The sequence below is a fragment of the Ferruginibacter albus genome (assembly GCF_020042285.1).
GTDB classification, from domain to species: domain Bacteria; phylum Bacteroidota; class Bacteroidia; order Chitinophagales; family Chitinophagaceae; genus Ferruginibacter; species Ferruginibacter albus.
Genome location: NZ_CP083388.1, coordinates 3538233 through 3595903 on the forward strand (window position 1 = coordinate 3538233; position 57671 = coordinate 3595903).

Consider the following 57671-nt stretch of genomic DNA (forward strand, 5'->3'; position numbering starts at 1 on the left):
GTCATTATTTAAATCACAACCAGGTGCTCTGGGATAGGTATCACAAAGGATTTATCACTGCTGATGAATTAAAGTGGAAACGAATGTGGCGTACTTTGCTGGAGTTTAAGATCGGTGATGAACAGTTGGCAAAAAAAATGAGCGAAAAGTTTTTGGAACTATTACCTGTTAAAAAAAACCTGTTCCCATACGCACATGAAATATTGGATTATCTCGTTGATAAAAAGTACGATATCCATTTAATTACGAATGGTTTTGAAAAAACACAATGGCTTAAATTGAACAATAGCGGGCTAGGTAAATATTTTAAATATGTAATAACGTCAGAAACCAGCAACAGTATTAAGCCGCAGAAAGAAATATTTTCATACGCACTACAAAAAGCAGGTGCTGCTTTAGAAGAAAGTATTATGATCGGAGATAACCTGGATGCCGATATTCAAGGAGCAATGAATATCGGGATGGATTCAATCTTTGTGAACCATATTAACGTTGTTACCGACTTAAAGCCAACTTATATTGTTAGGCATTTAAAAGAGCTGGAGGATATCTTTTAATCCTTTTATAAAGTAGCAATAACGGTTACACCGCCTTTTACAACTTGATCTAATTCTACATTAACTTTAGTTCCTACCGGCAATAACAGATCTACCCGGCTGCCGAATTTTATAAACCCAAACTCATTGGTTTGCTCTACTTTTTGCCCTGCCTGCAAATAGTTTACAATTCGTTTTGCTAATGCACCGGCAATTTGCTTTACTAATATTTCCGTGTCATCTTTTTTTATAACTACAGAATGGCGTTCATTCTCAGTAGATGATTTAGGATTCCAGGCAACTAAATATTTTCCTTTGTGGTATTGACTGTAGCGAACTTCTCCGCTAACAGGGTTTCTGTTTACATGCACATTTGCCGGGCTCATAAATATGGAAACCTGCAAACGTTTTGTTTTAAAATATTCTTCATCAAAGGTCTCTTCGATCACTACAACCTTACCATCTGCCGGCGCAATTATTAGTTTATCGTCAATAGTTAATTTTCTGTTCGGTATTCTGAAGAATGAAATAAGAAACAAGAACACAAAAAGTGTTACTGCAAAAATTGTCCACGCCAGCCATACCATAGAAGCACTTAAAAAGTAAAAACTAATGATATTAATAAATCCAAAAAACAAAGCGCCAATAGCAATTGATTTATATCCTTCTCTGTGAATCGTCATGTAAAATGTTTAAACGTCAAAGATACATTATCTATTTTCAGTTTCTATAATGATTGCCTGATTGTTTGCTTGTCTATTTGGTTATTTCTTTTTAGAATCGAGCCATTTTTGTACATCCTTTGCATTATTTAGCGCCACAGCAAGTAGTACATAAGCAAGTATTTTAAGCATCCATCCTTGAAATAGGGCAGTCATATCCTGCAAAGCAATAAGAACATTTAAACAAGTATAAAAGATCAACACCGTAATAATGGCGGTATATGGTTTTTTCTTAGTCCAAAAAGCAAGTATTACAAAAACTATAGCAATAATAATATTGAATGCTATTATAATATACTTGGCAGTATCTTCTATATTATTGGGGATTGTTATTAACCAAAACACTTGAAGGGCCGCCATTACAAATAAAAGTATTCTTGCATTTCGCACCGGCTTGTCGTAGCCTTCCATTGAGTTAATATCGATCAGAGTGTCTTCCTGCTTTGCTTGATCTTGTTCCATATAGTTTGAATTTTAGAAAAACAAGATAATACAATTCAGATATGGCTGCTATTATTTTTTCTTGCCGGCGATAAGTAATAGCAACGCAGGTAATAAGATCAGATTCGTTAAAGTAGCTACCAGCAATGTAACAGATGTAAGCCACCCCAGAGATTGTGTTCCTCCAAATCCGCTGAAACAAAAAATTACAAATCCCGCTATCAAAACCAGTGATGTATATACAATACTTAATCCTGTGTTTTTAATGCTTGCTGCAACTGTTTCCGCAACATTGTTATCGTGCGTAGGCAATTCCTGTTTATAATTAACTAAAAAACGAATGGTAATATCAATGGCAATGCCTAGCGCCACACTAAAAACCAATACTGTAGAAGGCTTTAAGTGGACACCCGCCCATCCCATTACTCCGGCGGTAATAACCAACGGAACCAGGTTAGGAATTAATGAGCACACCAATATTTTTACCGACTTAAATAAATACAGCATGCAAACAGATATTAAAAGAAAGGCCCAAAAAATACTTTGCTCCAATCCTTTAATAATAAAGTCGCTGCCTTCTAAAAATGTTATACTCGTGCCTGTTAGTGTTACTTTGTATTGAGATGAATTGAATAATTCATTTGCATGATGCTGAATGCTATCTAATATTATCGGCAATTGTTTAGTGCCAACGTCTGCCATATTAATACTTACCCTTGTGTAACGCTTGGATGTATCCATAAATGCAGACAACATTTTGGTAAAATTGTTTTGCGAACTGCTGTCTTTCTTTGGTTTTAAATAGTCGGCAACAAAAGCGCCTTCAAAATCGCTTGGCAACGAATAATTAGCTGAATCGCCGTCGTAAAAAGCCTGTTTGGCAAATTTCAATCCCTCGGCAATGCTTAACGGACGGGCCATATTTTTTTGTGAATTGATGTATGTAGCCAATGAATCTACCTTTCGTAAAGCCACCAATGAGCGCATGCCGGAAAGTCCATACCTTTTTTTAGAATCAATTACAATTTCCAATGGCATTACCCCTTTAAAATTTCTCTCAAAAAATTTAAGATCTGTATATATTTTATCTGTTTGCGGAAGATCATCAACAATATACCCAACACTTTGCAGTTTAAAAATTCCTATTACAGCAAATACCAGTAATACCAGCGTAGTTGAATACACGGTTTTTTTATGTTCAAAAACCCATCCCTCAATCTTGATCAATAAAGAAGTTATCCATTTATTAGATAAATATTTTGTTTGAGAAGCATTTGGTGGTGGAAGATAGCTTAGTGCAGCAGGCAACAAAATAAAAGAAATTACAAATATCAGCATGATGCTGATCCCTGCTATTACTCCAAATTCTTTTAATAAAGCACTTTTGGTTAATGCAAAAACAGCAAAGCCGATAGCAGCAGTGATATTACAAAACAGCGTTACAATTCCCATCTTGCTTACCATGCTTACCAGTGCGCTTTTTTTATCAGGGTGCTGCAAATAAGACGTGTGATATTTATTAATAAAATAGATACAGTTAGGTATCCCAATTACTACAATCAGCGAGGGGGCAAGCGCCGTAAGCAATGTGATCTTGTATTGAAACAGCTCCATCAATCCCATGCTCCACACTACTCCGAAGATCACTACTAATAAAGAAAGCAACATCGTACTTACAGAACGAAAGAATAACAACAATATCAAAGCGCTTAATAAAATAGAACCGATCAGAAATATTTTCATCTCTTTTTTAATCCGATCTGCCATTACAGTACGTATTAATGGCAATCCACTAAGATGTGTTTCGATTTTTGTTTTGGTTTGAAATGCGCTTACAGCTGCAGTTATATCGTCAACAATTTTAGTTCGCTTGGGGGAGTTAAGAGAATCTTTATTGATGCTAACTCCAATTAAATAAGCATTGGTTTCGGGATTGTATAATAATGACCTGTAAAAAGGAAGATTGAGCAACGTTCCTTTTGCTTCATCCAATTGCGCTTGTGTAGTAATCGTATCAGCAAATATTTTAACGGGATTTAATTTTTCCGTTATTGAATCTTTTACCAAATTCACAGCTGATGGAACATCCAATACACCGGTAACATCATTTATTTTTTTTATATCATCATGTAGTTTTTTATACGCATTAAAAACATCTAACTTAAATAAATCGTTTGTTTGAACACCGATTACCAGCATATTCCCATCATCCCCAAAACGATTTCTAAATTCCTGGTATTCCTGGTATTTAATATTATCAACAGGAATGGCTCTTGCAAAATCATAGCTCAATTTTACCTTGCTTGCTAGGTAACCCATTACACCCGTTGACAGCGCCAATAATATAAGTAACGCCAACCTGTATTTTAGAACCAATTCGGCCAATCGTTTCCACATATATTTTTAATTTGCTGCAAAGAAAATCAATAAAAATGGTTTTGCTTTATTCTTAACCAATTCTTACCTGCAAAAAGCAATCCATCCGCTTTTTAAAAAAGGTTGACGACCTTTGGTACAATGACACATAAAACAAAAGGAATTGTATTGCGAACGATCAAGTATGGCGAAACCAGCTTAGTGGTAACCCTATTTACAGAATTGTTCGGCATACAAACCTATATGGTAAACGGTGTCAGAACATCGAAAAAATCCGGAGGCAAGGCAAATTATTTTCAACCGGCAGCAATTCTTGACCTGGTGGTTTATCATAATGAACTTAAAACCATGCAACGCATTAAAGAAGTTAGGTGGGCATTTATTTATACCAACATATTCAGTCATGTTATTAAAAACAGTATTACCTTATATATGGTAGAGCTGTTGCACAAATGTTTGAAACAACCAGAAAGCAATACTGATCTTTTCCTTTTTTTTGAAGATGCTTTGTTACAGTTAGATATCGCCGATAAAACAGTAACAGCAAATTTCACCTTATACATTTCCTTGCACCTGGCGCATTTTTTTGGTTTCAGAATAAATGATGATTATAGTGAAACCCAAAATATTTTAGACCTGCAGGAAGGAAGTTTTGTTTCGCAACGCCCCACGCATCCTTATTTTATAGAAGATGAACCGGCGCATCTAACATCGCAATTATTAAAAGTGATGCAGCCGCAGGAGTTGGAAAATTTTAAATTAAATCAAGATATAAGAAGAAGGCTATTGTTGTGTTACCAGGATTATTATGCGTTGCATATCCAGGATTTTGGAAAAATGAAAACGTTGGTGACATTACACGAAGTGTTATCTTAAACCATTACAGCAATCGCTTTGCAGAAGAATTATTTGTTACGTTTAAATTATCTATTTCATCGATCAATACAACTCCCGGTTGTTTCCCTTTTGTAAAGTTTCCCAGCTTGTCTTCCATTTGTAATGCTTTTGCACCATTAATAGTAGCCCATTGTAAGATTTCCTGCAAAGGAATGTCATCAACATTTTGCTGAATCGTTTTTATTTCTTCCAGTATATTCAATTGCCAGTTGCTTGCATAACTATCCGTACCAATAATAATATTGCAATTAGTTGCACGCAATAGATCAATTGGTGGCAGTTTTTGTTCGATGTATAAATTAGCATTGGGGCAGATCGCAAAATGCAGATCAGAAATTGCAGATTGAGCAAAGCCTATATCTTGCTGAGAAATGAACGTATTATGAACGGCAATGATTGATTGTTTGTTATTGAAATACGGTATCCAGCTTTGCAAGCTACTTTTTCGTGTCGACTGAAACTCGGAGATGTCTATCCCAAAATTATTGTAGAGGTCTAAAAAATCGCCCGATCTTGTTTTATACAATTCATCTTCAGCAGCACATTCCTGGTTATGAATAGTTATTAATTGTCCGGCTGTTTTTTTATTTAGTAATTGAAATAAGGTTTTGGAAACACTGTATGGAGCATGTGGAGATAAAGAAGTGAATCGTGAATAGTGACTGGTGAAATCTTCAAAAAGTTTTTCTGCATCTGCTAATCTCTTTTCTGCGGCGGCATCAACAAAGCCTGTAACCTCAATAAAATTATGCCAATGAATCTTACTCTTTTGTTTTATTGACATTGAATCTACAGTATTACAGATATCTCCCACCGCAACAATGCCACTATTATACATTTCTGCCGCTGCATCCAACATTGCCTGCTGCTTTAATTCATCATTGCCAAAGCGTTTTCTCATTACCTGCTGTACAAATTCTACCAATCCTGTTTTTGCAGGAATAGTATCTTTCATATGGCTTAGCTCCAGGTGGCAATGTGCATTTATAAAGCCGGGAGTAATTAGTCCGCTGAAAATTTCAATATTATCGCCGGCATTTTGTTCCTCTACGATCTCAGTAATAATGCCATCTTCGGTAGTTATTAAAACTGTGTTACCAAGTAGTATTTCAGTACCTGTAAAAAGATAATCCGCCTTAAATTTTCTGTACAAAATGATTGATTGATATAATGTAATTTTGCCGCCTTAACGACGAGCAAAGGTATGTCGTACAAGTGAGTGACACAACGATGATGAAGATAGTGTTACTGCTGGTACAAAAAATAAATACAATATGTTAGATAAATTAGAAGCTATATCGGCAAAGTTTGATGAACTGGGCGTGGCATTGACCAATCCTGAAATTGTAAGCGACAATAAGAAATTTATGGCGCTGAGCAAGGAATATCGTAACCTGGAAAAAATTGTAGTCGTAATAAATGAATACCGGAAATTATTAGATGATATAGAATTTAATAAAGAAGTGCTGAACAGCAATGATGAGGAAATGCGTGAACTGGCTAAAGAAGAGTTGCCGCAATTGGAAGAGAAAAAAGAACCCCTGGAGAAACAATTACGCAACCTGCTGATCCCGAAAGATCCACAGGATGAAAAAAATGCCATATTGGAAATCAGGGCGGGTACCGGTGGCGATGAAGCGTCTTTATTTGCGGGCAATTTGTTGCGGATGTATTTGAAATATTGTGAAAAACAAGGCTGGAAAACTGCTATTCTAAGCGAAAGTGAAGGAACGGTTGGTGGCTATAAAGAAGTGCAGGTAGAAATAACCGGGGACGATGTGTATGGAACATTAAAATTTGAAAGTGGTGTACATCGTGTACAACGTGTGCCCGATACAGAAGCCAGTGGACGTGTACATACCAGTGCTGCTACAGTGGCAGTGATGCCTGAAGCAGAAGAAGTAGACTTTGAATTGAAAGAGAGTGATGTAAAAATGGAGACTGCCCGAAGTGGCGGCGCCGGTGGTCAGAATGTAAATAAGGTAGAATCGAAGGTTTTTCTTACACATATTCCAACCGGGGTAGTGGTGGTTTGCCAAACTGAACGCAGTCAATTGGGCAATCGTGAAAAAGCTATGCAGATGTTGCGTACCAAATTATATGAAGAACAGGTGCGGAAACATGAGGAAGAAATTTCCCGCCAGCGAAAAAGCTTGGTGAGTACCGGCGACAGGAGTGCTAAAATAAGAACGTATAATTATCCGCAAGGTCGTGTAACTGACCACCGCATAGGATTAACCGTTTATAATTTAGACAGCGTTTTAAATGGTGAATTGCAGGAATTCATTGATGCATTGCAGTTTGCAGAAAATGCTGAAAAGCTGGCAACACAGAATTAACATCTCATAAACTTAAAACTAATGTTAAAGTGCCTGTAACAACCGGGCACTTTTTTAATTTGCATTAAACTTTAAAGGCAGTAACAAATCTTAAAAACAGTTCTTTAAAAAACAAAAAAGCATTTAAAGTTTCATTAACAATAAGCGTAAAACCTTTGGCACTTAGTTTGCGTTTATATAGTAGTAATTAAGTTAGACAATTCAATTTTCTCATAAGCAGTTAGTTTTGGTAAACGGCCCCGGTTTCTACCGGGGCTTATTTTTGCCCGTAAACTCAAGATTGTCGAGGTTCCTCACTCATATTTATTAACCAGCTATAAACAATTAGAAAAAAATATCTTTGCACCGCTATGGCCACATCCCAAATATTCCAAACCAATAATGCAAAACGATGGAAAGGTTTTAAATGGAGCATTCGTATTGTATTAATAATATTCTGTTTCTTTTTAGTAGTATTAACTGTGGCATTGGTAAGAGGCGTTAATCCGTCACTGCCTTCCCTGTTATCAAAATCAAAAGAGTACCAGGAAAAATTAGATCCCACCAATCCGCTTACAATTGTATCGAACGAAAATAAAAAATACAAAGGCTTTAAGGATGAGTTATATAAAAAAAAGAAAGAAGATTCTATCAGGAACAGTCACAACAACACCCTAATAAAAAAAGACGTTGCGACCAATCCTTATATAAGAGCTGCTTTTTATACCCCTTGGGTAGCGGGAACTTCATACCCCGACCTGGTAAAGAACGGCAATAGACTAAATACTATTTTCCCCGAATGGTTTTTTATAGACAGCAATACGTTTACCTTAAAAACACGTATCGATACTGCCGGCTATAACCTGATGCGTAAGCAACATTTGCGCATACTTCCCATATTAAACAACTACAGAAGTCGCAGCAATAAATTTGATGGAGGCCTTTTACATCTTATCTTAAATGATCCTGATAAAAGAACAGCTTTTATCAACCAACTGGTAGATACGCTGCAGCATTATAATTTACAAGGTATCAATATAGATTTTGAAAGCATACAGGAAAAAACGAATACACCGCTTACTGCCTTTCAAAAACAATTGTACGAGACATTGCATGCAAAAAATCTTACGGTAACTATGGATGTTAGCGTGATGAATGATGCCTATGATTATAAAAAATTATCAGATTATAACGATTACATTATCCTCATGGCGTATGATCAGCATAGTCCTGTTTCGGAAGCAGGTCCTATAAGTGCGCAAAAATGGATAGAAGAAGCATTGGATTGGACTGCTAAACAAATAAATCCGGATAAAATTATTTTAGGTTTTGCAGGTTACGGTTATGATTGGTATAAAACAGTAAATGGCAAAGACACTGTTAAAGGAATTACCTACTCCGAAGCGTTAAACAAAGCAAAAGTATTGGGCGCTCCTATTGATTATAACAACGATAATTATAATCTTACTTACAGTTATGTAGAAGGAAAAGAAGATGATGAAGGTGAAATAAAAAAAATAAAGCATGAGGTTTGGTTTACTGATGCAGCTACCACATTTAATATTCTGCGCTTCAGTGATGAATATGCTACAGCCGGCACCGTGCTATGGCGCTTAGGAGGAGAAGATCAACGCATATGGACCTTTTACGATCGTGATCTTAGCACCGATGCTTTGGCAATGAAACCTTATGATTTCGGAACGCTGGAAACGATTCCTATTTCACCGGATAATGTACATTATGAAGGCGAAGGCGAGGTGTTGAATATTATAGGTTCTCCTATAGAAGGAAAACTGAAGCTGGAAATTGACAGCTCTGAAATGCTGATCTCTGAACAGAATTATGTGCAATTACCATCAGGTTATATTATTCAAAAGTTTGCAGAAGATACTACCGCTCCCGGGCCAGGTCATAAAATGGTACTTACGTTTGATGATGGTCCTGATCCAAGATGGACTCCCGCGATCTTAGACATACTCGAAAAAAATAAGATCCCCGCAACTTTTTTTGTAGTAGGTATCCAGGCTGAAAAAAATATTCCCATCCTTCAACGAATTAATAAAGATGGCTTTGAAATAGGTAATCATACATTCACGCATAGCAATGTTGCCAAGATGAGTGTACAACGTGCCGAACTGGAAATGAAGCTGACGAGATTATTGATCGAAAGCATTACAGGACGTTCTACTATTCTGTTCAGGGCTCCTTATAATGCCGACTCCGAACCGCATACGTACGAAGAATTAGCTCCCATTGAACGTAGTCGAAAAGACAATTATATTACCATCGGCGAAAGCATAGACCCGGAAGACTGGCAACCTAATATAACTGCCGATACCATTTATCAAAGAGTTATCCGAATGGCTGTGGACAGAGGTGCCAGCATTATTTTATTACATGATGCCGGTGGAGATACACGCCAGGCAACCATTGAAGCATTACCAAGAATTATAGATTATTTCAGAAGCAGGGGCTATGAATTTACTACCGTTGCACATTTAATGGGTAAAACAAAAGATGATGTGATGCCAAAAATTCCGGCTACAAGAGATGGCTGGTTAATAAAACTGAATTTCTTTTTTGCAGAAACAACATTTTGGGGAAGCAACATTGTTTTCTCTTTATTTATGGTAGGTATTGCTTTATCTGTTGGAAGAATATTGGTAATGGCAATACTGGCTTTTATACAAAGAAAAAGAGAAGCGAAAGGAAAACTGGCACTTGCCGCACCCTTACTTCAAAACAATAATTTTCCTAAAGTAAGCATAATAGTTCCTGCTTATAATGAAGAAGTAAATGCGATAAGAACTGTTAAAAGTTTGTTGGTGCAGGATTATCCAAACCTGCACGTAATTTTTGTAGATGATGGAAGCAAGGACAGCACCTATGAAACAGTGAGAGATGCATTCATGTATAACAATAGAGTATCTGTTTATAGTAAACCGAATGGCGGTAAAGCATCTGCTTTAAATTATGGCATTGAAAAATGCGACAACGATTTTGTTGTTTGTATTGATGCAGATACGCAATTGAAAAAAGATGCAGTATCGCAACTAATGAAAAAATTTGATGCAGAAGGAAAGGTTGGCGCTGTTGCCGGAAATGTAAAAGTGGGCAATGAAATAAATATGATCACCCGTTGGCAAAGTATTGAATACATTACCTCTCAAAATTTTGATCGCCGTGCTTTTGACCTGTTAAACTGTATTACCGTGGTGCCCGGCGCCATCGGCGCTTTTAGAAAACAAGCCATCATTGATGCAGGTGGCTTTACCATTGATACATTAGCAGAAGATTGTGATCTTACTATGCGTATGCTTCGTAACAATTATATCATAAGAAACTGTACGGAAGCCATGTCGTTTACCGAAGCACCCGAAACTACCAAACAGTTTTTAAAACAGCGTTTCCGCTGGAGCTTTGGTGTAATGCAATGTTTCTGGAAGCATAGGGATGCTGTTTTCAACAGAAAATATAAAAATTTTGGAATGATAGCGCTCCCTAATATTTTGGTTTTTCAAATGATATTACCTTTTTTGGCACCGCTTGCCGACCTGGTTTTAGTAGTGAGCTTAATTGCTGCAGGACTGGGTATTATTCCGGCAAGTATTGAACATATAATATTGTATTATTTTATTTTCACTTTGGTAGATGTTGCAGGTGCTGCACTGGCTTTTGCTTTTGAAAAGGAAGACTATTGCAAACTTATTTGGCTTATTCCACAGCGATTGGTATATCGACAATTAATGTATTACATTCTTATAAAATCTTTTAACAAAGCTATCAAAGGTGAGTTGCAAGGCTGGGGTGTATTAAAACGTACAGGGAATGTGAAACAAGTAGCTGCGAGTTAATATTATCTATTTCTATTTATGTAGATTAAGCCGATTTTAAAATTGATAATAGTAATTTTGCAGCAAGCATTTTTTGAACTGAAAATTTAGAATTCTATGTACAACCTTGATAAAAGTAAACCCGTTGCCATCGGTTGCGACCATGCCGGTTTTGATTATAAAGAACAATTGATCTCTTTCCTGGAAGGAAAAGGAATGACGTATAAAGATTTTGGTACGTATTCTAAAGATTCGGTTGATTATCCTGATTTCGCACATCCCGTAGCGTTAGCTGTTGAAAGTGGTGCTTATGCTTTTGGCATTTTGATATGCGGCAGCGCAAACGGTGTTGCTATTACTGCAAATAAACATCAACATATCCGTGCGGCTATTTGCTGGGGAGAAGAGCTGGCAGAGCTAGCCCGCAAACATAACGATGCCAATATCATTTGTATTCCTGCACGTTTTGTGCGTGAGGGTGATGCCGAAAAAATGGTGGATCTGTTTATGAATACTGCGTTTGAAGCAGGAAGACATTCTAATAGAGTAGATAAAATTTCCTGCTGATCGATATAATTATCATTCTACTCGCAGCCGATTAATCATTTTTGGACTCATAAACAGGTTGCATAAACTGCACATGTTTAATTTTCTGTTTTTTTACAGGATTATAATATTCTACATAGGTCAGGATAATATTATTTCCCTGTTTTTTTAATAGACCTATTTCTACTTTATCCAGGGGCATCAATGAATTGAAAATTATTATACTATCTGCCACTTGTAAATACAGGTCATAATTACTTCCCTTTGTCTTTATATTTTTAATAAACTTCCCTTCTATTTTAATGCCGTTCTCTCTTGCAGCGTTCATTCCTGCTAGCACCGTATCTGCTTTTGCAATTGTAACATTTGTTTGCCCTTTTGCAGACAAAGCAATAACTGTAAATATGATAAAATATAAATACCGCATAAATTTTGTTCAATAAACATATACAGTACAAGAGAGTGACACAAGGATGTTGAACAAAGAACAAACGTTCGTCACAAAATAATTCACGCTGTTACCAACCTAATACCCATGCAAATAGCAATGGAGCTACAATAGTCGCATCGCTTTCAACAATAAATTTTGGAGTATGAATATCTAACTTGCCCCAGGTAATTTTTTCGTTAGGAACAGCGCCGCTGTAAGAACCGTAAGAGGTAGTGCTGTCGCTGATCTGGCAGAAATAGCTCCAGAAAGGAACATCATGCCATTCCAGATCCTGGTACATCATCGGTACTACGCAAATTGGAAAATCACCGGCGATACCACCACCGATCTGGAAGAAACCAACACCTTTACCGGATGAATTATTACGATACCAATCTGCCAGCCAAACCATATATTCAATACCACTTTTCATAGTGGTTGCTTTCATTTCATTTTTAATTACGTACGATGCAAAGATGTTGCCCATCGTGCTGTCTTCCCAACCCGGTACAACGATCGGAATATTTTTTTGAGCTGCAGCCAGCATCCAGCTATTTTTAGGATCGATCTCGTAGTATTGTTCCAACACACCACTCAATAACATTTTGTACATGTATTCATGTGGAAAATAACGTTCACCTTTATCATTGGCTTCTTTCCAAATTTTATGAATGTGTTTTTGCAAACGGCGAAACGCTTCCTCTTCCGGGATACACGTGTCCGTTACCCTGTTATAATGGTTCTCCAACAGATCCCATTCTTCCTGTGGACTAAGATCACGATAGTTAGGAACTCTTTTATAATGACTATGCGCCACCAAGTTCATGATATCTTCTTCGAGGTTGGCACCTGTACAACTGATAATAGCCACTTTATCCTGGCGGATCATCTCTGCCAAACTCAAACCTAGCTCTGCAGTACTCATGGCCCCGGCAAGTGTGATCATCATTTTACCCCCTTCGTCTAAATGGGTTACATAACCTTTGGCAGCATCCATTAAAGCAGCTGCATTAAAATGGCGATAATGATGTTCTATAAAAGTTGAAACAGGACCTTTGCTCATAAAAAATATTTGCGGCAAAGGTAAATGAACCAACAAATGCACCCAATAAAAAATGCCTCAACTTTTCAGCTAAGGCATTAAGGTTATTCTTTAGGAGTTATTTTTCTACGGTTTCCAAATCGCCATTGGCACTGCTGGTCAAGGCAATTGTTTTAACTCCGTTTGATATGCTTAACTGGTAAGATGTTTGGTCGTCGGCAATAATTTCTACCGCATCTCCCATGATAGCATATCCTTTATATTTTTTAGCAACAGCCAAAGATATTTTCAAAGGCACTTGTGCTAAGGTTAATTTTCTTGTAGTGCTTAGCAATTCTCCATCTACATTAAATACAGCCCTTACCTGGGTTGTGTTCCAGGAGAAAGTGGCGAAATAAAGGTTCTCACCCTTTTCCCAATTTACTTCTGATGCATTGGCAAAATCTTTTTGTAGTGCATTTTGCACTTTGGCAGGAACTTCATCGGGAATGTAAGCGAATGCGCTTGCGGCAAAAAAGAGTAATGTTGCTGTTAAGATTGTTGTTAGCTTTTTCATTGTTTATTTGTTTTTGTTTGTTGATGATTAATTTCTGAACAAAAGTATATGTCGCAATAAGTATTTAAAGTGATATTGGATGAGTAGCAAAACAAATTGCGTTTTAGATGATGAACGGTAAGACGAGAAGAAGGGTGACATATATTACATCTACTCAAAACCTTTACTGAATAAGGGATACCTAAGATTTGTTAACTAAATATTAAAACAATATTTCTGTGATTACCATTTTATGATTTGTGATGTACGGCGGTATTCGTAGATCAAAAGCAACAATTTCGGACCTTTACTGTTTAATGGAAAGATGAATTACCTGGCACATGCATATTTATCCTTTAATGATCCTGATATTTTAGTCGGGAACATGATAAGTGATTATGTAAAAGGAAGAAAGAAATTCGATTATTCGCCGGGCATTCAAAAAGGCATTGAGCTCCATCGTTTTATTGATGACTTTACCGATCATCATCCTGCCACCCAAAAAGCAAAAGAATTTTTTAAAAAAGATTACCGATTATACAGCGGGGCTTTTGTTGATATTGTGTACGATCATTTTTTGGCAAAAAGTTTGAGCAATGATCTTTTGCAACAATTTTCTTTTAATGCTTATAGAATATTGGAGCAATACGAAAGCATTTTTCCGGAACGGTTTAAAAAATTATTTCCTTATATGAGAAGTGAGAACTGGCTAAATAATTATCAAAATCAAATAATGATCGAAAAAAGTTTCAGAGGATTGGTATATCGTGCAAAATTTATAGATGATGCATCGGCAGCAAACGATATTTTTCGTCAACACTATAAAGCATTAAATATTTGTTTTGATGAATTTTTTCCTGAATTGTATAAAGCCGCTGACCAAAAATTTAATGAGTTGGTCAATAATTAAAGTTATAACTTCAATCTCCATTTTAATTTTATACATCTAAATAACAAACGAAAATGAAAAAGTATTTTTTAATTGCTTTAGTAGCCTTATCAACATCAGCATTTGCTCAGGAAAAATTTCCTGCATTAGATAAATCTCCAATGGATATGAGCTATTGCCCGGCAAACTATCCCGGATTAAAAGCACAAGGCAAACCGACGGATGAATTAACCGCAAGAGTAATTTATAGTCGTCCTCAAAAGAACGGGCGTGCTGTGTTTGATAGTGTTGTTGAAGCTGGCAAAGTTTGGCGTGTAGGGGCTAATGAAGCTACTGAAATTGATTTTTACAAATCAGTAACTATTGGCGGTAAAAAGGTTGCTCCGGGTCGCTATACTTTATATGCTATCCCTACCGCCGCAAAATGGACAATCATTATCAGCAAACAATTGGATGTTTGGGGTGCATATAGCTATGATGAAAAGCAAGATGTTGTAAGAACAGATGCTGCAGTACAAAAACCAAGCGAAACTGTTGAAGCGCTTTCAATGCTATTTGTAAAATCTGCTACAGGAAGCGATTTGGTAATTGCATGGGATAATGAAAAAGTAGCATTGCCGATTGCATATTAATTTACTATGATGAAAATATTCATAAGCATTTTGTTTACAAGCCTCCTTACATTTTCTATCTGTGCACAAACTATAAAATTGCAACAGAAAAAATCGGATAACGATCTTAAGATCGTTAATGGACAATATAATATCTACTTAAAAAGAGCAGATATAACTAAAGCAATTGTCGCAATAGACAGCGTTAACAAAAGCGATAACACTTCATTTATTGAAGAAGTAAAAAAAGGCAGCTATAAAACAATTGATCTTAATGAGGACGCTGCAGAAAGCAGTTCTTTTGGTAAGCTATTAAAATCAAATCTTGGTTCTTATCTTATGCTGCAAGGAAAAGTAGTAGTATATAAAGGATCTACGCTGATCAAAAATATAGTTGCAGATAAATCTCCTGAAATAGTGGATCTTGACGGATCTTCAAAAATCACAATTGTGTTTTCTGAAGAAGGTGTCAATGATCCTGTGTTTTTGGGAGATCTAAACACTAAGCTTCAATAAGCATATAAAAATTTAAAGCAATAAAAATCCCGGTCAATATTGACCGGGATTTTTAATTAAGTATGTTTTGCAATTATGCTTCTGCCTGCATTGATTTTGAAACACGCTTTCTTTCTTCTTCATTCAAAATCACTTTACGCATCCTGATGAAGTTTGGCGTTACTTCAATACATTCATCTTGCTGAATATATTCCATACACTCTTCCAATGTCAACAGGGTTTTAGGAGCAATACGTGTAGCGTCATCACTTCCGCTTGCACGGTGGTTGGTTAATTTTTTTGCTTCTGTTGCATTTACAATAAGATCTCCCGGTTTAATATGTTCAGCAATGATCTGACCTGCATACACTTCTTCTCCCGGATCAACAAAGAATGTTCCCCTGTCCTGTAATTTATCTATTGAGTATGCTGTTGTTTTCTCTTGATTCTTTGATAATAATACCCCGTTGTTTCTTCCCGGAATAGCACCTTTCCAGGGTTTGTATTCGCTAAAACGATGCGCCATTACTGCTTCGCCGGTGGTTGCAGTCAACATTTGCGTACGCAAACCAATCAATCCACGAGAAGGAATTTCAAATTCCAGATGTTGCATATCGCCTTTGGTTTCCATCACCAACATTTCACCTTTTTTGCGACTAACCAAATCAATTACTTTGCTTGCAAACTCCTGCGGCACATCTACTACTAAAATTTCGTATGGTTCAGACTTTGTTCCGTTTATTTCTTTTACAATTACCTGCGGTTGACCAACTGTTAATTCATATCCTTCTCTACGCATGGTTTCAATTAAAATACCCAAATGCAAAATACCACGACCATATACAATCAAGCTATCGCCTTCTTCACTATCACTGACTTTTAATGCCAGATTTTTTTCTGTTTCTTTATATAATCTATCACGTAAATGACGAGATGTTACAAACTTTCCATCTTTACCAAAGAAAGGAGAATTGTTTACAGAGAACAACATATTCATTGTTGGTTCATCCACACTGATAACCGGCAATGCCTCCGGGTTTTCAGGATCAGCAATCGTATCGCCAATATTAAAATCTTCCAAACCAACTACAGCGCAAAGATCTCCGGCGCTTACTTCAGTCACTTTCTTTTTACCCATTCCTTCAAACACATACAATTCTCTTACACGAGATCTTTTAATGCTGCCATCTGCCTGCATTAAAGCAATTGGCTGATTTTCTTTTATTATACCACGAGCTACTTTTCCTACCGCAATTCTTCCTAAGAAAGAAGAATAATCCAAAGAAGTGATCTGCATTTGCAAACTTCCTTCACTCACTTTTGGTTCGGGTACATATTTTAAAACACCATCTAATAATGGGAAGATATTATCTATCGGAGTTAACGAATCGTTGAACCAACCATTTTTTCCCGAACCGTAATAGGTAGGAAAATTCAATTGTTCTTCTGTTGCATCCAAGTTAAAGAATAATTCAAAAACTGCATCATGCACTTCATCAGGACGACAGTTTGGTTTATCAACCTTATTAATTACTACGATTGGATGTAATCCTAATTGCAGCGCTTTTTGTAACACAAAACGCGTTTGTGGCATTGGTCCTTCAAAAGCATCTACTAACAGAATAACACCATCTGCCATTTTCAATACACGTTCCACCTCACCACCAAAGTCGGCGTGACCCGGAGTATCAATTACGTTAATCTTAACGCCTTTATAGTTTACAGAAATGTTCTTACTGAAAATGGTAATACCGCGTTCTCTTTCAAGATCGTTATTATCCATGATCAATTCGCCGGTTTCCTGGTTTTCACGAAAAATATTCGTGCCATGTAAAATTTTATCTACCAGGGTCGTTTTTCCGTGGTCAACGTGTGCAATAATTGCTATATTTCTTATATTCATTATCAGAGTTTTATGCCTAAAGGGCTGTTTTTCAGGGCGCAAAGGTACGCCAATTCAGCGGCATGGCAAGGAGAAAGTGGAATTAAACTATTGTAAACTCATGTAAGAAGGGTTTTGATCTAACATCTACTTACTGATCAACATCGTTGTGTCACTCACTGCACCGGCATACCATTATTGAGCTTACCTTCACACCATCAAAACTCTATATGAATAAAACAAGAACCATCGGCACAAGAAAAAGAATCGCATTAGTAGCTCACGACCACATGAAAAAAGACATTATTGATTGGGCTATACATAATAAAGTAACGCTTGCAAAACACGAACTATTCTCAACCGGCACTACCGGTAAAATGATAGAAGAAGCCCTGGATCGCCCTGTAAAAAAATTATTAAGCGGCCCATTAGGTGGCGATCAGCAAATTGGTGCCATGATCGCCGAAGGAGAATTGGATATCCTGATTTTCTTTTGGGATCCCATGGAAGCACAGCCACACGACAGCGACGTAAAAGCTTTATTACGCCTCGGCGTTGCCTGGAATATTTTATTGGCTTGTGACAGGGCGACCGCAGATTTTATTCTTACATCACCATTAATGAGCGGCGAATATGAAACCGCTTTACCAGATTATAGCGGTTATTTGAACAGGAAAGTAAAGTGAAAATAACCGGAACATTCCTGCCTTGCATTTGTTAAATTGCATATCCACTTATGCAATTCAAACTTCAATCACCATATACCCCTTCCGGCGATCAGCCCGGCGCTATCCAACAATTAACTGAAGGTATACTGGATGGCGAAAAATATCAAACACTTTTAGGTGTTACCGGCAGTGGTAAAACATTTACCATGGCTAATGTTATTCAAAATGTACAGCGGCCAACATTGGTGCTTACGCATAATAAAACATTGGTAGCGCAATTGTATGGCGAGTTCAAGCAATTCTTTCCTGATAATGCCGTTGGTTATTTTGTTTCTTATTATGATTATTATCAGCCTGAAGCTTACATAGCTGTCAGCAATACTTACATTGAAAAAGATCTGAGTATTAATGAAGAGTTGGATAAGCTGCGTTTGCAGGCAACAGCACAATTATTAAGCGGTCGCAGAGATATTATTGTTGTAGCAAGCGTGAGCTGTATATATGGTATGGGCAATCCGACGGAGTTTGAAAATGGGATTGTTCGCATACATAAAGGGCAGACGATTTCACGACAAGGTTTTTTACATTCACTGGTAAACAGCTTATACAATCGCACTCAAACAGATTTTACAAGAGGAACCTTTCGTGTAAAAGGCGATACCGTGGATATCAATTTGCCTTATGTAGATTTTGGTTATCGCATTAGCTTTTTCGGCGATGAAATTGAAAGCATTGAAACCTTGGAAATAAGCAGTGGTAAACGAATTGGCCCTGTTGATAATGCCGCTATCTTTCCTGCTAACTTATATTTAGCGCCGAAAGATATTATGCAGCAAGTGATCTATGAGATACAGGATGAAATGGCTGCTCAGACAGATTATTTTAAAGGTGTTGGAAAATTTATTGAGGCACAACGCATCAGCGAACGAGTGAATTATGATCTGGAAATGATTCGTGAGTTAGGTTACTGCAATGGTATTGAAAACTATTCCCGTTTTTTTGATAGAAGAAAGCCCGGCACAAGGCCATTCTGTTTATTGGATTATTTTCCAAAAGATTTTTTATGTGTGATAGATGAAAGTCATCAAACCATTCCGCAAGTAAGTGGTATGTATGGTGGTGATAGAAGCAGGAAATTAATTTTAGTTGATTATGGTTTTCGTTTGCCATCAGCATTAGATAACCGCCCCTTGAATTTTCATGAGTTTGAGAACATGTTGAATCAAACAGTTTATGTAAGTGCGACTCCCGGCGATTATGAATTAGAAAAAACAGGTGGCGTTGTAGTAGAGCAGGTTGTTCGTCCTACAGGTTTGTTAGATCCACCCATTGAGGTTCGTCCATCGATAAATCAAATAGATGATCTGTTGGATGAAATAGATAAACGTGTAACCAAGGGTGATCGTGTATTGGTAACTACGCTTACTAAACGCATGGCAGAGGAAATGGATAAATATCTAAAGCGTATCGATATAAAAAGTAAATACATCCATAGCGAAGTAGATGCATTGGAAAGAGTGGAAATTTTACGCCAGTTACGTTTAGGAGACATTGATGTATTAGTTGGTGTAAACTTATTGCGTGAAGGGTTGGATCTGCCGGAAGTATCACTGGTAGCAGTTTTAGATGCAGATAAAGAAGGTTTTTTGCGTAACGAAAAAAGCTTAACACAAACTGCGGGTAGGGCTGCCCGCAATGTAGATGGCCTGGTTATTTTTTATGCTGATAAGATGACGGATAGCATGCAGAAAACTATCGATGAAACGAACAGAAGAAGAGAAAAGCAGGTTGCTTATAATATTGAGCATAACATCACACCAAGAACCATTAAAAAATCCATTGAACAAATAATGGGACAAACGGCTGTTTTAGATATCAAAGGTTTTGATGATTCTAAATCTTATGCTATAAGTAATGATGAAGACATTGTAACTGTTGCCGCAGAAGACCAGGAGGAATATAAAACCATTCCTCAGATGGAAAAAGCGATTGCCAAAACAAAAAAAGAAATGGAGAAAGCCGCCAGGGATATGGATTTTATGGAAGCAGCAAAACTGCGTGATGAAATGTTTCGCTTACAAAAGGAGTTGGAGAATATGAAGAAGTAACGAGTTGAATGCTGCTATCAGCACTCAGTACAAGTGAGTGATCCTTTCCCCAGGATAAACTCTACGATGATGAGTAAAGAGATAATACCTGGATAAAAAAAATTAATCTCTCCACAAACAGGCAGCACCCATTAAGGCAGCATCTTCGCCTAAAGTAGCAGGAATGATATTTGGAAAAAATCCATGCCGCTGCAAAGCAGCTTTTGTATATGGGTAAAATAAATTCCAGGAACGTGCAATGTTGCCGCCAATAATAATATGCTCCGGAAAATTGTTGGAATAGCGCTTTATCAAAACCTCTCCCAACGTATGTCCAAACTCTTTAAACAATTGCGATGCAACAATGCCTTCGCCAACCATTAAAGAAAGCTCTTTTACATTCGCAACATGTTTTTGTGTACGTTTTTCATATTCCTTAATAAACCATCTTGCGCATAAAAGATCTTCTGCACGACTATCGCCAAAAGGCATCTTCCACAGATCCCCATCTTCCATAACATTATCAAAACAATTGGCAGAGCCTAATCCTGTACCTAATGTTAATCCAACAATATTTTTACAACCTTTGCCACTACCCGCTTTCCATTCACCCAATAAAAAAGCAGTAGCGTCGTTCATCATTCGTATATCCGTTACCGGTATATTGAGTTCTTTTGATAATAGTTCTTTTACATTCAATCCATATAGGCTTTCGTATTTATTCAATCCTGTAATAAGGCTTATGCCTTTTTCATAATCAAACGGACCCGGCAAAGCAATGCCCACTTTGCCTATCTCACCATCGTCTAAAAAACTGCAGCCTTTAATAGCTTTTGACCATGCTTCAATTACATGTTCTTTCGATTCGCTTGTATCAATATCCGATCGAAATCTTGACGCCTCCAGCATTTCCATTGTATTCAGATCTATCTTACATACTGTTATATGTGTGCCGCCAATATCAATTCCTGTTACTACGTTGTTCATCTTTACAAATTACTTTTGAATAAATGCAGGTGGTAAAGCGCCTGTTCCCCATTGCTTGTTCGGTTTATCCCCTAGCCAAAGTTCTAATGTTCCACCTTTAGTAAAAGTATCGTGGGTGAGCCAAAAGTTATTTAGCTTTTGATCATTCAATTTTGCTGATTGAATGTATGGGTTATTGCTACTGTTGTTATGTGTTTTGATCACAAACTTATCTCCACTATAATAACGTTTATCCAGCTTAATGGTTATCTCATCAAATATCGGCGAGGTAATTTCATACACCGGGCTTACCGATTCATTGCCCATAATATCAAACAAGCCAATTGCCATTAAGGAACTTACACCGCCCATCTGTCCCTGGTCTTCATCATGACCACCATAGCCCAGATCAGGCGTAGTTCCATTGAACGCCTGTTCACGCACACGACGCACCCAATATTGTGTGAGCCACGGCTTGCCTCCATAACTAAACACATGCGCATCAGAACAACCCGGTTGATTAGCATAACTAATATAGCCATTGGAATATCCGTACACAAAATCAACATCACGTGATTGCTCAAATGCATAATTTAATTTATTGCAAAAACTATCGCTACCACCCATCTTTTGCATTAATTGGGGAATGGCATGTGAAACGCCCCAGGTTGCCTGCCACGCATTTGCTTCCACCCAACCTTCGCCACTCAATGCATCGTGATGCATAAAGTTTCCATTTTTATCTTTTGGAAATAATAATTTTTGATCCGGTTCAAAAAGGTTTTTCCATCCACCACTTCTATTTTTGAAAAAGCTATAGTCTTTTTTTCTACCGAGCTTTAATGCCATTTGAGAAATGCCCCAATCCTGGAAAGTAGCTTCCACAGTAATACCTGCATTATTCGGCCACCAGCCATGTTTTGTATAGAAATCAATATCGGCACTATCACCCAACATACCACCCGGCAACGCATTTCGTTTTACCGTTTCAAAAGCATGTTGTGCATTCGCCTTGGTTAAGATACCCTTGAGATAAGCGCTTGCGATCATATTCGTTGCAGGGCAACTTGTCATTATATAAGAGTAACCGCCTCCCGATGGACCACGGGGTAATAAATAACCGTTATCTGCGTATTGTATAAATGATGCTGAAATATCATCTAAAACCTGCGGCCAAGCTAAACCCCATAGTACATTTAAATTCCATTGTGTTAACCAGACAGCATCGGAGCTATACATATTGTATTTAGGTTTGCCGCTTGCATCTTTAGGAACTGTTTTGATCTTAAAGATGGCGTCAGTAAATGTTCCTTCCCGTTTGCCGGTAGTTCTATCCGGGTAATCTCCATTAATATCATTTATTTTCTGACGACCTAATAATACATGCCATAGATCGGTATAGAATTTTATCCGTTGTTTATAGTCGCCGCCGCTAACATCAATTTTTCCCAACCAATCATTCCATATATTTTGTGCCGATGTTCTTACTGCATCAAAATCCCATTGGCTACACTCTTGTGCCAAATTATTTTTTGCGTTTTCAATTGTAGTATAGGAAATACCTATTTTCATTTGCACCGTTTCACCTTTGTCCAGATCATATTCTGCACCTAATCGCAAGCTATCACCGGAAGCTTTGGAAACATTGGAGCGAAAATTATTTCCTTCCCATGCATCTAAACTTTTAAAGGGCTTATCAAAATGAATGGTGAAAAAAATTTTTACATCTTTTGGTCCACCCCAATAACGATCAACAGTGCTAAAGGAGCCTTCTATAACGGTATCACTTACACGATTTATAACAGCATTCGCCATTGTACAGTTAATAATGTGTCCGCTAAGGTTTATAATAATTCGACCTTTTGTTGCTTTTGTATAACGAAATCGATAAAAATTTACTCTTTCTGTAGAAGTTTGCTCCACCCATATCTTATTATTTTGCAGCATTACCCGATGATACCCCGGTTGTACAATTTCATCATCGTGATTATAAAAAGACTTCCAACCTTGTTGCCCCAATACCGGGTTTTCATTATCTGATGCAGGCATGATCTCAATGCCGGATTGCATCCAGGCATGTATTTGTTCAAAACCTAAAATTTGTTTTTCATTATAATTATAACTGCCTCCATTTTGGTTTTTATTTCTTGTCATTGGTGCCGCTGTTGCCATTCCAAACGGAAGGCTTCCTGTAATAAAAAATATATCACGTCCACGATTGGTTTCAATGTAAGGATCAACCCATGATACGTAATCTTTTTGTTGTTCAGGAGAAGGAAAAACTTCTATCTCTGAAAAGCCAAGCTCTCTACCGCTTCCATCAGTTGCTTCAAATTTTATCCATTTGGTTTTTTTTGTTTCAAACGTAACTGCCAGTCCGGTTCCATCTGCAGGTATTTGATTTACCCAGACAATACTGCCATCACTAAAGATCAATTTACCTCCTGCAATATTTTCTCTTAATGATGCTCTGTCGTACAGCACTACTTTATTTATCAATTGCGGTTGTTGCCATTCTAATTGAATCCATGGAAAACGTATGTAACCCCAATCGGTAGTATCGCCCTCGCAAGCCCATTCGCCCATGCCATCAATACCAATCAATCCATCTGCAATATTTTTTGCTTCAAAGCCTTTGCCGGATATTGAAGAGGCGGTAATTGTTGCCAACCGTGCAATATTATTGGTACCGGCTTTGGCAATTATTACTATAAATGATGTTAGAAAAAGAAAAAGAGTTTTTTTAATCATGGTGATTGATTTAATACGTTTGATGTTTCACGCAAAGAACCAAAGGATACAAAGACGCAACGTTTTACATTCATTCTGTTTGTTGCGTGAAATACCTAAAGCTTCGTTCGAAAAGGTACTGCCGGAAAACCTTCTTTGTTACAAAAATTTGTGACCGGATAATTAGTAAAGGCGTATCGCACCATAATCGGTTTTGCAATCATTGGACTCTGCAGCCACACTTCATTCTTAACTATGGTCGCGTTGGCATAATAAAATTTACCATCGATGCCGGCAATAAAAAAATGGTGTGGAGCCTGCCCATCTGTCGTAGCAAGCCCGCCGCCAACGGTTTCAGAAACAAATTTTACCTTGATAATACTGTCAGCAGTTTCAACACTTTGCCATTCAGGTCCGTTACAAACGGTGTTTGATACTTTGTATGTATTTGCTAAAGCTAAACGTGCCAGTCTATAACCTACATCTTGTTTATCCCGGGGATGAATATCACTAGGATCGGCAATATCCATTGTAAGCGCCATCCCCGTGTTTGAAACTACCTTATGGATGTTTGCCTGAGCTTCCCTAAAAAGCGCATAGTCGTAAGCGGTAGTATCGTTTTGCTGCCATGTATAAGGCGCTACCTGCACATAATAAAAGGGCAGATCATTTTGCTTGAACAATGTACGCCAGTTATTGATCATCGCTGCACATAAACGTGTATAGGTAGAGCTATCATAACGATTGGATTCGCCCTGGTACCATAATATTCCTTTAAATTGTAAATTCCTTAACGGGTATATCATCGAGTTATATAAAAGTGTCGGGCGAACATTTTTTTCAAACGTTACTGTTGAATCAAGTTTTTCTTTTGCTACAGCACTTGTATCGTATGGATATAAATATTTTTTAAATAAGATGGAATCTTTAGCAAGCGTTTCCCTGCTTGTCCATGCCTGGCAGGATGTTGCGCCGAGCGCACTTGTAACCAGTCCAATCGGAATATGTCTTTGTAAAAAAATATCTCTAGCGAAAAAATAAGCAACTGCGCTGAAATCAGGTACAGTAGCAGGAGAACAGATAGTCCATGTACCGCCGCAATCATTTACCGGGGCTTTATAAAAACTGGTGGGCACATCAAATAACCGTATCTGCGGATATTGTGCATTTTGAATTTCCTGCTGATAATGTAGTACGCCCAATAGCCATGGTAAAAAAGGCTTTAGCTGCATGTCCATATTGGATTGTCCGCTGCACAACCAGACATCGCCAAATAGTATATTCCTAACTGCTAGTTTTTTATCGATTGAAGAAATATCAATAGCATGTTCTGTAAAATCATAAGGTTGAATAGTAGGTACAGGAATTTCTGTACTCCATTCTCCGCTTTTATTTGTAGTTGCTTTATATACTTTCTCATCCCAATCTGCTTTTATTTCTATAGCCGCTTCTGTCTTTGCTGTTCCCCAGATTTTTAATGCTTTTCCTTGTTGAATCACCATATTATCCTGCAGAGTGTTAGCCAATTTAAAATCTTGCGCAGAAGATGCAAAAGGCAACGAGCTAATGATGAATAAAACGATGCCGTACAAGGGAGTGACACAAGGATGTTTAATAGCAGCATTACGGCCAAGTACAAAAAAATTATTTTTTAAGCGGAGCATAAAAACTATTTATCTAACTGGTATTTTAACTTGACAAAACGTGGACGATAAAAATTCGGATGCGTAACTATATCGTTAAAATAATTTCTTGAGTTTATATTGTATGTGACCAGTAATTCACCTGGCTTTGATAGCACAGGGTGTGCTTTGGCATTGTAGGTGAAATAATTAGGTGTTTCATATACGCTTGCAGGGATTGTGTAAAGATTGATGATCTGTCCGAAAGGTCCATACGGTGAAGCGCCTAAACGAGCGGAAATTTTATCACCCACGCCATCGGAAGTAAATACCATTAAATACCTGCCATCTTCCAAACGGGTTACACTTAGCTCGTTGGATGCATGTGTAGCAACAGTAGCTGCTGCATACGCATCGGTTGCCCAGTCTTTACCGTTCCAGAATGTCCATTTCGCAAATTGTTCAATGTCTTGTGGCAATACACGGGCAACAATTACTTCACCATGGCGTACTCCATAAATATATACATATCCATCACCGTTAGCCTCTCCTGCTTCTTTGGTATTCACTAAAATGCCGTTGCCAAAAGTCCCTACACTATCCGGATCTCTTCCTAAATAAAACGGAATATCCATTTGCTTTTGATTGGCAAACTGCGGAGGATTGCCGGCAGGAATATGGATCATTGTATTGCCGGTTACCTTAAAACTAAAGCCTGGATTGTCGAGCGTGCTTTTAATTCTATACCCAAACAAGAAAATGTCATTATTGAGAGATTGGTTTACAAATGCATCTCCTAACCAATAATATTCATTGGGCTGACTTGCAGGAGAGGAAGGCTTGAAGATCGCATCGGAATGGCCGCCGGTTGTATCCCAGTAAAAATTAATCGTATTGCCATTGGGTTGACCACCGCTTAATACAGCTGCTGCGTTATGAATGATAGAATCTGCTTTGCCCTTTAATTTATTATTTTCTACATCGCCTATTTGCGAATCGCTGAACCATATAAGTGTTGGACTTTTTTCAGCATGCCCCATTGTTTCATCACCATCCATTGTTACTTCAAAAATTCCATCGCCGCCTAACCAGCCGTGATTGCGAATAAATAAGTTCGACCATGTCGTGTCTTCTTCTGTTGTAAAATTCAAATGTGTTAAGTCTGGCATTGATTGAGGACTTGTATTTGAATGATTGCAGGCATTATTAGCTACTGCAATTATTATTACTGATAAAATGATCCAACTTTTTTTCATTGTTATATTATTTCTAAAGGATAGCCTTTAATAATTTCAGGCTAACAGCTTTTATTTTAAAAAGAGCCTCTACCACAAGACATGAAACATGATAGAGGCATTAACCACTATACATTAAGGTGCCGGCACATACATGGAAAGAAATTTTTCATGATCGCTCAAACCAAATACGGTAAGATCAACCACCTGTTCAATTTGAAAGCTTTGACTGGTAAGCTCCTTCACTGTATATGTTTCGGTAGTTATATTAGATGGATCGAACAAAGAATGATATACCTGGTGAAAGGTTTTTTCATCTTCTGTTAACCACCATTTGTCAGGAACATTAAAGCCATCAAAGTCGCAACCATTGGCACCGGTGTTAGCGCCGAAGTTTACATTGTAGCTGCTGTCTTTATTCCAACTAAACACATTATCTTTTTCGCAATCTTTTTCATCTTCTGCGTTTGGCGGAGAAGAAGTTTCCCATAAGCGTGAAACCAGTTTCCATTTTCTGCTGTATAAAATTGTCGCGCCAGATGTAGTGGTGTGAAGCGTTAGATCTTTTTCAGCAGAAGTTCCGTTTGCTGCATCAAAATGAAAATTAACCCCAACTAACTGATCTATTTCCGCATCCTGGAAAGTGTAAGAGAAATGATAAACAAACCGAGTTCCGGTAACAGTATCCAGCGATATTGTTTGCGTAGCAAAAGATGGATCTTTTTGTAAGTTTATCGTTTTGTAGATCACCAGATCTTTAAATCCTCCCGGCGAATTAATGGTTACCGTAACGTTTACGGTGTTATTAGATTTTCCTATGGTTTCAACCGGTGAAAGTGTCAGCACAGGCAGATTGGCATTGGTCTCATCTTTTTTACATCCTGAAGAAACTATCAGCAAAACAGCCAATGCAGCAGCAAAAGTTTTAATTGGCAACATAATCGTTTATTTTAAAAAATTAGTAATCATTTTTGAACAAGCATTTTTCGTCTACCCGTCATTGTTGTGTCACTCACTTATACTTCTTATTCTTTATTCATCATTTCTTCCACATCTCCTGTATCTCTTCCAATGTTTTTCCTTTAGTCTCCGGAACCATTTTTAATACAAAAGCAAATGTTATCCCTGATAAGATCATATATATTCCAAATGTTTTTGTTTCCTTTATTGACTCTATTAAAATGGGGAAGGTTTGTGATACTATGTATACAGAAAGCCATAAAAAGAAAATAGCCAGCCCCATGGCTCTGCCCCGTATATGCGTGGGGAAAATCTCTGCAGCAACAACGAACGTTAATGGTCCTAATGAAATTGCAAAGAAAGAAATGTAAGCTAGAATACCTGCCAATATCCAATAGCTTCCAGATATATGGCTATGAAAAGCCCAAGCTACTAAACCCAGGCAAACAAACATTCCTGCAGAACCTATCAGTAATAATTTTTTTCTACCAAGCTTATCTACATATTTGATAGCAACCAATGTCATTAAAAAATTAATTCCACCTACACAAATAGTTTGTAATAATGCAGAAGACGAACCACTGCCGCCGGCTTTAAAGATTTCAGGTGCATAATACATGATGGCATTAATACCTGTTACCTGCGAAAAGATTGCCAGCAGTATTCCTATTATTAATGGCTTACGTAAGTTGCCTTGAAATAATTCAGTAAATGTTCCTTGCTTTTCTTCCAATGATGTTTTGATGTCGAGCATTTCTTTTAATGCGCCTTCTTCGCCATTCATCTTTACTAAAATAGCTTTAGCATCGTTCCATTTATTTTTAGAAGCCAGCCAACGAGGACTTTCCGGAGTTTTAATTAATAATAATAAAAAGATGATGGAAGGAATTACACCGGAGCCAAACATCCAACGCCAGCCATGTTCTATATTCCAAGCTTCATCATACATGCCCGCAATGGCTGCATTTACAAAATAGATGAGTAAGATGCCGATCACAATTCCCAATTGATAAATAGAGATAAGCTTACCACGAATATGGGGCGGAGCAATCTCTGAAATATACATTGGTGCTAAGATGGAAGCAATACCAATGCCTGCGCCACCAATAAACCGAAAAAAAATAAAACTGTCAATTCCACCAGGTATCAATATCCCAATTGATGATATGGCAAATGCAATAGCAGATATTATCAATACCATTTTTCTACCAAACTTATCACTCAACACGCCTGCTACCATGGCGCCGATCATGCAGCCGATCAATGCGCATGATGCAGCCCAGCCCTTCATTGCAGCAGAAAGCAAAAACTTTTTTTCAATAAAGCCAATCGCACCGGCAACTACTGCTGTGTCATAACCAAAGAGCAATCCTCCAACTGCAGCAATTACGGTGCATTGATAAATATATTTTAAGCTGTTGTTTGCCATTATTAATTGGTATGAGGTTTAGGAAGATTGTTTGGATTGATGATCGCTTTTAATGTTCCGCAGGTTTCACCTGTGCTTACACCATGCGGACGAATAGTGTAAACGCCCACAGCAGCAGGAACAATAAAGGTTTCCGCGTAGTGTACCACAAACGGCTTAAAATTATTTTCCGGGCTTTCTACAATAGCTTCTTTTCCTTCAATTAAATTCAACACATTTACAACACCATTGGTATTGTGCGTTACCGTATGGGAAAACCAATGTCTTCTTGTTTCAATAAAAAACCCTTCGTGCAATCCTGTCTTTTCTTCTATCCAACCATCTCCTTCATCAATTTTTTTAAATTGATTTAATAAATGATCCTTTGTCCATTGTGTGGTTCTGTTCCATTGAATGGATCTTTTGCCATGCTGTAAAGAGATGGGGCGGGGCTTTCCGTCAAGCCCCATGCGACCCCAATCCCAAAGTTTAAAAGTGAAAATGTATGGTGTAGCACTGATCTCCAATACCACGCTGTTAGCGCCCGAACAATGCACAGTACCTGCTGGTATCAATGCATGATCATGTTTTTTTATCGGAAATTTTTCAACGAATTTTTCTGCATCAAAATTACCGGAGTCTTCCTGTGCTTCTTCCAGTTCTTTTATCATATTATCCGGATCAATATTTTCTTTTAAGCCGAGATAAACAAAGGCATCTTCTTTCGCATCCATGAAATAATAGCTTTCATCCTGCGTATAATCCATTCCAAATTGCTCTTGTATGTATTCTTTTAATGGATGAACCTGCAAGCTTAAATTACCTCCGCCCATTGTATCCAAAAAATCAAATCGAATAGGGAATTCTTCTCCAAAGGTTTTCCAAACTTCTGTTCCCAATAATGATTTAGGCTGAAAGAATACTGCATTGATGGATGGGGTCTCAAATACTAAATTGTCAAAGCTCAACAACAAGCTATTCTCTTCAGGCACACAATCAAAAGCCCATGCATAGTTAGGTGCGCTTCTATCTAAATCACAAATTTCTTTTAGCCATTGTCCACCCCATGGACCGGGATCAAAGAATGGAACAACCCTGAAAGGACGCTTTACGGCTTCTTCCAAAGCTGCCTGCAATGTTTTGCCGGTTATCATTTTAGGTTGTCCGTTAGCGGTAGTATCTAATACATAATCAGATTTAGGTAATAATTCTTTCTTTGTTTTATCGCACACACGCCAATCAACAAAAAAAGAACGCTTGTATTGATAAGCAAAGGCATCATCGAAATTATCAGCGCCCAAATTACTTACCTGGTTTTTACGAAAGCGCAATTGAATTTCCCAACGCGGCATATCCGCATAGATCAAAATATCCGGTTTCGATTCAATCAGAGATGCTCCTGTTCCATATAAAAAAATCACGCCCTCAGAAATTTTTCCAATCGAATCTTCGACAGCATTTAATTTATCCGTGTTGTAAAAATCTTTTATATCCAACGGCGTGATATAACCAAAAACAGGATCATCCGTTACAAACGGAAATAATTTTTCATCCAGTTCATTCTTATTTGACATCGCCGCTTCTACATTAATAAAATGGCTATTGCTTATATTTCTTTTTAATGCAGCAATTATTTCATCTGCAAAAACACCATGATAAAACTCCAATACAATCACTGCAAGACTCTTGCCGAGAGCATTGATCTTTGATGATAACTCATCACATATATCCTTCCACCCGGCAAAGCCTTTATAACCTTTTACAGCTACTGCAGGAAACTTATCAAAATTCGAATTGCTCATAATTATTTGTCTGAACCATGACTTTTGTGATTATTCTGATTCTCCCGATTATTAGTTTGAAATCTTTTCGTCACTCAATCATTTATTAATATTTACTATACTCGATTATCAAAAGATATTCTTGCTTTATTTTAAGTTCGGATTAGTATCCGTTTCGTATTGTGGTAATGGAAACACATAATCATTAGCTGTTGGCGTAACGGCTGGTTTAGCCAACGGCACTAATGTTTCCAGTTTATGCGTACGTACCAGGTCAAACCAACGATGCCCTTCGCAGGAAAGCTCCAATTGTCTTTCTTTTAATACAGCATCTCTAAATTGATCCTGCGTTAAGCCTGCATAATCGGGAACGCTGCCCGGCGTAGTACGAGCTCTTTTACGAACCATATTGATGTAGGTGTATGCATCATCCATATTACCTAATTCATTACTCGCTTCAGCATACATCAATAAAACATCTGCATACCTTATTACAGGAAAATCATTGGAAGAACCATTACCTGTGGGCTCTGCCACCTTATCCCAATATTTTTGAAAGTAAGGATGAATAGGATTTCCATCTACTTGTGTAATAAACGTAACATCCCTTCTTCTATCGTCTGATGCGAATTGATCGTATAAATATTGAGTAGGACGTTGCCAGCCTTGTGAATTTTGTACTCCATCTGCACTTAACTCTGTTGGCAATAAACGAACATTAAATTGTCCAACTTCCCAAAAGCTGATAGCGCCGCCTCCATCTCCAAATCCTACAGAAAAGATTGCTTCTTTACCATTACGGCTTGATAGTTTGAACACATCTGCATAATCATCCCATAATGCATATTGCTGTGAATCGATCACTTTTTTCGCATAGGCAGCAGCGTTGGTCCAGTCGCCTCTTGTTAAATATACCTTTGCCAGAATAGCATTCGCTGCGCCTGCTGTTGCACGACCTATTTCATGATCTTTTGAACCCTCGTATTGCGATGGAAGTGCATCTGCTGCATCTTTAAGATCAGCTATAATTTGTGTGTACACATCATCAACAGAACTAAGAGAAGGATAGAGAGGTGCATCTTCCTGCGTGATCAATGGCACTTTACCAAACCATCTTACTAAATCAAAATACATCAGTCCTCTTAAAAATTTTGCCTCACCAACCAATCTTGTTCTTAATGTCGCATCCATATCGATTGAAGGAATGCGTGCAATAGCAATATTAGCAATAGTAACTGTTTTGTACTCCATCGCCCACAATTCCTGGAATACAGAATTTTGTGCATTGTATTGAAAAGTAGCTAACTGATCGAAGTAAGGTGTACCTACCTGGTTATTCTCCATTTCATCGGAAGCAAGCCCGGCTGTTACCCAAAAAGTACTGTGATATACACCTGCTGTGTTTCCACCTTGTGCAAAATTATCTACCGAATTAAGATAAGCATAAACAGAATTTACCGCCGCTACTGCATCAGACTGTGTTTGATAATAATTCTTAACACTTACCAAGTTCTTCGGATCTTCTTCCAAAAACTTTTTACAGGAACTGAAAGAAACAAACAGTAACAATACCGCAATGCTGTTTTTTATTGAACGATTAATTGTATTCATATAATAAGCTTTTGATTGTATTAAAATGTTGCACTCAAGCCAACTTGAAAAACTTTTGCCTGAGGATATCCGCCAAAGTCTAACCCAACTACGGTAGTACTTTGTCCTGCCGTATTTGCTTCAGGATCGTAACCGGTATAATTGGTAATAGTTAATAAATTGGTTCCGCTTACATACACTTTTAAGTTACTCATGCCAATACGCTTAATCGCTTTTTCCGGAAGCGTATAACTGATCGTTACACTTTTTAAACGTACATAAGATGCATCTTCAATAAGCGCTGAGGAAATGGTTGATTGATCAAATGCATTTGCCAGTGCACGTGGATATTTGTTGCTTGGATTATCAGGAGTCCAGCGATTTAACGCAGCATCTGCCAATACATTATTGGTTCCTGTAAAATTGAGCAGGTTTAAATTATTGAGGTTTGCCATTTTATTTCCTTGTGAACCCTGGAAGAAAAATGACAGCTCTAAATTTTTATAAGACACTGTATTACCAAAACCCCATGTAAAATCCGGTTGTGCAGAACCTAACACCGTTCTGTCGTTACCATCTATTTTTCCATTACCATCCAGGTCTTTATATTTTCTATCTCCTGCTTTCGCTGTTTGTCCTACCAAAACAGCGCTGCTGGCGGCTTCTGCATCCGTTTGGAAAATTCCATCTGTTTGATAGCCGTAGAAAGTTCCAATTCCTAATCCTTGTCTTAATAACAATACTCCATTCAAAATAACATCCGTCGCATTATTCAAATTGGTCATTGTGTTACGATTCAAAGACAAATTGAAAGAAGATGTCCATTCTACCTTTCCTTTCAGGTTAATCGTTCTAACATCAAACTCAAAACCATGATTTTCGATATTACCAATATTAAGCAGTGTTGTAGCAAAACCTGTAGTTAAAGGAATAGGCGTTGGCAATAACAGATCGTCTGTTTTCTTATTATAATAATCTGCAGTTATGCTGATCCTATTCTTTAATAATGAAAGGTCGATACCTACATCAAACTGTTTGGTGGTTTCCCATTTTAAATTAGTGTTTACATAACTGATCGGTTCTTGTCCTGTGTAAACATCACTACCATTAATAGTATTAAATACGCCTTGTCCAAAAGGTGCTACCAATGCTAAAGATTGGTAAGGAGGAATACTTTGATTACCGATCACTCCATAGCTTGTTCTGAATTTAAGATCAGTGATAGCATTTATATTCTGCAAGAATTTTTCTTTTGACACTCTCCATGCAAAAGCTCCTGAAGGAAAAAATCCATACTTATTATTTTCAGCAAATTTTGAGGAACCATCCACACGGCCGGTTACAGTAAATAAATATTTACTATCGAGTGTATAGTTAATACGACCTAAGTAAGAGATCATACTCCATTGCGATTCGCCATTAACAGGTTTCTGTGGGTTTTGTGCTGCGGAAATATTGTGATAGCCTGTGCGATTATCCGGAAAGTCAAAAGCGGTAGCCACCAGATAATCATCATTGAACTGTTGCATCGTGTAACCTGCAACTGCATTAATGGCGTGACGTTGATTAAATGTTTTATTATAAGTAAGTGTGTTTTCATTTAACCATGTTAGTCCGTTGGTACGGGCTAAGGCAGCTTCACCATTGCTTGCTTGTGTACGCTTTAAAAAATTAGGCCCAAAACTGTTCTCTTCATTGGTATAAGCATCTATACCAAATGTGGTTTTAAAGGTTAATGATTTGCTGAAACTATATTGAGCAAACGTATTGCTTAAAATACGCGACAATACTGTATTAGATATATAATTCTGTGCTTCGGCAATTGGATTGCCTAATGTTTTACCGATGTAACTAAACTTGTCTTTGTTCTCGTAAGTATAGCCACCTACAACAGAAGTATCATACACCGGCAAAACAGGATTGAACAATAAAGCTGAAGTAACAACACCCGGAACAATTTGTCCAAGATCATTTGTCAATACACCATTTGTTTCAATTCTTGAATAATTGGTATTGGTACCAACGGTTATTCTATCATTTACTTTACTTTCAATATTTGCCCTTAATGAATAACGCTTGAAATCGGAACTTATAACAATACCATCCTGCTTAAATAAAGAACCGGATATAGCATATTTTGTTTTAGCATCGCCACCGGAAAAACTAAGCTGGTAATTTCCCATGTAAGCATTTCTAAACAATGCGTTTTGCCAATCGGTTCCTGTGCCTAAGTTTTTAGGATTTACATAAACAGGCACCTGTCCTGCATTGATCTTTGCATCATTTACAAAATCAGCAAATTGCGATGCATTTAATAAATGCAGTTTATTAGCCACTTGCTGTTGCCCCTGGTAAGTATCAAATGTAAGAGTACCCTTTCCTGCCTTACCACGTTTTGTAGTAATTAATACAACGCCATTGGTACCACGTGATCCATACATAGCAGTTGCAGAAGCATCTTTTAAAATTTCTATGGATTCTATATCATTGGGATTGATAGAAGACAATGCACTGATACGTGGGCCACGGGTAACATTACCATTACTGATATCATTACCATCACTGCTGATCAGCAATCCATCAATAACATATAATGGCTCATTGCCTGCAGTAATAGAGCTTGTACCTCGAATACGAATAGAAGTTTCTGCGCCGGGCTTGCCCGACATTTGTGTAACCTGCACACCTGCTGCACGCCCCTGCAAAGCCTGGTCGAAACTGGTTGCAGGAACGGCATTCAGCTCATTGGCTTTTACGGAAACTACAGAACCGGTCAGGTCGCTTTTTTTAGCGGTGCCATAACCGATCACTACAACATTGGATAATTCAGCGGGATTTTCGTTCAAACGTACTTCTACATTGTTTTTGCCTTCTAGGGAAATTTCACGGGAGATGTAGCCTACATAAGAAACAATCAATGTTGCTTTTGTAGAACCTGCAATGCTAAACGCACCTTTTTCATCTGTGGTGGCGGTTTGCTGCCCTCCTTTTATAATTACCGTGGCGCCATGTAAAGGCACGCCTGCGTTTGAAAGAACTGTTCCGGTTATTGTGGTGCCCGCCGGAACCTGCGCTATAACTGAAGCGCTAAAAATCAGGCACAGGAAACACATCGTAATAGACGTGAACCTTGTAATAGCTTTTTGTCTCATTAGCAAGAATCATTAAAGTGAACAATCGTTATGTATGTATTTCGAATGCTTTAGTATGTATAAATGTATGTACATATTAAAACACAAAAAATTATCATTTGGCAATTTATTTTCAGCAAAAAATTATTCGCTTAAATAAATGATTCAGTTTATCAGCTTCCTCTCTTAATGTCTATCGTGTAAGTAAATCTGTCCGCTCTGTAAAATCCTAAATTGTATTCAATAGGTCTGTCTCCCGGATCGCAAACCACACGTTTCCTAAACAGGATAGGGTCGCCGGGTTTTACATTTAATATCTTGCTGATCTTGGCATCAGCCAATATAGCGCTTATTCCTTCCTTAGAAACTGCAGCAACAATGTGATATTTCTTTTCTAATGTTTCGTATAACGGTTTCGAAAAATCATCGTCCGGAGTTAGTCCGCTGCGTGGGTGAAAGTAAGAGATGAAATGCACTACCGGACCGGATTCCGGACCTTTTATACGCTCCATCTTCAACACCCTTGTTCCCTCATCTATATTAAACAGTTGTTGTATTTCTTTATCGGGTACCACCATAGTAACTTTTATACTATAGTTCTTGAAAACCACACCCTTCTCATCCATCTCATGCGTAAAGCTTGTCCAGCTATTTAGCTTAGTGGTGATATTGTTTTTCGCCACCTTGGTGCCCACACCTTTTTTACGGATCAATAAACGTTCATATACCAATTTATTGGTTGCCTGCCTTACCGTAGAACGGGATATGCCCAGGCGGTTTGCCATGTGCACTTCGTTCGGCAACAGTTTTCCATTTTGATATTCTGGCTGCCCTATTAACTTTCTCAACATATCCTCTACTTGTTGGTGCAGAGGCTGTGAGCTATTGTGGTCAATTTTAAAATCCGTAACCATGTTTATATGTTCGTACATATCAAAAGTAGAAAGATTTTTTAAAAATGCAAATCTTTTTTTAAAAATTATTTTAAGAAAAACTTCCGGCTTGTTATAAATGCCATGAATAACAGAATTTTATTAACTTACTAATTCATCTTTAAAAAATCATGTATGGTAACTATCGCTCTATATAATTTAAAAGGAGGCGTTGGTAAAACAGCATCCTGTGTTAATCTTGCTTACTTAGCTGCCAAAGATGGATATAAAACATTGTTGTGGGATATAGATCCACAGGGCTCTACGACATTTTATTACAAGATAAAAAACAAAGATGCGCAAGGAATAAAAAAGCTGATCAGTAAGGATGCAAACCTTGAAAGCGCTATCATGGCTACTGATTATGAGAATTTAGAGATCATTCCCAACGATAATTCTGCTAAAAGCTTTGATGTGATGGTGGAAGAAATGAAAGGTAGCAAGACCCGTTTAAAAGGTGTACTAAAGCAATTGGAAAATGAATATGATTTTGTTTTTATCGATTGCCCTCCGGGTTTTTCTGCGTTGAGTGAAAATATTTTTAATGCGGCTGATATTGTATTAATGCCGATCATTCCTACTACATTATCGGTACGTACCTACACAATGGTGAAAGATTATTTTAAAGAAAAAGATTTAGACGGCAGTAAGATGATGTGCTTTTTCACGATGACAGACCTTCGTAAAAACATGCACAACGAGATAATGGAATATTTGCATAAGGATAAGCGATTCTTTCAAACATACATTCCTTATCTGTCTGATGTAGAAAAGATGGGCATTCATCGCCGTCCAATAGAAGAGTATGCGAAAAGCAGCCTGGCTGCACTTTCTTACAGGGATCTATGGACAGAGATTAAAGAAGGGGTGCTGGAATAAAAGCGTTTACCTTATTTTACCAAATAACCCAAAGTACTTACCATTCGTTAGTTGCTTTGAATTGCCACTAAGATCATATAATGTGCAATTAAAGGTTGCAGTAACTTCAACATAATAAACCTGGTTTAACGATACCGGACCATCATTAACTTTAGTTATAGTAAACGTGCTTCCTGATTGAGTGGCAGGATCATTATCTGTAGACCAATAATTTCCTGATTTATCCATCCAGCTAACAGTTATCCCCTGGTAGCTACCCGGCGTACTAAAAGAATATGTTCCAGGATTAAAAAAGCTTTTAAATTCTGCATCTGTAGTTTCATCTGAAAAATTATGAAATATCCCCTTTCCAATTCCTAAGGCAGTTTCATTAGCAGGAATTGGTTCCGCAATAGGAGCAATGCTGCTTCCAAAAATTGCATCATCATTAGCACCGCCAGTAGAGCCTGCAATATATCCATTGGAATTTGTTACTGTTTCCTTGTAAGTTACTCCGCCAATAGTAGCTTCATAATAATAGCCTGAAGAGGATGAGGGATTGTCGGTATTTTGCTTTGAGCAAGAACTAAATAAAATTACCAAACCAAGAATGGGGAAAAGGGCTTTAATTGTCATTGTAAAATATTTGCTTTGTGGGCAAATATATTCTTTTTGGTAATATTTATCCCTACCCGTTTCTTTATTTAATTATGGAATATTATAAGACTTTAATGAAATAGAAGAGGTTGAGCCGTTATTCGTGATATCCGTTTCTATAGTTCCAACTCCCTTTGCAAAATAATATTCTGCAATACCGGAAGGTATGCTGATGCCATTGTATTCCGTTGTTATTTCTACCTCTACCTGGATCACATCATTATAGGTTACACCTTCAACTGTCTTACTTATTCCTATTCCTTTTATAGTATGTTTATATGTATTCGTAACGGTAATTCCGTTATACGAAGCATTTATATTATCCGTCCAGGTTGTTCCTACGGGTACATTTACTTTTAGTCCTATTTGTTTTATCATTGTCGCACTTGCCGACCCTGTAAGACTTGTTGCATTGTACGCTATTTGAGTATAAATGCCATTATCGCAATTAAGGTAAGACGCAACGTCACCTGACATTCCATCGTTTGATACTATCTTTTTGTATGTTGCACCACCGATTGAAGTATCTGTCACACTTTTATAGGTGGTTGTTCTTTCGGATGTAGTACCATTTAATGAATAAACCTGTACATAGGTTGAGCCTTGGCAGGTAGGTGTGTAAGCACAAGCTTTGCAGTCTGTCGTTGTTGTTCCGCCTCCATTATTACCGCCTGTTCCACCACTGTTGTTGGAGTCTCCTGTAACGGTTATAGAAAATGTACAACCGCTGTTACCGGGGGTAAAATTGAATATGCCGGACGCTACAGGTGTGCCCTGTCCATTTAATATTATTGTTTGGGCTCCTGTACCAGCAAAAGTACCCGATGCAGAAAATGAAATGCCGTCTGAGGTGCCGGTTGAAATAATATATGTGCCGATAGAATCTACATAAACGGTTATTGCAACTGTATTAGAATCACTTAATGCAACATTTGCTTTATAATTACCACTTATAGCAGCACAACTACCTGTTGCACCGGTAATGGTAAAATGAGCTGTCCCCCCTGTACTACCGCCTGAACCAAGCGACCCTTCAAAGCTGTATTCTTTTGTACACGCAGCAAAAAGACAGACAATGCTAATTAATACTGCAACTGGTTTCAATTTCATCATCATAAAATTCCGCTTTGTAACAAAGATATTCTTTTTAGGCTGAGCGTTGCCTCGGTTTAACATGGTTTTTATATGAAGGCTTATTGTTTTAATTTTATCCCATGCAGAAAAAATTATTTTTACTAGATGCCTATGCGCTGGTGTTCAGAGCATACTATGCTTTAATTCGGAGCCCTCGCATTACCAGCACAGGACGCAATACCAATGCGCAATTCGGCTTTACCAATACGCTCATCGATCTGTTGAATAACCAAAAGCCGACGCACATGGCAGTATGTTTTGATACACATGCACCCACTGAACGTCACACCGATTTTGCCGATTATAAGGCCAATCGCCAGGAAACCCCGGAAGACATTCGTTCGGCAGTTCCTGATATAAAAAAGATAATTGAAGGATTTAATATTCCTGTTGTAGCCATGGATGGCTATGAAGCAGACGATGTGATCGGCGCATTAGCTAAACAGGCAGAAAAAGCAGGATATGAAGTGTACATGGTTACCCCTGATAAAGATTACGGGCAATTGGTTTCTGAAAATATTAAAATATATAAACCACCTTACCAGGGCAGTGATTTTGAAATATTAGGACCTGCAGAAGTTTGCGCCAAATGGGATATCGAAAATGTAAACCAGGTAATTGATATTTTAGGATTGATGGGAGATAGTGTTGATAATATTCCCGGTATACCGGGAGTGGGAGAAAAAACAGCAGCCAAGTTGTTAAAAGAATATCACTCATTGGAAGGCGTACTCGAAAACGCAGCTGCTATAAAAGGTAAATTGGGCGAAAAAATTGCAGCAGGTAAAGACCTTGCCATTATGAGTAAAAAGCTGGCAACAATCATTACCAATGTTCCGGTTGAATTTCATGAAGAAGATTTTTGTATAAAAGAAAAAAACATTGATGCATTAAAAGAAATTTTCACTGAGCTGGAATTTAAAACCTTAGGCAAGCGCTTGTTGGGAGCCGATTTTACTATAGTAGAATCGAAATCAGGAGAAACCCGACCGGCAGCCGCACAACAAATAGATCTATTCGGAAATATTATTGAGACTGCTACACCTGAGCCTCCATCACAGGTGGAAGAAATACATCCGTTAGGTGGTGGCGGTGCAACTATTCATAACACTCCACACGAGTATTTTTTAATCGATACCAAACATCTTGTTTCAGAATTAATTGAAAAGCTAGGCAAGCAAACAGAAATTTGTTTTGATACAGAGACCACCGGCATCGATGCAAACAACGCAGAATTAGTGGGCTTAAGTTTTTCATATCAGCCCGGCGAAGCCTATTATATTCCGTGTCCCGCTAATCAGGATGAAACAAAAGAATTGCTTAAAAACTTTGAGCCGCTTTTCAACAATGAAAAAATTACCTGGATAGGACAAAACATAAAGTACGATCTGTTGATGCTGAAATGGTATGGCATAGAGCTAAAAGGAAATATTTTTGATACCATGCTGGTACATTATGTTGTAGAACCCGACGGCAAACGTGGAATGGATGATCTAAGCGCAAAATATCTGGGTTACGAACCGGTACATATTGAAGAATTGATCGGTAAAAAAGGAAAAACGCAAGGCAATATGCGTGATGTAGAGATTGAAAAAATTAAAGACTACGCGGCTGAAGATGCAGACATCACACTTCAATTAAAACATATTTTATTGCCTGAGTTAAAAGAAAAAGAAGTAGAGAAGGTTTTTTATGAAGTAGAAAATCCATTGGTGAAAGTGCTGACAGATATGGAATTTGAAGGAATTAAAATTGATGAAGATTTTTTGCTTCAATATTCAAAAGAGCTGGAAAAAGAAGCAAAGAAAAGTGAAGAAAGCGTTTATGCGTTAGCGGGAGTTCGTTTTAATTTGGCTTCTCCAAAACAATTAGGTGAAGTATTGTTTGATAAATTACAGCTCGACACCTCAGCAAAAAAAACAAAAACAGGACAATACCAAACGGGTGAAGATGTTTTATTAAAGCTGGCTGCAAAAGGTCATCAAATCTGCGATGATATTTTAAACTTTCGTGAGCTTACTAAATTAAAATCCACTTATGTAGATGCATTACCGCAAATGATCAATCGCAAAACAGGCAGAGTGCACACCAGTTATGCGCAGGCGGTTGCAGTTACCGGTCGTTTGAGCAGCAACAATCCTAATTTACAAAACATTCCTATTCGTACTGAAAAAGGAAGAGAGATACGCAAAGCATTTATTCCAAGAGATAAAGATCACGTATTGGTAAGTGCCGATTACTCGCAAATTGAATTACGCATTGTTGCCGGTATTAGCGGTGATGTGAACATGAGCGAAGCCTTTAAAACAGGCAAAGACATTCACACTGCAACAGCAGCAAAGGTTTTTAATGTAGAAGAAAAAGATGTGACCAAAGAAATGCGTTACAAAGCTAAAAGCGTGAATTTCGGAATTATTTACGGACAAGGCGCTTTTGGTTTAGCCGAAAATTTAGGCATCTCAAGAACAGAAGCAAAAGAGATCATCGACAATTACAAAAAACAATTTCCTGCTATCCAGCAATACATGGATAACACCATCAACTTTGCAAGAGAAAATGGATACGTTGAAACGCTGATGGGGCGCAAACGCTGGCTACGTGATATTAACAGCGCCAACTTTACCGTTCGTGGTTTTGCAGAGCGAAATGCCATCAACTCTCCCATACAAGGTACTGCTGCCGATATGATCAAGCTGGCGATGATAAAAATTCATGAAGAATTTAAAAAGCAAAACTTCCAATCAAAAATGCTGTTACAAGTACATGATGAATTGGTATTTGATGCACATAAAGATGAAGTAGAAATAATAAAGCCCGTTATTCTGCATTGTATGCAAACGGCATTGGCATTGCCCGGCAATATTCCTACTGATGCAGAAGTGGGTGTTGGCGAAAACTGGTTGGCAGCACATTAAATACGTAAATGGTCAATGGTGTATTGTTCGTTAGATCTCTTTCACTTTTTACCATCCACAAATAATTATTTTATTTATGAAGCCTATTCTGATTTATTGTTATGATGCTTACTGTGGCTGGTGTTACGGCTTTAGTCCTGTAATGAAAAAGATTGCCGAAGAGTATAAAAATGACCTGGATATAGAAGTTTTAAGTGGAGGAATGTTTATCGGCGAATCGAAAATGCCCATTGAAAAAATTGCAGGTTTTATTAAAGATGCATATAAAAGAGTAGAAGATTTAACAGGAATAACATTTGGTGAGGATTTTTTATGGCATATTAATAACCCCGATAAAAGTGATTGGGTAATGAATTCGGAAAAACCTGCTATCGCTCTTTGCATATTTAAAGAATATTACCCCGAAAAACAGTTAGACTTTGCAAGCGATCTGCAATACGCTTTGAATTTTGAAGGCAGGGACCTTGATGATGATGAAGCATATCGTCATCTATTAGAAAAATATGCTGTTACTGCAGAAGATTTTTATGCCAAGCTACACAGCAACGAATTTAAGGAACAGGCTTATTATGAATTTAATTTGTGCAAGCAATTAAACGTGAGCGGTTTTCCTTGTGTGTTTTTGCAAAAAGACGAATCGAAGTTTTATATGTTGGCAAACGGCTTTACCGACTACGAAACAGTAAAAGATCGATTAGGAAAAGTTTTAGACAAGAAATAATATGGTACTGATCGATGCGTGAGGGATTGAAGCGGAAATACTTTTTGCGAGGCACGAAGCAAAAAGATTGGAGCGTAAAGCCCGACCCCTTGCGTTAGCTTAGGGGGCCACGCCACAAAAAAATAGTCCCGCTGAAAGCGAGACTACTTAAAAATAATCAAAACCAAAAACCCTTATCCCACCCATTTGACGACAGCTTATAAAAAAACCGTCGGGTAGTTTTATGGTTTTTGGCACATAATTTTATAAAAAGAGGTATCAAATTTTGGCATTTGTTCAGGTGTACAAAGCGCCCTGATATCTTTTATATATTGAAAAAACCGCAATTCTAATATTTTATGCTTGGTCAGTGAATGAGCCACCATTGCATTCATTACAGAATCGTTGAAATTGCCGGAACCCATTTGTCTGAATTCTTCTTTTTTATCCTGGCGCATTTCTTCCAATGTAGCTTTAAATTGAGTTGACTGTGACTGGCTTAATGAATCAAAACGCTTCATTTGCTCGGCGGAAAAATTCATTTTTGTTCTCAAAAATTCAGGTATCGCAGCTTTAATATTTCCCCGGATGCTGCCCTTTTCTTCTTTACCCAAAATAAAAAACAGCATAGTGGCGATATTGATAAGTAACAATACTACAATAATGATCACCAGTGTTTTATTATTAGAACGAGCTATCATGGTTGTGGATTTTGAATAGTGATAGCAACAGAAGGCAGATCGCCGCTGGTAACAAGTTCAGCAGGCTGGCTGGCGTTTTTTGCCCGATTAATATTGATAAAAATTACCGCCGCATTCAATACCAGCATCAGGCTTAAACCTACGATAGCAATAGATGGGCGACTGAAAAGCTTGCCGATCCTTTCCCAATAAGTTTCTTTAACTTCCTCCAATCTTGCCATTATTCTTGTAAACAAAAATGGCTTAGGCTCTGCTCTTACTGCATCGTTAACACTGTCCAGTGTTACATCGATCTTTGATTGAATATTACTTTTCATTTTCTAAATAATATTTTTCCAACACACGTTTTAAATTATTTTTTGCCCGCTGCATTAACGATTCCGTTGCATATAATGTTGTGTTCAATACTTCTGCTACTTCCTGGTAACTTAATCCTTCCAGCTTATGCAACGTAAATGCGATACGCTGTTTTTCGGGTATTTGCTTCAATGCTTTGAACAACTCACCCGCCTGTTCTTTTTTTTCTGCCACCACCCCCGGATGATGAAAATCCGGCGGATGTATTTCATCTTCTCCAAACAAGCTTTTTACAAAAGCAAATCGCTTTTTTCTTTTTTTCTTCCGTTCATGATCTAAAGATTTGGTGATAACAATTCTATAGATCCAGGTAGATAATTTCGCTTCGTTCCTAAATGAGTGTATCGACTGGTACACCTGCACAAATGTTTCCTGTGCAATATCTTCTGCGTCTTCGGCACTTTGTACAATACCAATAGCGGTGTTATACACCATGTTTTGCCAGGTTTCTACAATGTGTTTAAACGCCAGCTCATCCCCTTTTTTTAATCGTACAATTAGTTCCTGTTGGTCCAAAGCATGTGGTTTGCTCGCTTTAAAATTAACTAAAACGAGGGAATATTTCCTGCACCGCCATGAAAACCGCCACCACCGCTGCCTCCTCTAAAATTACCCTGCTCTTTTGCAGGCGGCGTTCCAAACGATTTTAGCTTGTACGTGAATGTTAACATAAAGTATTGTTGCAACACTAAGTTCCTGTCATCTTCAATAGATTTTTCACTAACCGTTCTGCTGATGCTTTGATTTTGTTTCAAGAGATCAAACACTGACAACTTCAGTTCTCCACGTTGATCTGCCAGGAATTTTTTTCCCATCGCTACATTCCATAACCAATACGATTGATTTAACCCTGCTGTAAGTCCGCTGTAAGCCTGTAGCGAGAGGTCGTTTTGTAAAAACCATCCTTTTTTGTCTAACAGGTTAAATTTTATACCTGCTGTTTGCGAAAAATAATTGTTGTTCAATTCTGTTTCTTTCTCATTTCTTGCCACATTAATGCCGGCAGAGTACGACAAAGTGAAATCAACATACTGGCTTACATTACTTGCTACTACCACACCAGCATTGTAATTGTAATTATTAGTAAAGCTCGGATTACCCTGAACTACTACCGGTGTTCTTGTTAAAGACAGTCCTGCATTTAAGTTAATATTCGATTTTAGTGCCTTTAATGGAAATCCATACGTAAAAAATGAACGCATACTTACATAGCCATCCAAATTGGTGGGCCTTGTTATCTGTGCTCCTTTAAAATACAGTGTATCATTATTATAAACAGAATCTGCGGTAGCAATAGTAGAAGCGTTACCAATATAATTATTGTATTGTTGCAAATAAATATTGGCAAAAAAGCTATTGCTTTTATCCGTGTTAGAATAAGTATATCTAAAGCTAAGCGTATTGCCCACCTGTTGTTTTAGATCAGGATTACCTGTTGTAACAAATAATGGGTTGGCATTATTAATTACATTTTGCAGTTGACTAATGGATGGTGCAGATGTGGACATACGATAAAACAAACGGATGTTGGCTTTAGCAGATACTTTTTTCCGCCACATTAAATTAGGCAATACATTGTCAAACGATTTATGAATGTTGCCTGCAAATGGAAATATTTTATCGCTGTTCAATAACGTATATTGATAGTTAGCGCCGACAGAGAACATTTCGTTTTTATCTCCTAAGCGATAAGACACGCCTCCATTTTGAGATGAAACGGTATTTTCAAAATTGTTCGATAAGCTGGTATCCATATCAGCGTACTTGCTTAAAGAATTATCATAATTAAAAACATCCGCAGTTGATTTGTTTTTTGAATACGAAGGAGAATAGTTTAGCTGCAGCTGTCCCTTTTTACCTAGCGGTTCCGTATATGCCACATTTCCCGAAAGCTGATAGCCGCTCGTTTTATTATTGCTGTATCGATTTACCGAATCTTCTATATTGTTGATGTAATCTGTATTATTTGTTTGCAGGTAGCTATCTCTGTCATTTTTGTTAAGCCCGGTGGTAACACTTAAAGAAAGCGTTCTTCCTTTTTTAGCAAAAGCGTGGCGATATAAAATATTATTGTTAAGATTATATCCGGATGCATCGGAATGAGAATTGCTCAGCAAGGCATTCGTTAATGAGTTTACATCGGTAACATAATATGTTGCATTGGAGTTATTAAATCCATTATTGTTTTGAAAGCTAAGTGTAGGCGTTATTAATAATGAATTGGAGGAATCGATCTTATAATCAAATCGAAAATTAACCCGGTGATTCCAGTTTTTAGAATCGGAATTGGATGTTTGATCTTCAAAACTGCTGCTGTCGTTTGCTAATAAATATTGCGTATGCGAAGTTTGATTATTTACATTGTTGCCATAATTGAAAAAATAACTTCCTTGTACATCTAATTTCTTTCCCCAGGTATCGGTAAAGTTTATTCCTATTGCATTTGTAGTATTAATGCCGCTTTGTGCACCAATGGCAGGAACGCCGCCGCCTCTTCCTCCTCTTCCGCCGCCACTGCCAAAGCCCAAGAGATCCTGTGATGAAAAGTTTTGTTGATTAACATTGTTGAACAATCCTACTATTGAAATTCTTCTATCACCGTTAAAGAAATTTACATTACCGCCTGCATTGTACCTTTGGTCAGTTCCGTAACCTGCATATAAACGTCCAAACTGTCCGTTACGCATATTTGATTTTGTAACAATATTAATTGCCCGAACACTGCTGCCATCGTCAAAACCTGTAAAAGCAGCCTGGTCGCTCAGTTTATCAAACACTTGGATTTTATCTATGATTTCGGCCGGTAAATTTCTTAATGCGGCGGACGCATCATCACCAAAAAATTTCTTTCCATCTACTGTTACTGATTTTACCTGGTCTCCCTGTGCTGTTACCGTTCCGCTTTTATCAACAGTAACTCCCGGAAGTTTGGCCATCAATTCTTCTGCGGTTGCATCCGGGTTTGTTTTAAATTGACTGGCATTATATTGAATAGTATCTTGTTTTTGCTGTACGGGCGGTGTTTTTGCTGTAACAGTAACGCCTGTCAACTCTTCTCCTACCGATTTTGAAAATTCGATAGTGCCCAGATCTTTGTCGGTAGTATCAATAAATACCTGTTGGTCGATCCTGTCATATCCAACAAATGATATAAACAAATTATAAGATTGCTTAAGTTGCACATCATTTAAAATAAATGAACCGTCCTCTGCTGATACCACAGATATTTGCTTATGAAGAGAATCGGTTGATTCTATTTGTATAGTAGCTCCTGCAACTGGTGTTTTATCTGATTGATCAACCAATTTCCCTTTTAGGCTGCTAGTTTGTGCATTAGACTTTGCCGACATGAGATTAAAAATGAGGAAAAGGGCTAAAAGTTGTTTCATATTAAGTTTTGACGTCTGACTTACTGAGACGCTAATCTGTTTAAAATAAGGCGGTGAAAAACAAAATTAGTAACCCATTAACAAAAGATGCCAAAGAATATTCAGAAGGTTCATTGTTGTGAATGCTTCATTACGATTATCTTAAACAAAATGCCGATTAAACGGGTTTAGGGGGCTTTTTTATTTATATTTGCTACCCACAAATTTTAAAATTATGGAATATAGCAAATTAGTATCTGTATCCGGATTAGGCGGATTGTTTGAATTGATTTCTTCAAAGGCTGATGGAGGCGTTGTACGCTCACTGGAAGATAAAAGCACAAAATTTGTAAGTACCCGCTTACATCGTTTTTCTCATTTGGAAAGCATAGAGATCTATACTACAAAAGAAAATGTTAACCTGGTAGAAATTTTTGATGCTATAAAAGCAAGCAAAGAAAAATTGCCTGATGCAAAGGCTGATAATAAAACATTACAGGATTATTTTAAAAAAGTATATCCTGATATGGATTTTGAAAGGGTATATGTAAGCGATATGAAGAAAATGATCAAATGGTATGAAATTTTAACGGCTAACAATGTTGAAATAAAACTATCTGAAAATGTAGAAGGAGAGGTTGCTGCTGAAACAAAAACCAATCAACCGAAAGTAGCCAGCAATTCGCAAACAACGGTTAAAAATGCACCGGCTAAAAAGATAAATGCGCCACGTAAAATGGCATAATAAATTATAAAAATCAAATAACAAATTCCAAATTAGTAGATTATTACGATCTGTAATTTGGAATTTTAAATTTGGAGTTTAACCATGTATACAGCAGACATAAAAAAGATCGAACGCCACTTTGTTCCGAAAGATTTTGTAGTTACCGACTGGCAAAGTATTGAGCCTTTCTTTCAAAATTTGAACGATAGAAATATCGATACCAAGGAAGCATTGGAACAATGGCTAAAAGACATGAGTGAACTGGAAGCTGTAGTAAGCGAAGATGCCTGCTGGCGCCAGATAAAAATGACCTGCGACACAGAGAACAAACAACTGGAAGATGCTTTTAATTTTTTCTGTCTTGAAATTCAACCTAAAATTCAGCCATATACCGATCTGCTAAATAAAAAATTAGTGAACAGTTCTTTGATAAACGAGCTGGATAAAGAAAAATATTTTACCTATCTGCGTTCCATGCGTAAAAGCATTGAATTATTCAGACAAGAGAATATTTCACTGCAAGCAGAGCTTTCCGTTTTGCAGCAGCATTACGGAATGATAACTGGAAAAATGACTGTAACCGTTAATGGCAAAGAATACACGTTGCAACAAGCAGGTAAATTCCTTCAAAGTCATGATAGAGATTTACGCGAAGATGTTTATCGGAAAATAAATGAAAGAAGATTACAGGATAAGGAGACACTGAATAATTTATACAACCAACTAATTGAAAAACGTCATCAGTTAGCGATAAATGCAGGCTTCGAAAACTATCGTGACTACCGTTTTAAAGAACTGGGAAGGTTTGATTATACTAAAGAAGATTGCTTTCAATTTCACGAAGCCGTAAAACAATATGCGTTACCGCTAGTTAATATTATCTATCAAAAGAAAAAAGAAAAATTAAGTCTGGACAACTTGCGCCCCTGGGATGTAGAAGCAGAGCCCGAAGGCACACAAGCTTTACATCCATTTGAGACAGGAAGTGAACTGATCAATAAATCGATTGAATGCTTTACAAAGCTTCGTCCCTTTTTTGGCGATTGTTTGAAAAAGATGAACGAAATAAAACATTTCGACCTGGAAAGCAGGAAGGGTAAGGCTCCCGGCGGATATAACTGTCCTTTGGCAGAAAGCGGAGCTCCATTTATTTTTATGAATGCTTCCGGTCAAATGCATGATCTAACTACAATGGTTCATGAAGGCGGTCATGCCGTGCATTCTTTCTTGTCCCATCCATTAGAGTTAACAGGATTTAAAGAATATCCGATGGAAATTGCAGAAGTGGCAAGTATGGCGATGGAGCTTTTTAGTATGGATTATTGGAATGATTTTTTTACAAGCAACGAAGAACTAAAAAGAGCAAAAGAACAACAACTGGAAAGAGTGATCACTATTTTTCCATGGATAGCGATCATAGATAAATTTCAACATTGGGTATACGAAAACCCAAAGCATACTGCTGAAGAAAGAACTGCTGCATGGATGAGCATTACAGATGAATTTAAAGACAGCATTATTGATTATAGCGGATTAGATGAATATCGCCGCAACGGCTGGCAGCGTCAATTGCATTTATTTGAAGTTCCTTTTTATTATATCGAATATGGTATTGCCCAGTTAGGCGCCATTGGCATGTGGAAACAATACAAAGAGAATAAAGAACAGGCCTTAGACAACTATTGTAATGCGTTAAGCCTGGGCGGTACAAAAACATTGCCTGAATTATATAATACAGCAGGATTAAAATTCGATTTCAGCCCGGCTACTATTAAAACGTTAATGGATTTTGTAAAAAACGAGATGGACAAAATATAATTAACGGCAATCGTGACACACGCCGCTAACTACCATTTCTGAATGATCAGGTTTAAAGCCCTTCGGTAACTTAACATCAGGAACAGTTACATCATCTAAACAAATTGTTTTATTACATTCATTACAAACAAAATGTACATGGTTATCATGATGATGCCCTGCTTCGCAATCCTGTTTACACAAAGCGTATAAAATAGAATTATCAGTAGTAGGTATATGATGAATGATCCCTTTTTCAACAAAGGTTTGCAAGGTGCGGTAAACAGTTACTCTATCAAATGATGCTCCTGTTTCTTTTTCAATATCTGAATGAGCCAAAGCTCCGGGGCTTTTTAAAAAAAGCTCAAGAATTATTTTTCGCCCATCAGTTACACTAAGCTGATTCTTTTTTAATATGGATAAAACATTTATGTCCATGCTGCAAAGTTACCACTATTTAAATTTTAATTAGGCGTATTGCTAAAGCCATTTGCCAGGTTTGCATTAGGCGCTTTTTCATTTAACAAGCCTTTAATATCCTTCAGCAATTTTTGGATCTCATCTTCTTTCAAACCATCATAAATACCACGCACGTGGCGTTGTTTATCTACCAATGCAAATAATTGTGTATGGATGAATTGCTCGGAAATATTTTGTGTAGTATCTCTTTCAGATTTATCTATTAAATAGCTATGTTTTGCCAGGTCGTACAACATCGCTTTATCTCCCGTAAGAAACAACCAATTCGTAGAAAGATCTGGCGGTAATTTATTTCCTGCTGTACTTTCATCGGCTTTAACCTGGTATTCACCATCATCATTTTTCACTAATGTTCCGGTTAGCATTTTATATTCATACTTTTTCAATTGTTCTACACTGTCCGTTTCAGGCATACAAGTGTGTGATAAGATCATAAATCGTTTATCATCTTTGTAAACATCATACACTCTCCGCATATTGGCATTCATTTTAGGGCAAATGGCTTTACAGGTTGTAAAAAAATATTCCGCCACATACACTTTCCCTTCTACATTTTTTTCTGTTATTGTTTTCCCGTTTTGATCAATAAAGGAAAAATTTTGCAAGTGATCATTAATAACCTTTAAATCGGATTGAGAAAAATCTTTGTATAAAAAAAGATAAAAGCCTGTAAGCAACAGAGCAAAAAAACCAAAATAGATCAACCACTTTTTCATTCGGAAAATTTTTGCAAAGGTAAGCAGAGCTTTTTTCTCACAAATCTTAGAAAACAACGTGTTCCTGCTTTGTGATCTTTTTTCTTTGCTAGACATATTTAACAATCACGAGGCGCAATAGTTTGCAACATTATTGCAAATATTGTATATTTGCTCCATGGATAATAACGGGTTAAAAGTTAACTGGGATGTAATGGGTATTACTGCTTCGGTGCTCTGCGCTATTCATTGTGCATTACTACCCGTAATTGTTACCACACTTCCTGTATTTGGAATAAATATTATCCACAACACCCGCTTTGAATGGGGTATGATCGCGTTGGCATTTTTTGTAGGCTCTTTTGCATTAATTCACGGGTATATAAAACATCATCGTTCATTAATGCCTGTTTGGGTATTTACTTTTGGATTTGTGTTTTTATTATTGAAGCAATTTTTTCATGCATTTGAATACTGGTTTTTAGCCCCGGCAGTTATATTGGTTGTGTCTGCTCATTTTTATAATTTCCGTTTATGCAGACAAACAAAATGTGAGTCATCGCATCATAAGCACTAAAGTTTTCCCTTCCACTTTTTATAAAAATAAAACAGTAACAATCCAAGACTGATCAAAAACCATGCGTAGAAAATATAGTTAGCTAGTGAAGGCTTATCCTCGTAAAAAGCCCAATTAAAATAAATTCCTATTGTCATATTTACCAATAACCACAGCATGCCCATCGAAAGCGTTTGAATAATACGCAACAAAAACTCTTTTACTTCGGGCTCCATGCTCATACTGGTAAAATTTACAACAATGAAGTTCGTAATTAAATCAGTAATATTTTATTTGATCAATAATGAATTAAATGCAGTAGAATCTCCATTAAAAACATTAAAATCTACATTTCCGTCAATACCATTCACATGCCCGGTTTGACTGTGTTGCCAAAGTATCCATTTATTGTCTGTTCCGGGTTTATCTGCATCAACGTAATTAGCAATCCATACAGGGTAATCATCAAAATTTCCTGCAAGGTATTGTTCATAAAAATTTACATTAGAGTAGATAATTGGCTTTATATGATAAGCACTATCAACAGTGGTCAACCATTCCTTTAAATCCTTTATTAATTGTTTTGAGCTTGACTCTCCAATATCTTCAATATCCAATACAGGTGGCAGATCATTTGTTTTTAAGTTTACAATAGCAATAAAGTTCTGAGCCTGCAACCTGGGATTTAACCCTGCATTAAAATAATGATAAGCCCCAACAACAAGCCCAGCGTCTCTCGCTTCATTCCAATTGCTAAAAAAATTTTTATCCACCCTATCTGTGCCTTCCGTTGCTTTGATAAAACTAAATTGTAATCGTATGTTATTGTATTCCATTTGACTTACATCTTCCCAGTTAATAGAAGCCTGGTGATGACTCACATCTATTCCATGGATCAAATATTTTTTAGGCATTCGGATACCAAAGCCTTTGTATTTTTTATGTTGATAAGGAGCATTGGAAAAATAAAAAACAGTCATGCTGATTGCAGCCAGCATTAAAAATGTTAGTACATAAATATTTGCAGGTTTTTTATAATTGTTCAACATATTCAGCAGACTTTGTAAATATGCGAAAAACCTTCTTATTTATTTCTTAAAATTTAAGGAAATAATGAACTGGTAACGATTGCATTAAATTTTATTATTGACAGCAAGCTGACCAAAAGTGGGCATTAATTCAACTACATTTGTATTTCATTTACTGTGGATGCCCGATTTTAATTTAAATGATAGCATTAATTTTTTAAGCAAGCTTACCATAAAAAGAACCTGGAATGCCGCTAAAGTATTCAGCAGTTTTTATGCAGCCCGTTTATTTAAAAAGCCTTTGCAATGGGGCTATCCAATCTCTATTTCGTTTGAACCTACCACCAGTTGCAATCTTCGCTGCCCCGAATGCCCAAGTGGTTTAAGAGCCTTTACACGACCTACCGGCATGTTACAAAAAGATTTTTTCAGAACTACCATCGATGAAATTCATAAAGAGCTTTTATACCTCATTTTTTATTTCCAGGGCGAGCCGTTTTTAAATCCCGATTTTTTGGAAATGGTGAAATATGCTGCTTCCAAAAAAATATACACAGCTACCTCTACCAATGCACATTACTTAACGGATGAAGTGGCAAAACGAACTGTTGAAAGTGGCTTAGACAGATTGATCATTTCTATTGATGGAACAACACAGGAAGTGTATCAACAATACCGTGTAGGAGGCAAGCTGGAAAAGGTAATTGCCGGCGCAAAGAATATTGTAAAATGGAAAAAAGAATTAAACAGTAAAACACCATTTATATTCTTCCAGTTCCTGGTAGTAAAACCCAATCAACATCAAATTGAAGATATAAAAAAACTGGCCAAGGAAATTGGTGTGGATGAAGTTCGCTTTAAAACAGCGCAGGTATATGATTATGAAACAGACCCTAATCAATTAATTCCTGATATTGATAAATTCAGCCGTTACAAAAAAAATTCAACCGGCAACTATATTGCTAAAAATAAACTCTCGAATCACTGCTGGAAATTGCAACATGCTAATGTAATTACCTGGGATGGCTTGGTTGTTCCTTGCTGTTTCGATAAAGATGCTACTCACCAATTAGGTAACCTTAAGGAAAAGTCCTTTAAGGAAATATGGAAGGATGACAAATATCAACAATTTAGAACTCAGCTTAAGAAAAGTCGCAGAAATATTGATATTTGTGCTAATTGCAGCGAAGGAGCATCTGTTTGGAAATAAAATAAATCCTCTTTATTCTGCTCTTTATTTATCCCGAAGGTTATTATATGAGTATAGAAAAAGACATCAACCAAACTAAATTCAGGAACGAGTACCAAAAGTCCATGGTAAATTTAATTTATACCTATAATTGGATGACGGAGCAGTTGAAAGATGTATTTGGGAAAGAGAACCTGACCATGCAGCAGTATAATATATTACGTATTCTTCGCGGCAGCGATATTCCTTTATCTACTATGCAAATACGAGACCGCATGCTGGATAAAATGAGTGATACCAGCCGTATTGTTGACAGGTTAGTAATTAAAGGTTTGGCAAAAAAAATTGTTTCTAAAACAGATAAAAGATTGGTTGATATTACTATTACTACTAAAGGAAGAAAATCATTACATAAAATAGATCTACAGGAAAAAGAAGTAGATAAAATTGCGAACGCTCTTTCTGTTGCGGATGCACAAACATTAAATACCCTTTTAGATAAATTACGAAAATCAGAATAAGTTTCTTTTCATGATTGCTTGTTAATGCCTCGTTTATACGAGGCTTTTATTTTCCTTCAAGGTGGTTACAAGCTTCTAAACTTCCTAATCTAAAGCGAAAAGGAATTTTTGTAAATTTTTCAAATTTTATTTCTTGTTTGCAAAAAAACCCAAGATGCGTGGAATAAAAGTCGGGCGATAAATACACAGAAAAAGGGGGCGAATTAAGCTTGCTGTTATTTGATAACTTATTGATATCAAACAACTTATTATTTGTTTGACTTAATAGTAATATAGTCTTTTTTTGCGAAAAAACAGTGCTTTCCACAAAAATCATGCAAAAAAATAAAAAAATGCATTTTAACTTCACTTTCATATTGGTTTGTATGTAAATTTACGACAGAAACTGCTTACCCGGATTTATATACCAATACAAAAAAGCATGGATATCGGGTAGCATCAATTATTAAACATGGCACTTAGTCAGGGCTTACAGCAAAGATTGTTACAAAAACTGTCGCCACAACAAATTCAGTTAATGAAGTTGTTGCAGTTGCCTACTGCTATTTTGGAAGAAAGGATCAAGGAAGAATTAGAAGAAAACCCGGCACTGGAAACAGGAGATGAAGCAGAAGAAAAAGAAGAATTTGAAAATAGCACAGAAGAGTTTGAGACGGAAAGAGAAGAGGGCGACAATGAAGCTGATGATTTTGATTTGAACGGAAGCGAGAATGAATATGAACAAATAGATATTAGCGATTATGTACAGGAAGGTGACGATGAAATTGCTGATTATAAATTAAGAGATGATAATTATCCTGACACGGAAGACAACAAAGTAATTCCACACAAAATTGAAACAGGCTTTAATGAATTCATGCTGGAGCAATTAGGAATGCTTAATTTAAATGAACATCAGCATAGAATAGCAGAACAGATAATTGGCAACCTGGATGATGACGGTTATTTACGAAGAGACATTTCTGCTATAACAGACGATCTGGCTTTTCGTCAAAACATTCAAACTACAGATGAGGAGATTACCCAATTGCTTTTGCAAATTCAACAGTTTGATCCACCCGGCATAGGTGCCCGTAATTTACAGGAATGTTTATTGTTACAGCTGGAAAGAAAATCAAGCGAAGGAAGATCCATTGAACTAGCCATGAAAGTATTGGAAAAATACTTTGATGAGTTTACGAAAAAACATTACGAAAAAATTCAACGTGGATTAAACATATCCGATGAACAATTAAAAGATATTATTAACCAGATAATACGTTTAAATCCCAAACCCGGTAGTACTATTGGTGGTGCAAACAAAGGAGAAAGCTATATCATTCCTGATTTTTTCATCATTAATAATAACGGAAAATTAGAGCTGACGCTTAACAGTAAAAATGCTCCTGATCTTCGCATCAGCGAAGGTTATAGAGATATGCTGAAAGATTATGACCGTGGCAGCAAAAAAGACAGGCGCCAGAAAGAAGCCGTATTGTTCATCAAACAAAAAATTGATGCTGCAAAATGGTTTATTGATGCTATTAAACAACGACAACATACACTGATAAGCACTATGACTACTATAATGAATTATCAGTACGATTTTTTTATAACAGGCGATGAAACGGAATTACGCCCTATGATACTGAAAGACATTGCAGAAAAAACCAATTTAGATATCAGTACCGTAAGCCGTGTTGCCAACAGTAAATTTGTTCAAACAGAATTCGGCACCTATCGTTTAAAGTTTTTCTTCAGTGAAAGTTTACAAACCGATAGCGGAGAAGAAGTAAGCACACGTGAAGTGAAAAAAATATTGAGCGACCTGATAGAAGGAGAAAGCAAAAAACATCCTTTAAGCGACGAGCGCCTCACTGAACTTCTTCAGGAAAAAGGTTATAATATTGCACGCCGCACCGTTGCCAAATATAGAGAACAATTAAATGTTCCGGTTGCAAGATTAAGAAAAGAATTATGAGCTTAACATCATCTACCATCACAACCGAAACTGCTTACAACAATAAAAACTCTTTAGCTGGAAAAGTGTTTGCTACTTTGTTCTCTTACATATTTCACCCTTTGTTCATACCCTTGTATGTTACATTATTTGTAGCATTTGTACACCCCAATTATTTTTCGGGTTTTAGCGTATTGGCTAAAAAAAAGATTGTGTTGCTTATATCGTTTAATACCATACTTTTCCCAGCTGTCGTAGTATTGCTTTTAAAAGGGCTTGGTTTCAGCCGTTCCGTTTTTTTGCGAACGCAGAAGGATAGAATTATTCCTTACATCGCATCCATGACATTTTTTTTCTGGACCTACTATGTTTTGCGTGAACAAAATTATATTCCCAGGATATTGGTTGAGTTTATGTTTGGTGTTTTTATTGCTACGGCAGCTGCATTGCTCTTTAATATCTATCAAAAAATAAGCATGCATGCTATTGGCATGGGTGGATTGCTGGGAATCTTTTTTATCATCATGCAATCAAATACAATGCTTATGGCGTGGCCGGTATGTGTTGTTTTATTGATTAGCGGCGCTGTATGCACTTCTCGTTTATTAATCAGCGATCATTCTTCCAAAGAAATTTATACAGGCTTATTTGTAGGATTGGCCTGCCAGCTTATTGCATCTTTTGTTGTTAGTTAAAATGAAGATGCCCCGGCTATTAAACCGGAGCTTTCTTCGTTCATCTGTCGTGCCTAACAATTAAGGTTAGTAAAATGTTAGTGTATCTAACTTAGTCTACTGTTTAATATTTTTGAGCTTGTCAAGTATTTTTTTGTTGGATGGTATAAAAACAAACAGCTTCCGTTTTTAATGCAATCAATTATTTCTTTGCTGAATTCTAAAGGAACTGCGGGACAACCATAGCTTCTGCCTAAAAAACCTCTTTGCTGAATAAAATTTTCGCTTACATAATCAGACCCGTGCAATACTATCTGGCGCTTGTAGGCATTGTCATTAAATCCTTTTTCACAGCCTTTTAATCGTAATGAATACCCGTTGCCGCCAAAATAAGTGTCAGATGTTACATAAAATCCAAGGCTGCTTTCGTGCGAATTGGTGCTGTTTGAAAATTTGTTTGCATAGCCTGCTCCCGAATTATGTCCATGAGCTACCAACGTATTAAAAAGAATTCTTCCGGAAAGAATATCAAGTACAAACAATCTTTTTTCTGAAGAAGGTTTGCTGAAATCTACAATGGTTATAATATTTGTTTTGCTTAATAATTTTTTTTCTGAAAGAAAATTGTATCCCTTCATTGCATAACTAAATGCTTCTTTTGTAAGCCCGCTGGCCTGCAAATTCCATTGATCATAAATTGATGAGATATTGG

General features: G+C 37.2%; 49 protein-coding genes (2 of these 49 cut by a window edge). 20 read left to right on the forward strand and 29 right to left on the reverse strand.

Annotation, left to right across the window (positions count from 1 at the left end; all coding sequences use genetic code 11):
• Nucleotides 1-557: the 3' portion of a YjjG family noncanonical pyrimidine nucleotidase gene (locus K9M53_RS15130; protein WP_224016499.1), read on the forward strand. It extends 142 nt beyond the left edge of the window; 557 of the gene's 699 nt are visible here — the last part of the coding sequence; its start codon lies beyond the left edge, outside the window; the stop codon is at nt 555-557.
• A gap of 5 nt (nt 558-562) precedes the next feature.
• Here the strand turns inward: K9M53_RS15130 and K9M53_RS15135 are convergent, their stop codons facing one another.
• The 3 genes from K9M53_RS15135 to K9M53_RS15145 form a co-directional block, all read right to left on the reverse strand.
• Nucleotides 563-1219: a phosphatidylserine decarboxylase family protein gene (locus K9M53_RS15135; protein WP_224016500.1), complete on the reverse strand. Its 657-nt coding sequence runs from the start codon at nt 1217-1219 to the stop codon at nt 563-565.
• 81 nt (nt 1220-1300) lie between these two features.
• On the reverse strand, nt 1301-1720 hold the full coding sequence (locus K9M53_RS15140) for a hypothetical protein (RefSeq protein WP_224016502.1): 420 nt from the start codon (nt 1718-1720) through the stop codon (nt 1301-1303).
• Nucleotides 1721-1771: 51 nt separating this feature from the next.
• A complete protein-coding gene (locus tag K9M53_RS15145) occupies nt 1772-4096 on the reverse strand; it encodes an efflux RND transporter permease subunit (RefSeq protein WP_224016504.1) in 2325 nt (774 codons plus the stop codon).
• Between the two features lie 120 nt (nt 4097-4216).
• Between K9M53_RS15145 and recO the strand changes: the two genes are divergently transcribed.
• Complete coding sequence (gene recO / locus K9M53_RS15150) at nt 4217-4951, forward strand: DNA repair protein RecO (RefSeq protein ID WP_224016506.1); 735 nt, start codon at nt 4217-4219, stop codon at nt 4949-4951.
• A gap of 4 nt (nt 4952-4955) precedes the next feature.
• Here the strand turns inward: recO and K9M53_RS15155 are convergent, their stop codons facing one another.
• On the reverse strand, nt 4956-6125 hold the full coding sequence (locus K9M53_RS15155; protein WP_224016509.1) for an amidohydrolase family protein: 1170 nt from the start codon (nt 6123-6125) through the stop codon (nt 4956-4958).
• 121 nt (nt 6126-6246) lie between these two features.
• Here K9M53_RS15155 and prfA point away from each other — a divergent pair, with 121 nt between their 5' ends.
• From prfA to rpiB, 3 genes are all read left to right on the forward strand, one after another.
• The gene (gene prfA, locus K9M53_RS15160) at nt 6247-7311 is read left to right on the forward strand and encodes a peptide chain release factor 1 (protein ID WP_224016511.1); all 1065 of its coding nucleotides are present in this window, start codon (nt 6247-6249) and stop codon (nt 7309-7311) included.
• Between the two features lie 350 nt (nt 7312-7661).
• Nucleotides 7662-11144: a glycosyltransferase gene (locus K9M53_RS15165; RefSeq protein ID WP_224016512.1), complete on the forward strand. Its 3483-nt coding sequence runs from the start codon at nt 7662-7664 to the stop codon at nt 11142-11144.
• 96 nt (nt 11145-11240) lie between these two features.
• On the forward strand, nt 11241-11690 hold the full coding sequence (gene rpiB, locus K9M53_RS15170) for a ribose 5-phosphate isomerase B (RefSeq protein WP_224016514.1): 450 nt from the start codon (nt 11241-11243) through the stop codon (nt 11688-11690).
• A 31-nt stretch (nt 11691-11721) separates the two neighbouring features.
• On the opposite strand, the gene K9M53_RS15175 is transcribed toward rpiB, so the two are convergent.
• From K9M53_RS15175 to K9M53_RS15185, 3 genes are all read right to left on the reverse strand, one after another.
• A complete protein-coding gene (locus K9M53_RS15175; RefSeq protein ID WP_224016516.1) occupies nt 11722-12096 on the reverse strand; it encodes a hypothetical protein in 375 nt (124 codons plus the stop codon).
• Nucleotides 12097-12187: 91 nt separating this feature from the next.
• The gene (locus K9M53_RS15180) at nt 12188-13162 is read right to left on the reverse strand and encodes a deoxyhypusine synthase family protein (RefSeq protein ID WP_224016518.1); all 975 of its coding nucleotides are present in this window, start codon (nt 13160-13162) and stop codon (nt 12188-12190) included.
• A gap of 97 nt (nt 13163-13259) precedes the next feature.
• Nucleotides 13260-13697, reverse strand: coding sequence for a hypothetical protein (locus K9M53_RS15185; protein WP_224016520.1), 438 nt, complete (start codon nt 13695-13697; stop codon nt 13260-13262).
• 304 nt (nt 13698-14001) lie between these two features.
• Between K9M53_RS15185 and K9M53_RS15190 the strand changes: the two genes are divergently transcribed.
• The 3 genes from K9M53_RS15190 to K9M53_RS15200 are packed head-to-tail and all read left to right on the forward strand — an operon-like array spanning nt 14002 to nt 15692.
• Nucleotides 14002-14586 carry an acyl carrier protein phosphodiesterase gene (locus K9M53_RS15190; protein WP_224016522.1) on the forward strand — a complete coding sequence of 195 codons (585 nt, stop codon included), beginning with the start codon at nt 14002-14004 and terminating at the stop codon, nt 14584-14586.
• A 53-nt stretch (nt 14587-14639) separates the two neighbouring features.
• Complete coding sequence (locus K9M53_RS15195) at nt 14640-15197, forward strand: DUF2911 domain-containing protein (protein WP_224016524.1); 558 nt, start codon at nt 14640-14642, stop codon at nt 15195-15197.
• 6 nt (nt 15198-15203) lie between these two features.
• Nucleotides 15204-15692 (forward strand): hypothetical protein, encoded by a 489-nt coding sequence (locus K9M53_RS15200; protein ID WP_224016525.1) that lies wholly within the window; start codon nt 15204-15206, stop codon nt 15690-15692.
• A gap of 73 nt (nt 15693-15765) precedes the next feature.
• Here K9M53_RS15200 and typA read toward each other — a convergent pair whose 3' ends face one another.
• Entirely contained in the window at nt 15766-17574 is a 1809-nt protein-coding gene (gene typA / locus K9M53_RS15205; protein ID WP_224016527.1) for a translational GTPase TypA, read from the reverse strand.
• Nucleotides 17575-17783: 209 nt separating this feature from the next.
• On the opposite strand from typA, the gene K9M53_RS15210 reads away from it, so the two are divergent.
• Together K9M53_RS15210 and uvrB are read left to right on the forward strand one after the other, a co-directional pair.
• Nucleotides 17784-18239, forward strand: a complete 456-nt coding sequence (locus K9M53_RS15210; protein ID WP_224016529.1) for a methylglyoxal synthase — start codon at nt 17784-17786, stop codon at nt 18237-18239.
• A 50-nt stretch (nt 18240-18289) separates the two neighbouring features.
• Entirely contained in the window at nt 18290-20329 is a 2040-nt protein-coding gene (uvrB, locus tag K9M53_RS15215; protein ID WP_224016531.1) for an excinuclease ABC subunit UvrB, read from the forward strand.
• Between the two features lie 102 nt (nt 20330-20431).
• Here uvrB and K9M53_RS15220 read toward each other — a convergent pair whose 3' ends face one another.
• The 10 genes from K9M53_RS15220 to K9M53_RS15265 all read right to left on the reverse strand — a co-directional run bounded on the left by K9M53_RS15220 (nt 20432) and on the right by K9M53_RS15265 (nt 36663).
• Nucleotides 20432-21295, reverse strand: coding sequence for an ROK family protein (locus tag K9M53_RS15220; protein WP_224016534.1), 864 nt, complete (start codon nt 21293-21295; stop codon nt 20432-20434).
• Between the two features lie 9 nt (nt 21296-21304).
• Nucleotides 21305-24025, reverse strand: coding sequence for a GH92 family glycosyl hydrolase (locus tag K9M53_RS15225; RefSeq protein ID WP_224016535.1), 2721 nt, complete (start codon nt 24023-24025; stop codon nt 21305-21307).
• A gap of 95 nt (nt 24026-24120) precedes the next feature.
• The gene (locus tag K9M53_RS15230; RefSeq protein WP_224016537.1) at nt 24121-25668 is read right to left on the reverse strand and encodes a sialate O-acetylesterase; all 1548 of its coding nucleotides are present in this window, start codon (nt 25666-25668) and stop codon (nt 24121-24123) included.
• Between the two features lie 5 nt (nt 25669-25673).
• A complete protein-coding gene (locus tag K9M53_RS15235) occupies nt 25674-26882 on the reverse strand; it encodes a DUF4185 domain-containing protein (protein WP_224016538.1) in 1209 nt (402 codons plus the stop codon).
• Nucleotides 26883-26996: 114 nt separating this feature from the next.
• Nucleotides 26997-27800, reverse strand: coding sequence for a hypothetical protein (locus K9M53_RS15240; protein WP_224016539.1), 804 nt, complete (start codon nt 27798-27800; stop codon nt 26997-26999).
• Nucleotides 27801-27900: 100 nt separating this feature from the next.
• Nucleotides 27901-29250, reverse strand: a complete 1350-nt coding sequence (locus K9M53_RS15245) for a sugar porter family MFS transporter (protein ID WP_224016540.1) — start codon at nt 29248-29250, stop codon at nt 27901-27903.
• A gap of 2 nt (nt 29251-29252) precedes the next feature.
• The gene (locus tag K9M53_RS15250) at nt 29253-31031 is read right to left on the reverse strand and encodes a class I mannose-6-phosphate isomerase (protein WP_224016541.1); all 1779 of its coding nucleotides are present in this window, start codon (nt 31029-31031) and stop codon (nt 29253-29255) included.
• Between the two features lie 126 nt (nt 31032-31157).
• A complete protein-coding gene (locus K9M53_RS15255) occupies nt 31158-32621 on the reverse strand; it encodes a RagB/SusD family nutrient uptake outer membrane protein (RefSeq protein WP_224016542.1) in 1464 nt (487 codons plus the stop codon).
• A 20-nt stretch (nt 32622-32641) separates the two neighbouring features.
• The gene (locus K9M53_RS15260) at nt 32642-35752 is read right to left on the reverse strand and encodes a SusC/RagA family TonB-linked outer membrane protein (protein ID WP_224016543.1); all 3111 of its coding nucleotides are present in this window, start codon (nt 35750-35752) and stop codon (nt 32642-32644) included.
• 152 nt (nt 35753-35904) lie between these two features.
• Nucleotides 35905-36663 (reverse strand): GntR family transcriptional regulator, encoded by a 759-nt coding sequence (locus tag K9M53_RS15265; RefSeq protein WP_224016544.1) that lies wholly within the window; start codon nt 36661-36663, stop codon nt 35905-35907.
• Nucleotides 36664-36798: 135 nt separating this feature from the next.
• On the opposite strand from K9M53_RS15265, the gene K9M53_RS15270 reads away from it, so the two are divergent.
• The gene (locus tag K9M53_RS15270) at nt 36799-37542 is read left to right on the forward strand and encodes a ParA family protein (protein ID WP_224016546.1); all 744 of its coding nucleotides are present in this window, start codon (nt 36799-36801) and stop codon (nt 37540-37542) included.
• Nucleotides 37543-37548: 6 nt separating this feature from the next.
• Here K9M53_RS15270 and K9M53_RS15275 read toward each other — a convergent pair whose 3' ends face one another.
• Together K9M53_RS15275 and K9M53_RS15280 are read right to left on the reverse strand one after the other, a co-directional pair.
• Nucleotides 37549-38157, reverse strand: coding sequence for a hypothetical protein (locus K9M53_RS15275; protein WP_224016547.1), 609 nt, complete (start codon nt 38155-38157; stop codon nt 37549-37551).
• Nucleotides 38158-38229: 72 nt separating this feature from the next.
• Nucleotides 38230-39294 (reverse strand): hypothetical protein, encoded by a 1065-nt coding sequence (locus tag K9M53_RS15280; RefSeq protein ID WP_224016548.1) that lies wholly within the window; start codon nt 39292-39294, stop codon nt 38230-38232.
• 98 nt (nt 39295-39392) lie between these two features.
• On the opposite strand from K9M53_RS15280, the gene polA reads away from it, so the two are divergent.
• Both polA and K9M53_RS15290 read left to right on the forward strand, forming a co-directional pair.
• Complete coding sequence (polA, locus tag K9M53_RS15285; protein ID WP_224016549.1) at nt 39393-42227, forward strand: DNA polymerase I; 2835 nt, start codon at nt 39393-39395, stop codon at nt 42225-42227.
• Between the two features lie 76 nt (nt 42228-42303).
• Nucleotides 42304-42948: a DsbA family protein gene (locus K9M53_RS15290; RefSeq protein WP_224016550.1), complete on the forward strand. Its 645-nt coding sequence runs from the start codon at nt 42304-42306 to the stop codon at nt 42946-42948.
• 221 nt (nt 42949-43169) lie between these two features.
• Here the strand turns inward: K9M53_RS15290 and K9M53_RS15295 are convergent, their stop codons facing one another.
• The 4 genes from K9M53_RS15295 to K9M53_RS15310 are packed head-to-tail and all read right to left on the reverse strand — an operon-like array spanning nt 43170 to nt 47374.
• Nucleotides 43170-43628, reverse strand: coding sequence for a hypothetical protein (locus K9M53_RS15295; RefSeq protein WP_224016551.1), 459 nt, complete (start codon nt 43626-43628; stop codon nt 43170-43172).
• A complete protein-coding gene (locus K9M53_RS15300; protein WP_224016552.1) occupies nt 43625-43945 on the reverse strand; it encodes a hypothetical protein in 321 nt (106 codons plus the stop codon). The genes K9M53_RS15295 and K9M53_RS15300 overlap by 4 nt, the downstream gene beginning before the upstream one ends.
• On the reverse strand, nt 43935-44501 hold the full coding sequence (locus tag K9M53_RS15305) for an RNA polymerase sigma factor (RefSeq protein ID WP_224016553.1): 567 nt from the start codon (nt 44499-44501) through the stop codon (nt 43935-43937). The genes K9M53_RS15300 and K9M53_RS15305 overlap by 11 nt, the downstream gene beginning before the upstream one ends.
• A gap of 29 nt (nt 44502-44530) precedes the next feature.
• Nucleotides 44531-47374: an outer membrane beta-barrel protein gene (locus tag K9M53_RS15310; RefSeq protein ID WP_224016554.1), complete on the reverse strand. Its 2844-nt coding sequence runs from the start codon at nt 47372-47374 to the stop codon at nt 44531-44533.
• Nucleotides 47375-47588: 214 nt separating this feature from the next.
• Here K9M53_RS15310 and K9M53_RS15315 point away from each other — a divergent pair, with 214 nt between their 5' ends.
• Complete coding sequence (locus K9M53_RS15315) at nt 47589-48098, forward strand: DUF5606 family protein (RefSeq protein WP_224016555.1); 510 nt, start codon at nt 47589-47591, stop codon at nt 48096-48098.
• A gap of 84 nt (nt 48099-48182) precedes the next feature.
• Nucleotides 48183-49898, forward strand: a complete 1716-nt coding sequence (locus K9M53_RS15320) for a M3 family oligoendopeptidase (protein ID WP_224016557.1) — start codon at nt 48183-48185, stop codon at nt 49896-49898.
• Here K9M53_RS15320 and K9M53_RS15325 read toward each other — a convergent pair whose 3' ends face one another.
• Both K9M53_RS15325 and K9M53_RS15330 read right to left on the reverse strand, forming a co-directional pair.
• Complete coding sequence (locus K9M53_RS15325) at nt 49899-50315, reverse strand: Fur family transcriptional regulator (protein ID WP_224016558.1); 417 nt, start codon at nt 50313-50315, stop codon at nt 49899-49901.
• 26 nt (nt 50316-50341) lie between these two features.
• Nucleotides 50342-51073 (reverse strand): SCO family protein, encoded by a 732-nt coding sequence (locus K9M53_RS15330; RefSeq protein ID WP_224016559.1) that lies wholly within the window; start codon nt 51071-51073, stop codon nt 50342-50344.
• 157 nt (nt 51074-51230) lie between these two features.
• On the opposite strand from K9M53_RS15330, the gene K9M53_RS15335 reads away from it, so the two are divergent.
• Nucleotides 51231-51629 (forward strand): MerC domain-containing protein, encoded by a 399-nt coding sequence (locus tag K9M53_RS15335; RefSeq protein WP_224016560.1) that lies wholly within the window; start codon nt 51231-51233, stop codon nt 51627-51629.
• Here the strand turns inward: K9M53_RS15335 and K9M53_RS15340 are convergent.
• Together K9M53_RS15340 and K9M53_RS15345 are read right to left on the reverse strand one after the other, a co-directional pair.
• Nucleotides 51626-51850 (reverse strand): hypothetical protein, encoded by a 225-nt coding sequence (locus K9M53_RS15340; protein ID WP_224016561.1) that lies wholly within the window; start codon nt 51848-51850, stop codon nt 51626-51628. The two genes, K9M53_RS15335 and K9M53_RS15340, sit on opposite strands and share 4 nt — an antisense overlap.
• A gap of 48 nt (nt 51851-51898) precedes the next feature.
• Entirely contained in the window at nt 51899-52657 is a 759-nt protein-coding gene (locus K9M53_RS15345; RefSeq protein WP_224016562.1) for a glycoside hydrolase family 25 protein, read from the reverse strand.
• Nucleotides 52658-52817: 160 nt separating this feature from the next.
• On the opposite strand from K9M53_RS15345, the gene K9M53_RS15350 reads away from it, so the two are divergent.
• The 4 genes from K9M53_RS15350 to K9M53_RS15365 all read left to right on the forward strand — a co-directional run bounded on the left by K9M53_RS15350 (nt 52818) and on the right by K9M53_RS15365 (nt 56980).
• Nucleotides 52818-53846: a radical SAM/SPASM domain-containing protein gene (locus K9M53_RS15350; RefSeq protein WP_224016563.1), complete on the forward strand. Its 1029-nt coding sequence runs from the start codon at nt 52818-52820 to the stop codon at nt 53844-53846.
• 47 nt (nt 53847-53893) lie between these two features.
• The gene (locus K9M53_RS15355) at nt 53894-54346 is read left to right on the forward strand and encodes a MarR family winged helix-turn-helix transcriptional regulator (RefSeq protein WP_224016564.1); all 453 of its coding nucleotides are present in this window, start codon (nt 53894-53896) and stop codon (nt 54344-54346) included.
• A gap of 451 nt (nt 54347-54797) precedes the next feature.
• Nucleotides 54798-56306: an RNA polymerase factor sigma-54 gene (gene rpoN, locus K9M53_RS15360; RefSeq protein ID WP_224016565.1), complete on the forward strand. Its 1509-nt coding sequence runs from the start codon at nt 54798-54800 to the stop codon at nt 56304-56306.
• Nucleotides 56303-56980, forward strand: a complete 678-nt coding sequence (locus K9M53_RS15365) for a hypothetical protein (protein ID WP_224016567.1) — start codon at nt 56303-56305, stop codon at nt 56978-56980. The genes rpoN and K9M53_RS15365 overlap by 4 nt, the downstream gene beginning before the upstream one ends.
• Before the next feature lie 86 nt (nt 56981-57066).
• On the opposite strand, the gene K9M53_RS15370 is transcribed toward K9M53_RS15365, so the two are convergent.
• On the reverse strand, nt 57067-57671 hold the 3' portion of the coding sequence (locus K9M53_RS15370; RefSeq protein ID WP_224016569.1) for a murein L,D-transpeptidase catalytic domain family protein. It continues 127 nt past the right edge of the window; the window shows 605 of its 732 coding nt (coding positions 128-732); its start codon lies beyond the right edge, outside the window; the stop codon is at nt 57067-57069.

Bases quoted from the DNA above. Each gene is read 5' to 3' on its own strand.
- K9M53_RS15135 (WP_224016500.1), bottom strand. From the start codon at position 1,219: ATGACGATTCACAGAGAAGGATATAAATCAATTGCTATTGGCGCTTTG.
- K9M53_RS15140 (WP_224016502.1), bottom strand. From the start codon at position 1,720: ATGGAACAAGATCAAGCAAAGCAGGAAGACACTCTGATCGATATTAAC.
- K9M53_RS15145 (WP_224016504.1), bottom strand. From the start codon at position 4,096: ATGTGGAAACGATTGGCCGAATTGGTTCTAAAATACAGGTTGGCGTTA.
- recO (WP_224016506.1), top strand. From the start codon at position 4,217: ATGACACATAAAACAAAAGGAATTGTATTGCGAACGATCAAGTATGGC.
- prfA (WP_224016511.1), top strand. From the start codon at position 6,247: ATGTTAGATAAATTAGAAGCTATATCGGCAAAGTTTGATGAACTGGGC.
- K9M53_RS15165 (WP_224016512.1), top strand. From the start codon at position 7,662: ATGGCCACATCCCAAATATTCCAAACCAATAATGCAAAACGATGGAAA.
- rpiB (WP_224016514.1), top strand. From the start codon at position 11,241: ATGTACAACCTTGATAAAAGTAAACCCGTTGCCATCGGTTGCGACCAT.
- K9M53_RS15175 (WP_224016516.1), bottom strand. From the start codon at position 12,096: ATGCGGTATTTATATTTTATCATATTTACAGTTATTGCTTTGTCTGCA.
- K9M53_RS15180 (WP_224016518.1), bottom strand. From the start codon at position 13,162: ATGAGCAAAGGTCCTGTTTCAACTTTTATAGAACATCATTATCGCCAT.
- K9M53_RS15185 (WP_224016520.1), bottom strand. From the start codon at position 13,697: ATGAAAAAGCTAACAACAATCTTAACAGCAACATTACTCTTTTTTGCC.
- K9M53_RS15190 (WP_224016522.1), top strand. From the start codon at position 14,002: ATGAATTACCTGGCACATGCATATTTATCCTTTAATGATCCTGATATT.
- K9M53_RS15195 (WP_224016524.1), top strand. From the start codon at position 14,640: ATGAAAAAGTATTTTTTAATTGCTTTAGTAGCCTTATCAACATCAGCA.
- K9M53_RS15200 (WP_224016525.1), top strand. From the start codon at position 15,204: ATGATGAAAATATTCATAAGCATTTTGTTTACAAGCCTCCTTACATTT.
- typA (WP_224016527.1), bottom strand. From the start codon at position 17,574: ATGAATATAAGAAATATAGCAATTATTGCACACGTTGACCACGGAAAA.
- K9M53_RS15210 (WP_224016529.1), top strand. From the start codon at position 17,784: ATGAATAAAACAAGAACCATCGGCACAAGAAAAAGAATCGCATTAGTA.
- uvrB (WP_224016531.1), top strand. From the start codon at position 18,290: ATGCAATTCAAACTTCAATCACCATATACCCCTTCCGGCGATCAGCCC.
- K9M53_RS15220 (WP_224016534.1), bottom strand. From the start codon at position 21,295: ATGAACAACGTAGTAACAGGAATTGATATTGGCGGCACACATATAACA.
- K9M53_RS15225 (WP_224016535.1), bottom strand. From the start codon at position 24,025: ATGATTAAAAAAACTCTTTTTCTTTTTCTAACATCATTTATAGTAATA.
- K9M53_RS15230 (WP_224016537.1), bottom strand. From the start codon at position 25,668: ATGCTCCGCTTAAAAAATAATTTTTTTGTACTTGGCCGTAATGCTGCT.
- K9M53_RS15235 (WP_224016538.1), bottom strand. From the start codon at position 26,882: ATGAAAAAAAGTTGGATCATTTTATCAGTAATAATAATTGCAGTAGCT.
- K9M53_RS15240 (WP_224016539.1), bottom strand. From the start codon at position 27,800: ATGTTGCCAATTAAAACTTTTGCTGCTGCATTGGCTGTTTTGCTGATA.
- K9M53_RS15245 (WP_224016540.1), bottom strand. From the start codon at position 29,250: ATGGCAAACAACAGCTTAAAATATATTTATCAATGCACCGTAATTGCT.
- K9M53_RS15250 (WP_224016541.1), bottom strand. From the start codon at position 31,031: ATGAGCAATTCGAATTTTGATAAGTTTCCTGCAGTAGCTGTAAAAGGT.
- K9M53_RS15255 (WP_224016542.1), bottom strand. From the start codon at position 32,621: ATGAATACAATTAATCGTTCAATAAAAAACAGCATTGCGGTATTGTTA.
- K9M53_RS15260 (WP_224016543.1), bottom strand. From the start codon at position 35,752: ATGAGACAAAAAGCTATTACAAGGTTCACGTCTATTACGATGTGTTTC.
- K9M53_RS15265 (WP_224016544.1), bottom strand. From the start codon at position 36,663: ATGTACGAACATATAAACATGGTTACGGATTTTAAAATTGACCACAAT.
- K9M53_RS15270 (WP_224016546.1), top strand. From the start codon at position 36,799: ATGGTAACTATCGCTCTATATAATTTAAAAGGAGGCGTTGGTAAAACA.
- K9M53_RS15275 (WP_224016547.1), bottom strand. From the start codon at position 38,157: ATGACAATTAAAGCCCTTTTCCCCATTCTTGGTTTGGTAATTTTATTT.
- K9M53_RS15280 (WP_224016548.1), bottom strand. From the start codon at position 39,294: ATGATGATGAAATTGAAACCAGTTGCAGTATTAATTAGCATTGTCTGT.
- polA (WP_224016549.1), top strand. From the start codon at position 39,393: ATGCAGAAAAAATTATTTTTACTAGATGCCTATGCGCTGGTGTTCAGA.
- K9M53_RS15290 (WP_224016550.1), top strand. From the start codon at position 42,304: ATGAAGCCTATTCTGATTTATTGTTATGATGCTTACTGTGGCTGGTGT.
- K9M53_RS15295 (WP_224016551.1), bottom strand. From the start codon at position 43,628: ATGATAGCTCGTTCTAATAATAAAACACTGGTGATCATTATTGTAGTA.
- K9M53_RS15300 (WP_224016552.1), bottom strand. From the start codon at position 43,945: ATGAAAAGTAATATTCAATCAAAGATCGATGTAACACTGGACAGTGTT.
- K9M53_RS15310 (WP_224016554.1), bottom strand. From the start codon at position 47,374: ATGAAACAACTTTTAGCCCTTTTCCTCATTTTTAATCTCATGTCGGCA.
- K9M53_RS15315 (WP_224016555.1), top strand. From the start codon at position 47,589: ATGGAATATAGCAAATTAGTATCTGTATCCGGATTAGGCGGATTGTTT.
- K9M53_RS15320 (WP_224016557.1), top strand. From the start codon at position 48,183: ATGTATACAGCAGACATAAAAAAGATCGAACGCCACTTTGTTCCGAAA.
- K9M53_RS15325 (WP_224016558.1), bottom strand. From the start codon at position 50,315: ATGGACATAAATGTTTTATCCATATTAAAAAAGAATCAGCTTAGTGTA.
- K9M53_RS15330 (WP_224016559.1), bottom strand. From the start codon at position 51,073: ATGAAAAAGTGGTTGATCTATTTTGGTTTTTTTGCTCTGTTGCTTACA.
- K9M53_RS15335 (WP_224016560.1), top strand. From the start codon at position 51,231: ATGGATAATAACGGGTTAAAAGTTAACTGGGATGTAATGGGTATTACT.
- K9M53_RS15340 (WP_224016561.1), bottom strand. From the start codon at position 51,850: ATGAGCATGGAGCCCGAAGTAAAAGAGTTTTTGTTGCGTATTATTCAA.
- K9M53_RS15345 (WP_224016562.1), bottom strand. From the start codon at position 52,657: ATGTTGAACAATTATAAAAAACCTGCAAATATTTATGTACTAACATTT.
- K9M53_RS15350 (WP_224016563.1), top strand. From the start codon at position 52,818: ATGCCCGATTTTAATTTAAATGATAGCATTAATTTTTTAAGCAAGCTT.
- K9M53_RS15355 (WP_224016564.1), top strand. From the start codon at position 53,894: ATGAGTATAGAAAAAGACATCAACCAAACTAAATTCAGGAACGAGTAC.
- rpoN (WP_224016565.1), top strand. From the start codon at position 54,798: ATGGCACTTAGTCAGGGCTTACAGCAAAGATTGTTACAAAAACTGTCG.
- K9M53_RS15365 (WP_224016567.1), top strand. From the start codon at position 56,303: ATGAGCTTAACATCATCTACCATCACAACCGAAACTGCTTACAACAAT.